This is a genomic window from Actinosynnema sp. NPDC050436, assembly GCF_040655415.1.
Classification (GTDB): Bacteria; Actinomycetota; Actinomycetes; order Mycobacteriales; family Pseudonocardiaceae; genus Actinosynnema.
This window is the reverse complement of record NZ_JBFAJV010000010.1, coordinates 170356-227787: the sequence shown is the minus strand read 5'-3', so window position 1 is coordinate 227787 and position 57432 is coordinate 170356. Positions and strand designations below refer to the sequence as shown.

Annotated in this window: 47 protein-coding genes (2 of these 47 cut by a window edge); 25 read left to right on the top strand and 22 right to left on the bottom strand. The window is 74.1% G+C overall.

From position 1 onward, the window contains the following. The 5 genes from AB0I60_RS24245 to AB0I60_RS24225 all read left to right on the top strand — a co-directional run. Positions 1-729, top strand: partial view of an LLM class flavin-dependent oxidoreductase gene (locus tag AB0I60_RS24245; RefSeq protein ID WP_360733168.1) — the 3' portion only. It extends 138 nt beyond the left edge of the window; the window shows 729 of its 867 coding nt (coding positions 139-867); its start codon lies beyond the left edge, outside the window; the stop codon is at positions 727-729. A gap of 127 nt (positions 730-856) precedes the next feature. Beyond that, the gene (locus tag AB0I60_RS24240; RefSeq protein WP_360733167.1) at positions 857-1639 is read left to right on the top strand and encodes a hypothetical protein; all 783 of its coding nucleotides are present in this window, start codon (positions 857-859) and stop codon (positions 1637-1639) included. Between the two features lie 477 nt (positions 1640-2116). Further along, positions 2117-3232: a glycoside hydrolase family 19 protein gene (locus AB0I60_RS24235; RefSeq protein ID WP_360733165.1), complete on the top strand. Its 1116-nt coding sequence runs from the start codon at positions 2117-2119 to the stop codon at positions 3230-3232. Positions 3233-3776: 544 nt separating this feature from the next. Then, on the top strand, positions 3777-4523 hold the full coding sequence (locus AB0I60_RS24230; protein WP_360733164.1) for a lytic polysaccharide monooxygenase: 747 nt from the start codon (positions 3777-3779) through the stop codon (positions 4521-4523). Positions 4524-4653: 130 nt separating this feature from the next. Next, positions 4654-5232 carry a DUF305 domain-containing protein gene (locus AB0I60_RS24225; protein WP_360733162.1) on the top strand — a complete coding sequence of 193 codons (579 nt, stop codon included), beginning with the start codon at positions 4654-4656 and terminating at the stop codon, positions 5230-5232. Between the two features lie 120 nt (positions 5233-5352). Here the strand turns inward: AB0I60_RS24225 and AB0I60_RS24220 are convergent, their stop codons facing one another. Together AB0I60_RS24220 and AB0I60_RS24215 are read right to left on the bottom strand one after the other, a co-directional pair. Continuing rightward, a complete protein-coding gene (locus tag AB0I60_RS24220) occupies positions 5353-6255 on the bottom strand; it encodes an RluA family pseudouridine synthase (protein WP_360733161.1) in 903 nt (300 codons plus the stop codon). Positions 6256-6334: 79 nt separating this feature from the next. Then, entirely contained in the window at positions 6335-6937 is a 603-nt protein-coding gene (locus AB0I60_RS24215; protein WP_360733159.1) for a DUF4230 domain-containing protein, read from the bottom strand. A gap of 119 nt (positions 6938-7056) precedes the next feature. Between AB0I60_RS24215 and AB0I60_RS24210 the strand changes: the two genes are divergently transcribed. Together AB0I60_RS24210 and AB0I60_RS24205 are read left to right on the top strand one after the other, a co-directional pair. Further along, complete coding sequence (locus tag AB0I60_RS24210) at positions 7057-7659, top strand: TetR/AcrR family transcriptional regulator (RefSeq protein WP_360733157.1); 603 nt, start codon at positions 7057-7059, stop codon at positions 7657-7659. Between the two features lie 68 nt (positions 7660-7727). Then, positions 7728-8972: an MFS transporter gene (locus AB0I60_RS24205; protein ID WP_360733155.1), complete on the top strand. Its 1245-nt coding sequence runs from the start codon at positions 7728-7730 to the stop codon at positions 8970-8972. Here the strand turns inward: AB0I60_RS24205 and AB0I60_RS24200 are convergent. Both AB0I60_RS24200 and AB0I60_RS24195 read right to left on the bottom strand, forming a co-directional pair. Beyond that, complete coding sequence (locus AB0I60_RS24200) at positions 8917-9471, bottom strand: hypothetical protein (RefSeq protein WP_360733154.1); 555 nt, start codon at positions 9469-9471, stop codon at positions 8917-8919. The genes AB0I60_RS24205 and AB0I60_RS24200 overlap by 56 nt on opposite strands. An 83-nt stretch (positions 9472-9554) precedes the next feature. Next, positions 9555-10235, bottom strand: coding sequence for an aspartate/glutamate racemase family protein (locus AB0I60_RS24195; RefSeq protein ID WP_360733152.1), 681 nt, complete (start codon positions 10233-10235; stop codon positions 9555-9557). A gap of 110 nt (positions 10236-10345) precedes the next feature. On the opposite strand from AB0I60_RS24195, the gene AB0I60_RS24190 reads away from it, so the two are divergent. The 4 genes from AB0I60_RS24190 to AB0I60_RS24175 all read left to right on the top strand — a co-directional run bounded on the left by AB0I60_RS24190 (position 10346) and on the right by AB0I60_RS24175 (position 14031). Then, positions 10346-11983: an AMP-binding protein gene (locus AB0I60_RS24190; RefSeq protein WP_360733151.1), complete on the top strand. Its 1638-nt coding sequence runs from the start codon at positions 10346-10348 to the stop codon at positions 11981-11983. Positions 11984-12078: 95 nt separating this feature from the next. After that, entirely contained in the window at positions 12079-13167 is a 1089-nt protein-coding gene (locus AB0I60_RS24185) for a M20 family metallopeptidase (protein WP_360733149.1), read from the top strand. Between the two features lie 22 nt (positions 13168-13189). After that, a complete protein-coding gene (locus AB0I60_RS24180) occupies positions 13190-13540 on the top strand; it encodes a metalloregulator ArsR/SmtB family transcription factor (protein WP_360733148.1) in 351 nt (116 codons plus the stop codon). Next, positions 13537-14031 carry an SRPBCC family protein gene (locus tag AB0I60_RS24175; protein ID WP_360733147.1) on the top strand — a complete coding sequence of 165 codons (495 nt, stop codon included), beginning with the start codon at positions 13537-13539 and terminating at the stop codon, positions 14029-14031. Before AB0I60_RS24180 ends, AB0I60_RS24175 begins: the two co-directional genes overlap by 4 nt. 16 nt (positions 14032-14047) lie before the next feature. On the opposite strand, the gene AB0I60_RS24170 is transcribed toward AB0I60_RS24175, so the two are convergent. Continuing rightward, a complete protein-coding gene (locus tag AB0I60_RS24170; RefSeq protein WP_360733378.1) occupies positions 14048-15940 on the bottom strand; it encodes an ABC transporter ATP-binding protein in 1893 nt (630 codons plus the stop codon). 318 nt (positions 15941-16258) lie between these two features. Between AB0I60_RS24170 and AB0I60_RS24165 the strand changes: the two genes are divergently transcribed. Then, the gene (locus AB0I60_RS24165) at positions 16259-17158 is read left to right on the top strand and encodes a PAC2 family protein (RefSeq protein ID WP_360733145.1); all 900 of its coding nucleotides are present in this window, start codon (positions 16259-16261) and stop codon (positions 17156-17158) included. 86 nt (positions 17159-17244) lie between these two features. On the opposite strand, the gene AB0I60_RS24160 is transcribed toward AB0I60_RS24165, so the two are convergent. Then, a complete protein-coding gene (locus AB0I60_RS24160) occupies positions 17245-18222 on the bottom strand; it encodes an LLM class flavin-dependent oxidoreductase (protein WP_360733143.1) in 978 nt (325 codons plus the stop codon). Positions 18223-18259: 37 nt separating this feature from the next. After that, positions 18260-19339: an acyl-CoA dehydrogenase family protein gene (locus tag AB0I60_RS24155; RefSeq protein WP_360733142.1), complete on the bottom strand. Its 1080-nt coding sequence runs from the start codon at positions 19337-19339 to the stop codon at positions 18260-18262. 138 nt (positions 19340-19477) lie between these two features. On the opposite strand from AB0I60_RS24155, the gene paaZ reads away from it, so the two are divergent. Then, on the top strand, positions 19478-21505 hold the full coding sequence (gene paaZ / locus AB0I60_RS24150) for a phenylacetic acid degradation bifunctional protein PaaZ (protein WP_360733140.1): 2028 nt from the start codon (positions 19478-19480) through the stop codon (positions 21503-21505). Positions 21506-21649: 144 nt separating this feature from the next. Then, positions 21650-22489 (top strand): aldo/keto reductase, encoded by an 840-nt coding sequence (locus tag AB0I60_RS24145; RefSeq protein ID WP_360733138.1) that lies wholly within the window; start codon positions 21650-21652, stop codon positions 22487-22489. 50 nt (positions 22490-22539) lie between these two features. Here the strand turns inward: AB0I60_RS24145 and AB0I60_RS24140 are convergent, their stop codons facing one another. Beyond that, entirely contained in the window at positions 22540-23196 is a 657-nt protein-coding gene (locus AB0I60_RS24140; protein ID WP_360733136.1) for an MOSC domain-containing protein, read from the bottom strand. Between the two features lie 97 nt (positions 23197-23293). On the opposite strand from AB0I60_RS24140, the gene AB0I60_RS24135 reads away from it, so the two are divergent. Beyond that, on the top strand, positions 23294-24016 hold the full coding sequence (locus AB0I60_RS24135; protein ID WP_360733134.1) for a hypothetical protein: 723 nt from the start codon (positions 23294-23296) through the stop codon (positions 24014-24016). A 108-nt stretch (positions 24017-24124) separates the two neighbouring features. Here AB0I60_RS24135 and AB0I60_RS24130 read toward each other — a convergent pair whose 3' ends face one another. From AB0I60_RS24130 to AB0I60_RS24105, 6 genes are all read right to left on the bottom strand, one after another. Continuing rightward, positions 24125-24859: a peptidylprolyl isomerase gene (locus tag AB0I60_RS24130; RefSeq protein WP_360733132.1), complete on the bottom strand. Its 735-nt coding sequence runs from the start codon at positions 24857-24859 to the stop codon at positions 24125-24127. A gap of 33 nt (positions 24860-24892) precedes the next feature. Beyond that, entirely contained in the window at positions 24893-27814 is a 2922-nt protein-coding gene (locus tag AB0I60_RS24125; protein ID WP_360733130.1) for an AAA family ATPase, read from the bottom strand. 124 nt (positions 27815-27938) lie between these two features. Further along, positions 27939-28148 carry a hypothetical protein gene (locus tag AB0I60_RS24120; RefSeq protein ID WP_360733129.1) on the bottom strand — a complete coding sequence of 70 codons (210 nt, stop codon included), beginning with the start codon at positions 28146-28148 and terminating at the stop codon, positions 27939-27941. Next, complete coding sequence (locus tag AB0I60_RS24115; protein WP_360733127.1) at positions 28145-31030, bottom strand: type 2 lanthipeptide synthetase LanM family protein; 2886 nt, start codon at positions 31028-31030, stop codon at positions 28145-28147. The genes AB0I60_RS24120 and AB0I60_RS24115 overlap by 4 nt, the downstream gene beginning before the upstream one ends. Positions 31031-31385: 355 nt before the next feature. Beyond that, positions 31386-31958, bottom strand: a complete 573-nt coding sequence (locus AB0I60_RS24110) for a hypothetical protein (RefSeq protein ID WP_360733125.1) — start codon at positions 31956-31958, stop codon at positions 31386-31388. Positions 31959-32105: 147 nt separating this feature from the next. Then, positions 32106-32606 (bottom strand): MarR family winged helix-turn-helix transcriptional regulator, encoded by a 501-nt coding sequence (locus AB0I60_RS24105; protein WP_360733124.1) that lies wholly within the window; start codon positions 32604-32606, stop codon positions 32106-32108. Between the two features lie 121 nt (positions 32607-32727). Between AB0I60_RS24105 and AB0I60_RS24100 the strand changes: the two genes are divergently transcribed. Continuing rightward, a complete protein-coding gene (locus AB0I60_RS24100) occupies positions 32728-33792 on the top strand; it encodes an alkene reductase (protein WP_360733122.1) in 1065 nt (354 codons plus the stop codon). Positions 33793-33883: 91 nt separating this feature from the next. Here the strand turns inward: AB0I60_RS24100 and AB0I60_RS24095 are convergent, their stop codons facing one another. Next, the gene (locus AB0I60_RS24095; RefSeq protein ID WP_360733120.1) at positions 33884-34513 is read right to left on the bottom strand and encodes a hypothetical protein; all 630 of its coding nucleotides are present in this window, start codon (positions 34511-34513) and stop codon (positions 33884-33886) included. Between the two features lie 768 nt (positions 34514-35281). Here AB0I60_RS24095 and AB0I60_RS24090 point away from each other — a divergent pair. The 3 genes from AB0I60_RS24090 to AB0I60_RS24080 are packed head-to-tail and all read left to right on the top strand — an operon-like array spanning position 35282 to position 37898. Further along, positions 35282-36181, top strand: coding sequence for an amino acid ABC transporter permease (locus AB0I60_RS24090; RefSeq protein WP_360733118.1), 900 nt, complete (start codon positions 35282-35284; stop codon positions 36179-36181). Continuing rightward, a complete protein-coding gene (locus AB0I60_RS24085; RefSeq protein ID WP_360733376.1) occupies positions 36181-36933 on the top strand; it encodes an amino acid ABC transporter ATP-binding protein in 753 nt (250 codons plus the stop codon). The genes AB0I60_RS24090 and AB0I60_RS24085 overlap by 1 nt, the downstream gene beginning before the upstream one ends. A gap of 11 nt (positions 36934-36944) precedes the next feature. Further along, positions 36945-37898 (top strand): ABC transporter substrate-binding protein, encoded by a 954-nt coding sequence (locus AB0I60_RS24080; RefSeq protein ID WP_360733117.1) that lies wholly within the window; start codon positions 36945-36947, stop codon positions 37896-37898. A gap of 210 nt (positions 37899-38108) precedes the next feature. Here AB0I60_RS24080 and AB0I60_RS24075 read toward each other — a convergent pair whose 3' ends face one another. From AB0I60_RS24075 to AB0I60_RS24060, 4 genes are all read right to left on the bottom strand, one after another. After that, positions 38109-38654, bottom strand: coding sequence for a snapalysin family zinc-dependent metalloprotease (locus AB0I60_RS24075; RefSeq protein ID WP_360733115.1), 546 nt, complete (start codon positions 38652-38654; stop codon positions 38109-38111). 69 nt (positions 38655-38723) lie between these two features. Beyond that, a complete protein-coding gene (locus tag AB0I60_RS24070) occupies positions 38724-42167 on the bottom strand; it encodes a TM0106 family RecB-like putative nuclease (protein ID WP_360733113.1) in 3444 nt (1147 codons plus the stop codon). A gap of 100 nt (positions 42168-42267) precedes the next feature. Next, a complete protein-coding gene (locus AB0I60_RS24065; protein WP_360733112.1) occupies positions 42268-43404 on the bottom strand; it encodes an HEXXH motif-containing putative peptide modification protein in 1137 nt (378 codons plus the stop codon). Next, entirely contained in the window at positions 43401-44522 is a 1122-nt protein-coding gene (locus tag AB0I60_RS24060) for an FxsB family cyclophane-forming radical SAM/SPASM peptide maturase (RefSeq protein ID WP_360733111.1), read from the bottom strand. The genes AB0I60_RS24065 and AB0I60_RS24060 overlap by 4 nt, the downstream gene beginning before the upstream one ends. Positions 44523-44682: 160 nt before the next feature. Between AB0I60_RS24060 and fxsA the strand changes: the two genes are divergently transcribed. From fxsA to AB0I60_RS24040, 4 genes are all read left to right on the top strand, one after another. Then, on the top strand, positions 44683-44850 hold the full coding sequence (fxsA, locus tag AB0I60_RS24055) for an FxSxx-COOH cyclophane-containing RiPP peptide (RefSeq protein WP_360733109.1): 168 nt from the start codon (positions 44683-44685) through the stop codon (positions 44848-44850). 62 nt (positions 44851-44912) lie between these two features. Beyond that, on the top strand, positions 44913-48608 hold the full coding sequence (fxsT, locus tag AB0I60_RS24050) for an FxSxx-COOH system tetratricopeptide repeat protein (RefSeq protein ID WP_360733107.1): 3696 nt from the start codon (positions 44913-44915) through the stop codon (positions 48606-48608). Between the two features lie 19 nt (positions 48609-48627). Next, positions 48628-49590: a hypothetical protein gene (locus AB0I60_RS24045; RefSeq protein WP_360733105.1), complete on the top strand. Its 963-nt coding sequence runs from the start codon at positions 48628-48630 to the stop codon at positions 49588-49590. Positions 49591-49791: 201 nt separating this feature from the next. After that, positions 49792-51027, top strand: coding sequence for a hypothetical protein (locus AB0I60_RS24040; protein ID WP_360733103.1), 1236 nt, complete (start codon positions 49792-49794; stop codon positions 51025-51027). A 37-nt stretch (positions 51028-51064) separates the two neighbouring features. Here the strand turns inward: AB0I60_RS24040 and AB0I60_RS24035 are convergent, their stop codons facing one another. The 3 genes from AB0I60_RS24035 to AB0I60_RS24025 all read right to left on the bottom strand — a co-directional run bounded on the left by AB0I60_RS24035 (position 51065) and on the right by AB0I60_RS24025 (position 56069). Then, a complete protein-coding gene (locus tag AB0I60_RS24035; protein ID WP_360733102.1) occupies positions 51065-53359 on the bottom strand; it encodes a hypothetical protein in 2295 nt (764 codons plus the stop codon). Next, positions 53356-54294 (bottom strand): ATP-binding protein, encoded by a 939-nt coding sequence (locus tag AB0I60_RS24030; RefSeq protein WP_360733100.1) that lies wholly within the window; start codon positions 54292-54294, stop codon positions 53356-53358. Before AB0I60_RS24030 ends, AB0I60_RS24035 begins: the two co-directional genes overlap by 4 nt. A 386-nt stretch (positions 54295-54680) precedes the next feature. Further along, positions 54681-56069 (bottom strand): SDR family NAD(P)-dependent oxidoreductase, encoded by a 1389-nt coding sequence (locus AB0I60_RS24025; RefSeq protein WP_360733098.1) that lies wholly within the window; start codon positions 56067-56069, stop codon positions 54681-54683. Between the two features lie 77 nt (positions 56070-56146). Here AB0I60_RS24025 and AB0I60_RS24020 point away from each other — a divergent pair, with 77 nt between their 5' ends. Together AB0I60_RS24020 and AB0I60_RS24015 are read left to right on the top strand one after the other, a co-directional pair. Further along, positions 56147-57415, top strand: a complete 1269-nt coding sequence (locus AB0I60_RS24020; RefSeq protein ID WP_360733096.1) for a hypothetical protein — start codon at positions 56147-56149, stop codon at positions 57413-57415. After that, positions 57412-57432, top strand: partial view of a hypothetical protein gene (locus AB0I60_RS24015; protein WP_360733095.1) — the beginning only. 501 nt of this gene lie beyond the right edge of the window; the window shows 21 of its 522 coding nt (coding positions 1-21); its start codon is at positions 57412-57414; its stop codon lies off the right edge, out of view. Before AB0I60_RS24020 ends, AB0I60_RS24015 begins: the two co-directional genes overlap by 4 nt.

Here is a 57432-nt window from a genome sequence, read left to right as displayed (position 1 = left end):
GTGCTGGCCTCGGTCGCCGCCGCCACCAGCCGGATCAAGCTCGGCTTCGGCGTGATGGTGGTGGCGCTGCGCCCGCCGGCGTGGACCGCCAAGCAGGTCGCCACCCTGCAACACCTCTCCGGGGACCGGGTGCTGCTGGGCGTCGGCAGCGGCGGCGACGCGCACGGCGAGGCCGCGTGGCGGGCGGTGGACGTCCCGTTCGCGCAGCGCGGCAAGCGCACCGACGCCGCGCTCGACGTGCTGCCCGGCCTGGTCCGGGGCACTCCCGTCGCGCTGCACGGCGCGCAGGTCGTGCTCTCGCCCGGTGCGACCATGCCGCCGCTGCTGGTCGGTGGCGGCGGCACGGCCGCGCTGCGCCGGGCGGCCAGGTACGGAGACCACTGGTACCCGGCGTTCGTGCCGGGTGCCGCCATCGCGGCCGGCGTCGCGCGGCTGACCGCGCTGGCCGAGGAGTTCGGCCGGCCCCGGCCGGGCGTGACCGTCGGGGTGGGGGTGGCGCTGGGCGACGTGCCCGCGTCCGCGGTCGACCGGCGGGTCAAGGGCATGACGGACTACGGCGTGCCGGAGGAGGCCGCCCGCGAGGTGATCGTCACCGGCACGCCCGCGCAGGCCGCCGAGAGGTTCGCCGCGCTGGCCGAGGCGGGCGCGGACCGGATCGTGGCCATGCCGTTCACCGAGGACCGGTTCCGCCAGGCCGAGTTGGTCGCGGCGGCGGCTGCGGCCGGATGATCGGAAGACCGGTGCGGGCCGGCGGGCGCGCACGGCGTGACCACTGAGCGTGGTGCGCCGGCTGCGCGCCGCTGATTCACCCGGACGGCCCGATCAGCCGGTGCCCGATCGGGACGACGGTGTGTGAGTGCCGCGAACCCGCACCACGCGAACACGCCGGAACAGCATCGCCGCCGCGCTCGTGGTCACCGGGGCGCTCGGGACGTTCTGCGCGCTGACCGCTCTGCTCGCACCCGGGACGCCGACCGCCGACGCCGAGGCGGTGGCGGACCGGGTGCTGGGCACCGCCCGCCGGTCGGACGACCCGGCGGCCATCGCCCAGCGAGTGGCCGACGCCCTGCCCGCCGGGTCGCGGGCGGTGGTCGTCCGGCCCGCGCGCGCCAACGAGCCGTCCTCGCGCACCGGCACGCCCGAGGTGGCCGTGCTGGTGGGGGAGGCGGACCTGGCGGCGGCGTCGCTGCTGGTGTCCAACGGCGGCGTGGTCGGCGCGCACGCCACGCCGGACGGCTGGTGGGCGGCGGTCGCCGTGCCCGCGACGGTCCGCCCGCCGGTCGGCGCGGCGCTCGGGCTGGTGGTGGGCGCGGCGCTGCTGGGCGCGGCGGCGGCCGAGCTGCCCCGGCCGCGACCGGGCGCGCGGGACCGGGACGTGCTGGCGCGCGGCCTGTCCGCGCTGGCCGCCGACGTGCCGGGGCTGGCGCGCGAGGCGGACCACCTGCTGGTGGCGGCGGGCCTGCGCCGGCTGGTGCCGGACGGGAGGTCCGTCGACCGGCTCCGGCACCACGTCGTGGGCACGGAGCGGACGCGCGACGGCGACCTGGTGGACACCGTGGCCCGCACCGTCCGGCCGGGGTACGCGGACGGCACGCGGACCGTGGTGCGCCCGCGCGTGGTGGCGTACGTGCGGGACTGAGCCTGCCCGCCGGACCGCCTCCCAGAAGGCCCTGGCCCCCGCAGCGCACCCGCCGCCCGCGATCGGCGCGAGCCGCCGACCCGGCGCGAGCCGCCCCTGCCCCCGCCCGGCCGCTGGCACGCCCCGCCCGGCCCTTGCCCGCCCGGCCGCTGCCCCGCTCGGCCGCTGGCCCACGCGGCCCGGCTGGCCCCAGCCCGCCCGTTCCGGCGCGGCCGGCCCGGCGCGGCCCGCCTGCGCGCCCGGCCCCGCCCGCGCGGCCCCGGCCCGCTCCGGTTCGCTCCGCCCGGTCCGGTCCGGTGAGCGACCGCTTGGTCGCCGGCCGGGTCCGTGCTCGCGCCGCAGCTCACGCGGCTGTTCGCCGCCTTCTCCCCGGGAAGTCGGGCGCGTGCCAGGGGCAGTTCACCCTTGACTGGTATAGACCAATCTGGTTGCGTGTGCCAGGTCACGTCCGAGGGCGCTCGAACGGGAGAAGAACACGTGTCGAAAATCCGCGTAGTGGCGGCCATCGCCACCATCGTGGTCGGGGCGGCACTGACCGTCGCGGTGGCCACGACCACGGCCACCGCCGCCGCCTGTGCGACCGCGTGGAGCGCGTCCACCGTCTACACCGGCGGCCAGACCGCTTCGCACAACGGCCGGAACTGGTCGGCCAAGTGGTGGACCCAGAACGAGTCGCCGGGCTCGGCGTCGGTCTGGGCCGACCAGGGGAGCTGCGGCGGGACGACCACTCCGCCTTCGACGTCCACGACGTCCACGACGCCGCCCGCCTCCTGCAACCACCCGGCGTGGGTGCAGGGCCAGTTCTACGCCGCCGGCAGCGTCGTGCGGTACACCGACGGCAAGTACTACGTCGCGGAGCACGACAACCCGGGCTACGACCCGGTCGTCTCCACCTGGTACTGGGACCCGTACACCAAGTGCGGCACGACCACGCCGCCGACCTCGACCACGACGTCCACCCCGCCCCTCCCGGGCAGTTTCGTGGTGACCGAGGCGCAGTTCAACCAGATGTTCCCGAGCCGGAACCCCTTCTACACCTACAACGGCCTCACCGCAGCCCTGAAGGCGTACCCCGGGTTCGCCAACACCGGCAGCGACACGGTGAAGCGGCAGGAGGCGGCGGCGTTCCTCGCCAACGTCAACCACGAGACCGGCGGCCTGGTGCACATCGTGGAGCAGAACCAGGCCAACTACCCGCACTACTGCGACACCAGCCAGCCGTACGGCTGCCCGGCGGGTCAGGCGGCGTACTACGGTCGCGGCCCCATCCAGCTCAGTTGGAACTTCAACTACAAGGCGGCGGGTGACGCGCTGGGGCTGCCGCTGCTGACCAACCCGTCGCTGGTGCAGACCGACGCGTCGGTCGCCTGGCAGACCGGCCTCTGGTACTGGAACACCCAGAACGGGCCGGGCACGATGACCCCGCACAACGCGATGGTCAACGGCCACGGGTTCGGCCAGACGATCCGCAGCATCAACGGTTCCCTGGAGTGCGACGGCCGCAACCCGGCGCAGGTCCAGAGCCGCGTCAACGCCTACCAGCGGTTCACCGGCATCCTGGGCGTCCAGCCGGGCAACAACCTGTCCTGCTGAGCGCGGTCCGGGACGGGGCCGCCGCACCGCGCGGCCCCGCTCCCGGCCCCGGGTCCCGGAGCCCGGTCCCGGGTGTCCGGTCCCGGTTCGCGTGGGGCGGACCGTCGGCGGCGTCCGGTGCGTCCTCCATGGTGAACGCCGGTCCGCGTCCGGCGCACCGATTTTGGTCTGTTCGGCCGAGCGCAGGACGGCCGAAAGGTTGTCTAATGCTTCCTCGTGGTCCGCAGAGCCGTTCCCGGTCCGCCCCGGCGCACAGTACAACTCGTGCGAAATCGAGGGTTGGACGTGCGCGGCAGCGGGTACCACCGCGTGCGCGGTGGCCACGTGCCGGGTCGTGATGTCGTTGGCACACCAGGGCTTACGGGCCACTGGACCAGTCGGTTCAGGTCCTTGACCCGGTTGACGTTCACGATTATGGTCTAGACCACATCGCCGAGTAGTGGCTCACCTGCGGGCCGTTACCCGGTGTTCTTCCGGCCGCCGCGGATGTGTGAACCCTGCCCTGGAAGCCCCTCGGGGTTTCCTCCGAAGGAGCTGGACTTAAATGAGCCTGAAACGGAAGCTCGCGGCGGTGCTCGCCGGCGTGGGCATCGCCCCGTTCATCGTCGTGGTGTCAGCGGGCACCGCCAGCGCGCACGGCTACATCTCCTCGCCGCCCAGCCGCCAGGCGATGTGCGCGCAGGGCCGTGTGTCGAACTGCGGCAACGTGGTTTACGAGCCCCAGAGCGTGGAAGGCCCCAAGGGCCAGCAGAACTGCCACGCCGGTGACAGCCGGTGGGCGCCCCTGAGCGACGACAGCAAGGCGTGGCCCGCCACGACGGTCGGCAACAACGCGACCTTCACGTGGACGATCACGGCCCGGCACGCCACCACCACGTGGCAGTACTTCATCGGCGGCAGCAAGGTCGCCGAGGTCAACGACGGCGGGCGCCAGCCGGGGTCGACCGTCACGCACAACGTGAACCTGGGCGGCCGGACCGGCCGCATCAAGATGCTGGCGGTGTGGAACATCGCGGACACCCCGATGGCGTTCTACTCCTGCGTCGACCTCCAGGTCGGCCCCGGTGGGCCCGGCACGACCAACCCCACCACCACGACGACCACCACCCGCCCGTCCACGCCGACCACGACCACGACCCCGCCCGCAGGCGGCACGTGGGCGACCGGCGTCTCCTACGCGGTGGGCGCGCAGGTGACCTACGGCGGTTCGTCCTACCGCTGCATCCAGTCGCACACCTCGCTGACCGGGTGGGAGCCGCCGAACACCGCCTCCCTCTGGCAGCGGCTCTAGCGCTCTGGGAAGCCCGTCCGCGCCACCCTGTCCGGGCGCGGGCGGGCCTCCTGGTACCGCCGCCCCGGCACCGGGCGCCCGGGTCCCGGAGTCCGGTGCCGAAGATCCAGTGCTGACAAGGAGGACGACCTTGCGACGCCTCACAACCGCGCTGGCCGGCCTGCTGCTGGTGGCCGGGTGCGGCCTCGGCGGCACCGACCAGGTGTCCGCGCCCACCGGGCCGGTCCCCACCGTGGTGGAGACCAACGAGTTCAACCCGGTCGACGTGATGTTCCTGCAGATGGCCGTACCGCACCACCGCACCGGCCTGGAGCTGGTGAAGACCGTGCACGACAAGCCCGTGCGCGCGGACGTGAAGACCCTCGCCTCGGCGATCGAGGTCACCCAGCTGTCCGAAGTGGACTCGATGCTGAAGTGGCTGCACGACTGGAACCAGCCGGAGTCCGCCGGTGACAACCCGCAGCTGCACGAGGGCCACGGTGGCGACCACTCGACCAGCCCGGAGTCGATCGCGGCGCTGGACACGACGCCGTCGGGCGAGTACGAGAAGGCGTTCCTGAACCTGCTGATCGCCCACCAGCACAACGCGGTCGAGATGGCCAAGATGGAGCGGGAAGGCGGGGTGAACCCGCAGGCGAAGGCCCTGGCGGAGCGCATCTTCCAGTCCCGCACCGGCCAGATCTCGCAGATGCTCGGCTACCTGGAGTAGGACGCGCCGGGTGGACCGCCTCCGGCCGTGGCAGGTGCTGCGGCCGGGTATCGGCCTGCCCGGCCCGCTCTTCGAGCTGCCCGCCCGCGTTCCCGGGGGTGCCTGCGACCGGCGTCGGGACTACAGCTCCAGCCGCAGCCGGCTGGTGAACCGCCGCTCGGCACCGGTCACCGGGTCGGTGAACGACAGCTCCTTCGCCAGCAACTGCAACGGGTTCGTGAAGTCGTCCAGCGGTTTGTCGCGCAGCACCGGGTAGAAGTCGTCGTGGCGGATCGGCACGCCCAGGCCCGCCAGGTGCAGCCGCAACTGGTGCGTGCGCCCGGTCGCGGGCGTGAGCCGGTAGCGGCCCCACCCGTCGCGGTGCTCCAGCAGTTCCACGAGGGTTTCCGCGTTCGGCGGGCCGTCGACCTCCTGCGCGGTGATGACGCCCTTCACCTTCACGATCCGGCTGCGCACCACGCGCGGCAGCTCCAGTTCCGGGTCGTGCCGGGCGATGGCCTCGTACTCCTTGTGCACCAGGCGATCGCGGAACAGCGTCTGGTAGCGGCCCCGCAGCCTCGGGTCCACCACGAACATCACCAGGCCGGCGGTCACCCGGTCCAGCCGGTGCGCCGGGACCAGGTCCGGCAGGCCCAGCTCCTGGCGCAGCCGGACCAGCGCCGTCTGCACGACGTGGCTGCCGCGCGGGATCGTGGCCAGGAAGTGCGGCTTGTCCACGACCAGCAGCGCGTCGTCGCGGTGCACGACGCCGATGTCGAACGGGACCGGGACCTCGTCGGGCAGGTCCCGGTGGAACCACACCGAGGTGCCCGGCGCGAACGGCGCGTCCGGCGCGACCGGCCCGGCCAGGTCGTGGACGTGCCCCCCGGCCAGCAGCGCGTCGATCCGCTCGGGCGCGACCCGGGGCAGCCGGGCCACCAGGTGGTCGCGGATGGTCGTCCACGGCCCCTCGTCGGGCAGCCGCAGGCGCGCGGGGTCGAGGCCGTGGCGCTGCGGCAGCGCCGACCGGAGCTTGCGTCTCATCAGGCGGTGAGCCTACGCCGACGCCCGGTGGGGCGGCTCGTGCCGCTGAACGGCCGCATCGGTGGTACCGCGTCGGCGGTCAGTCGGAGTCGGCGTACCGGACCTGGTAGCCGAGACCGCCGAGCATCCCGGTGAGCATCCGGCGGGTGCTCTCCCGGGCGCGGTCGGCCAGGCCGGAGTCCCGGGCCGCGTCGGAGATCTTCTGCTCGGCTGCCACGTAGAACGGCTGCTGGTCGGGGGTGTCGACGAGCGAGGCCAGCCGGTCGATCAGGCCGCGCTCCTGGGCGAACACGTAGCACCGGTCCTGGTGCAGGTTCGGCTTGTCGAGCACCGGCTGGGGCAGGTCGACCTCGACCGACTTGCCGTCGGCCGAGACCTTGAGCGCGCCCTCGGCGAGGTCCTTGAACTCGACGTAGGCGTTCACCGACCCGGCCGCCACGAACAGCGTGCGCTGCCCGGCGAGCGCGCTGGGCACGAACTGGACGTCCCGTTCGATGTCCAGCACCACCTGGTACTCCCCGACTGCGGCGTGGAACTGGCTGAGGTCCCGCAGCGACTGGAGGACCGCAGGCCGGCTGCGGTCGATGGTCTCCGTGCCGAACCGGGGAACCACGAGGAACGCCGCGACCAGAGCCGCGACCGCCAGCACGCCCGCCACCGCCACCGCGATCCGCCACCTCATGCCCGTGGAGTACCCATCCCGACCGCCGGGGGAACTGGTACGGGTGGCGTACTGCCTTGCTCCGCCCACCCCGGGCGTGCTTTTTGACAATGAAGTCAAGAACTGGTTAGGGTACCGCCATGGGCAGGCCACGGGCGTTCGACGAGACGGCGGTGCTCGACGCGGTGGCGGCGGAGTTCCGGGTGCACGGGTTCGCCGACACCTCGACCGAGCAGCTGTGCGAGGCGGCCGGCGTGCTGCGCGGCAGCCTGTACAACGCCTTCACCTCCAAGAACGAGTTGTTCGTCCGGGCGCTGGAGCACTACGCCGCGAAGTTCCGCGACCTCCAGGCCGCCGTCCTGACCGACGTCGGGCGCACCGGCGGTGAGCGGCTGCGGGCGGTGATGGACGTGATCCTCCAAGAGGAGCACGACGCCCGGGAGCGGGGCCACGGGGCCGGGTGCATGGTGGTGCACTCCATGATGACCACGGACCTGCGCGACCGCGACGACCGCATCGCCCGCATCCTGGACAGGGACCTGCGGGACCGCCTGGGCCTGCTCGAAACGGCGATCCGCGCCGGCCAGGTCGACGGCAGCGTCCCCTCCGGCGTCGACCCCGGCGAGGGCGCGCTGCTGTTCGTGACCGTCGTGAATGGCCTGCGCGTGATGGGCCAGGCCGGCGTGACCCCGGACGCGTTGCGCCGGACTGCCCTGGCCGGCCTCGCCGCCTTGCTCGTCTGACCGGCACCGGCCCGTGCCGGGTCTTCTGCTGCGCCAGTTTTTGATTCTCATGTCAAGAAAGGTTGCCGATGCCGCCCCGCGAGTCCGTCCCCCGACCCGTGTACCTGCTGATGCTCGGCATCTTCGCGATGGTCTGCGGCGAACTGGTCGTCAGCGGTCTCATGCCGCAGATGGCCCGGGACCTCGACGCCACCATCCCGCAGGTCGGGTACCTCGTCACCGCCTTCGCCCTGGCGATGGCGCTCGGCGGCCCGCCCCTGACCCTCGGCGTGCGGCGCCTGCGGACAGATCACGCCCTGCTCGTCCTGTTCGCCGTCTTCTTCACCGGCAACGCCCTTGCGGCGCTGTCGACCTCCTACGGCACCATGCTCGTCGGACGGGTCGTCACCGGCGCGGCCTCCGGCGCGTTCTTCGGCGTCGCGCTGTCCGCCGTCGCCCGGATCACCCCACCCGCGCTGCGCGGCCGGGCCACCGGCCTCGCCCTGCAGGGCCTCATGCTCGGCACCGCGCTCGGCCTGCCGCTGTCCACGCTGGTCGGCGGGCAGTTCGGCTGGCGGGCGCCCTTCATCGGGATCGCCGTCCTGGTCGTGCTCATCGCCGCCGCCACCCCGGTCCTGCTGCCCCGCCTCGACCCCGACGGCACCGGCAGTCCGCGCGCCGAGGCAGCGGCGTTCCGCAACCCCCGGCTGTGGACGACCATGGCGACCTCGACCCTGGTCATCGGCACCACCTTCGCCGCGTTCTCCTACTTCGCGCCGATCCTGACCGAGGTCACCGGCCTGCCCGAGCAGGCCGTCCCGCTGCTGCTGCTCGGGTACGGGGCGGCGACGGTCGTCGGCACCACCGCCGTCGGCCGCCTCGCCCAGTCCCGCACGATCACCGTCATCGTCACCGGCCTGCTGCTGAACACGGCCTTCCTCGTCGGCTTCGCCCTGTTCGCCGACGTGCCCGCCGTGGCGGTCGCCGCGATGGCCGGCACCGGCCTGGTGGGGATCACGCTCAACCCGGCCATGATCACCCGCGTCCAGCGGGCCGGCGGCACCGGCTCCCTCGTCCAGACCGCGCACTCCTCCTTCATCACCCTCGGCGTGGTGATCGGCTCCTGGGCGGGCGGCCTCGGCATCAACGCCCACGGGCTGCGCGCCCCGCTCTGGGTGGGTGCCGGCCTGGCCGTGCTCGCGCTGGCCGCGATGGTCCCCGCCACCCGGGCCGCCCGAAAGCCGTCCGGGGTCCGGGAACCGCCGGGGGAGGGGGCGCTCAGTCCTCTTCCCGCTCCTCCTCCTTGCCCTCACCGCGCTTGCGCAGGAACGTGAACCCCGGGATGCCCAGGATCGCCTGCCGCACGTCGTTGGTGACTTCCAGCAACTGGTGGATGTCCGGCCCCACCTTGTCCAGAGTGGACATGATCGGCAGGACGTCCTCGATCAGGTGCCTGGTGAGCACCGGGAGCTGGTCGACCAGCTCGATCGCGGCGTCGACCTCGTGCGGCGACAGCTCCTCGACGAACCGCTGCGCCAGCGGGTGCGCGCGGGTGGCGAGCGGCGCGTAGGAGTCCACCAGCTCGCGGGACGTGCGGGCGGTGCGGGCGGCGTCGTCCGTCACCGCCTCCGCGACGGCGGTCACCGCAGCCGCGCGGTCGACCAGGTGCTCCGTCTTGTCCAGCACCCGCTCGGTGCGGGCGACCAGGGTGTCGGCGCGGCGCACCACGTCCTCCGCGGCGGCCAGCAGGCCGAGCACCCGGCCGGGGACGGAGAGGGCGGTTTCGGCGGTCGTCCGGGCCAGGCCGAAGATCCCGCGCGGTGTCAGGTCCATGCCCTCCACTCTGCCGCACGGCGGGGCCCCGGGCCGCCCGAGCGGCCCGACCCCGCGCCGCCACCGGGTCGCGGGCCCGGCGGTCAGGCGAGCGCGAGCTCCACGGCCTCCTCCACGTGGCTGCGCGTCGAGTCGACCAGCGGCACGGCGCAGTCGGTCTGGTCGACCAGGAGCGTGATCTCCGTGCAGCCCAGGACGACCGCCTCCGCGCCGCGCGCCACCAGCCGCGCCATCACGTCCCGGTACGCCGCCCGGGACGGCTCGGAAACGGTGTTGCGGGTCAGCTCGTCGTAGATCACGTCGTGCACCAGGGTGCGGTCGGGCTCGTCGGGCACCACGAGTTCGACGCCGTGGGCGGCCATCCGGTCGCGGTAGAAGTCCTGCTCCATGGTGAAGCGGGTGCCGAGCAGCCCGACCTTCCGGCCGGGCAGCCGGGTCGCGGTCGCGTCCACGATGTGCACGAACGGCACCCCGACCGCGCCGGCCACGGCGTCGGCCACCTTGTGCATGGTGTTGGTGCACAACAAGACCAGCTCCGCGCCCGCGCCCTCCAGCGTCCGCGCCGCGCCGGCCAGTTGCGCGCCGGCCTCCTCCCACCGGCCGTGCCGCTGCGCCTGCTCGATCTCCGCGAAGTCGACGGTGACCAGCACGCTGGGCGCGCAGTGGTGCCCGCCCAGCCGGCGGCGGGTCTCCTCGTTGAGCAGCCGGTAGTACTCGGCCGACGACTCCCAGCTCATGCCGCCGATCAGCCCGATGGTGCGCATCCCGCCACTCTGACCGGCACGCCCCGTCCCGGGCAACCCGCTTCCGACCACCGGGCACCGCCTCCCGCGTGGAGAGGTCGCAGGGCCGCCACCTGCGGTACGTTGCCGTGATGGCGGAGTTGAGCTACTCCTCGGGCACCTCGGAGGTGCCGCTGCTCGGCGACACCATCGCGGCGAACCTCGACCGCGCCGTCGAGGCGCACGGCGCGCGGGAGGCGCTCGTCGAGTGCGCCACCGGCCGCCGTTGGACCTACCGCGAGCTGGTCGCCGAGGTGGACTCGGTCGCAGCCGGGCTGTGGGCGTCGGGGATCCGGCCCGGCGACCGGGTCGGCATCTGGGCGCCCAACCGGGCCGAGTGGGTGATCACCCAGTACGCCACCGCGCGGATCGGCGCGATCCTGGTGACCGTCAACCCCTCCTACCGCGTGCACGAGCTGGAGTACGTGCTCGTCCAGGCCGGCGTGCGCACCCTGGTGGCCGCCACCTCCTTCAAGACCTCCGACTACGCCGGGATGGTCGAACAGGTCCGGCCGCGCTGCCCCGGCCTGCGCCAGGTCGTGCTGCTGGACGGCCCCCAGTGGGACGAACTGCACTGGGACGAGCGGCACTCGGGCGACCTGCCGGAGTGGCCGGAGCTGTCCGCCGACGACCCGATCAACATCCAGTACACGTCCGGCACCACCGGGTTCCCCAAGGGCGCGACCCTGTCGCACCACAACATCCTCAACAACGGATTCTTCGTCGGCGAGCTGTGCGGTTACACCGCAGAAGACCGGATCTGCCTCCCGGTCCCGTTCTACCACTGCTTCGGCATGGTGATGGGCAACCTGGCGGCCATCTCGCACGGTGCGTGCGTGGTGATCCCCGCGCCCGCGTTCGACCCCTCCGCGACCCTGGAAGCCGTCGCAGCCGAGAAGTGCACCTCGCTCTACGGCGTGCCGACGATGTTCATCGCCGAACTCGCCGACCCCGCGTTCGACACCTGCGACCTGTCGTCGCTGCGCACCGGGATCATGGCAGGCTCGCCGTGCCCGGTTGAGGTGATGCGGCAGGTGGTGGAGCGCATGGGGATGCGCGAGGTCTCCATCTGCTACGGCATGACCGAGACGTCCCCGGTCTCCACGCAGACCCGCCGCGACGACCCGCTGGAGCGCCGGGTGTCCACGGTCGGCCGCGTCGGGCCGCACCTGGAGGTCAAGGTGGTCGACCCGGAGCACGGCCGGACCGTGCCGCGCGGCACGCCGGGCGAGCTGTGCACGCGCGGGTACTCGGTGATGCTGGGCTACTGGGAGCAGCCGGACAAGACCGCCGAGGCGGTCGACCCGGCGCGCTGGATGCACACCGGCGACCTGGCCGTCATGGACGACGACGGGTACCTGAACATCACCGGGCGGATCAAGGACGTGGTGATCCGGGGCGGCGAGAACCTGTACCCGCGCGAGGTCGAGGAGTTCCTGTTCACCCACCCGGACGTGCTAGACGCGCAGGTGATCGGCGTGCCGGACGCCCGCTACGGCGAGGAGCTCATGGCGTGGGTGCGGCTGCGGCCCGGCGCGGCCGGGCTCACCGCCGACGCGGTCCGGGAGTTCTGCGAGGGCAGGCTGGCCCGCCAGAAGATCCCCCGGTACGTGCACGTCGTCGACGACTTCCCGATGACGGTGACCGGCAAGGTCCGCAAGGTCGAGATGCGCCGGCAGGCCGTGGAGATCCTCGGCCTGGCCGACGCGGACGCGGTGGAGCACGCCTGACGGACCTCCGGGCCGCCCGCGCGCAATGGGGTGGAAGCGGTGCGGCGCGCACTGGAGGAGCGGCTGCGGCAGGGGCGCTGCGGCACGATGGGGCGGTGGACCTGGACGAGTTCCTGACCCTGGCGGACGGCCTGCTGCGCATCCCCTCGACCGCCGACCGGCCGGCCGAGCTGGCAAAGGCCCTCGAGCACGTGCTGGCCGTCGTCGGGCCGGGGGTGACCACCGAGCGGTTCGAGTCGGGTGGGAAGCCCAGCGCCCTGGTGTACCGGGGTGCGCGCCGCCCGGAGTTCCGGGTGCTGCTCAACGCGCACCTCGACGTCGTGCCGGGCACGCCGGAGCAGTTCGAGCCGCGGCGGGAGGGGTCGCGGCTGTACGCGCGCGGCGCGCAGGACATGAAGCTGTCCGCGCTGGTGCTGGCGCTGGTCTTCCGGGACGTGCCGACGTCGTTCCCGCTGGGGCTGCAACTGGTCACCGACGAGGAGGTCGGCGGGCGCGACGGCACGGGGCACCAGCTCGACCAGGGCGTCGCGGCCCGGTTCGCGGTGATCGGCGAGCACAGCGCGCTGCGCCTGGTCACCGAGTCCAAGGGCCTGGTCGACGCCCGGGTGGACGCGACGGGGCTGGCCGCGCACAGCGCGTACCCGTGGCTGGGGGACAACGCGCTGGTGCGGCTGCTCCGGGCGGTGGACGCGCTGCTCGACGCCTACCCCGTGCCCACGTCCGAGCAGTGGCGGACCACGGTCAACGTGGCCCGCGTCGAGACGTCGAACGCGGCGCTGAACCAGGTGCCGGCGGACGCGTCGGCGTGGCTGGACATCCGGTTCCCGGCCGAGGACGCCGACTTCGCGGGGCGGGACGCGGACGAGGTCGCGCGGCACCTGTCGGCGCTGTGCGGGCTGCCGGTGGAGGTGGGTGCCTGCGAACCGCCGCACCGGGCGGACCCGGACGGCCCGGACGTGCTGGCGCTGCGGGCGGCGGCCCGCGCGCAGGGGTACTCGGGGGACCTGCTGCGCAAGCACGGCGCGGCCGACTCGCGGTACTTCCACCAGCGCGGGGTCGACGCGGTGATCTTCGGCGTGGGCGGGGACGGGCAGCACGGGCCGGACGAGCACGCGGACCTGGACACCGTGCTGCCGTACTACCGGGCGTTGAGGGACTACCTCCGGTCGTTGCCAGACGCGTAACGCATCGGTTACGCTTCTGCTCGTGGACGAGGTGGCGGGCGCGATCGCGGACCCGGTGCGGCGCGAGATCCTGGTGCTGCTGCGGGATTCCCGGCTGTCGGCCGGCGAGATCGCCGGCCGGTTCGAGATCAGCCGCCCCGCCGTGAGCCGGCACCTGCGGGTGCTGCGGGAGTGCGGCCTGGTGCGGGACGAGGTGGTCGGCAGGCAGCGGTTCTACCTGCTCGACCCGGCCCCGCTGGCGGACCTGGCCGGCTGGCTGGGCGCGCTGCTGCGGCCCTCGGGCTGGGAGCACCACCTCGACGCCCTGGAAACCGAGGTCCACCGGACGCGCCGCGAGCGCCGCGCGGACCGGCGAGAGGAGAACACCGCATGACCAGTCCCCCCACCGGCCGGTTGTTCCGCGTCGGCGACAAGCACGACCTGGTCCTCACCCGCACGTTCCGCGCGCACGCCGAGGACGTCTGGGCCAGCGTCACCGAGCCCGAGCGCACCGCCCGCTGGTTCGGCCCGTGGGAGGGCGAAGGCGCTCCCGGCCGCACCATCAAGGTCCAGATGGCCTTCGAGGAGCAGCAGCCGTGGATGGAGGCGCGCATCGACGCGTGCGAGCCGCCGATGCGGCTGGCCGTCTCCACCTCCGACGTCAACGGCGTCTGGCGGCTGGAGTTCCTGCTGTCCGAAGTGGACGGTGTGACCGAGCTGAAGCTCGTGCACCACCTGGACGGCACCGACGGCATCGGCGAGATCGGACCGGGGTGGGAGTTCTACCTCGACATGCTGGTCGCCGCCCGCGCGGGCACCCCGCTGCCGGAGTTCGACTCCTACTACCCGTCGATGAAGGCCCACTTCGACGGACTGGCCGGGTAGTGCACGAGCCCCTTCCTCACTGGACGACCGCCTCCTGGGCGCCGTTCACGCCCACCGCGTGGGCGGGTGACGCCTCCTCGGCGAACTGCGTCCGGTACAGCTCCTCGTAACGGCCGCCGGCCGCCAGCAGGTCGGTGTGCGTGCCCCGCTCCACGACTCGGCCGTCCTCCACCACCAGGATCAGGTCCGCCGCCCGGATCGTCGACAGCCGGTGCGCGATCACCACGGCCGTGCGGCCGTCCAGCGCCTCCGCCAGGGCCGCCTGGACGGCCGCCTCCGACGTCGAGTCCAGGTGGGCGGTGGCCTCGTCCAGGATCACCACGCGCGGCCGGGCCAGCAGCAGCCGCGCGATGGTCAACCGCTGCCGCTCCCCGCCGGAGAGCCGGTAGCCGCGCTCGCCGACCACCGTGTCCAGCCCGTCCGGCAGCGACTCGACCAGGTCGGCGAGCCGGGCGCGGCGCAGGACGTCCCACAGCTCGTCGTCGGAGGACTCCGGGCGGGCGAGCAGCAGGTTGGAGCGGATCGACTCGTGGAACAGGTGGCCGTCCTGGGTCACCATGCCGAGCGTGTCGCGGACCTCCTGCGCGGACAGGTCGCGCACGTCCACGCCGGACAGCTTCACCGAGCCGCCGTCCACGTCGTAGAGGCGGGGCAGCAGGGAGGCGATGGTGGACTTGCCCGCACCCGACGACCCCACCAGCGCGACCACCTGGCCGGGCTCCGCGCGGAACGAGACGTCGTGCAGCACCTGCACCCCGCCCCGCGAGTCGAGCACCGCGACCTCCTCCAGCGAGGCGAGCGACACCTTGTCCGCCGACGGGTAGGCGAACGACACGTTCTCGAACTCCACCGACACCGCGCCGTCCGGGACCGGCGTCGGGTCGGGCTTCTCGGTGATCAGCGGCTTGAGGTCGAGCACCTCGAACACCCGCTCGAAGCTGACCAGCGCGCTCATCACCTCGACCCGGGCGCTGGCGAGCGCGGTCAGCGGGGCGTAGAGCCGGGTGAGCAGCAGCGCCAGCGCCACGACCGAGCCCGCGTCGAGCTGGTCGCGCAGCGCGTAGAAGCCGCCCAGGCCGTAGACCAGGGCGAGCGCCAGCGCCGACACCAGGGTCAGCGCGGTGAGGAACACCGCCTGCACCATCGCCGACCGCACCCCGATGTCGCGCACGCGGCGGGCGCGGGCGGCGAACTCGGCGGACTCCCGCGCGGGCCGGCCGAACAGCTTGACCAGCGTCGCGCCCGGCGCGGAGAACCGCTCGGTCATCTGGGTGCTCATGGTCGCGTTGTGGTTGGCCGCCTCCCGCTCCAGGCGGGCCAGGCGCGAGCCCATGCGCCGCGCGGGCAGCACGAACACCGGCAGCAGGACCAGCGCCAGCAGCGTGATCTGCCAGGACAGGCCGATCATCACCACCAGGGTCAGGACCAGGGTGACGACGTTGCCCGCCACGCTGGACAGCGTGTCGCTGAACGCGCGCTGCGCGCCGATCACGTCGTTGTTGAGGCGGCTCACCAGCGCGCCGGTGCGGGTGCGGGTGAAGAACGCGATCGGCATCCGCTGGACGTGGTCGAAGACGGTGGTGCGCAGGTCGAGGATCAGGTCCTCGCCGATGCTCGCCGACAGCCACCGGGCGAGCAGCCCGAGCGCCGCCTCCAGCAGGGCGATCCCGGCGATCAGCCCGCTGAGCCCGAGCACCACCTCGAACGGCGACCCGTGCACGATCGCGTCCACGATCCGGCCGGCCAGGACGGGGGTGACCACGGCCAGGACCGCGATGACCACGCTGAGGGCCAGGTACTGCGCGAGCCGGGCGCGGCGCGGGCGGGCGAACTGCCAGATGCGCTTGAGCGTGGCCTTGGAGAACGGCCGCCGGTCGTCGTGCGCGTTGGTCACGTGGTAGAGCGACATCCACGCCGTGACTTCCATGTCCATGGGCCGAAAGTAGGACCTCCAGCGGAGTCGAGGTCAAGTGGGTTGTCACGGCCGGTCACCGGACCTGCACGCACGGAACCACGGCGTTTCGCAAGGCGGGCACTACGGCGGGCCGGCGCAGGCCGCAGCGGCGGCGGGATTGCGGCCAGGTGGAAGGCCGGTGAGGGGGAGGGCGGCCAGGTGGCGGAGGCGCGGCGGCCGGATGGCGGCGAAGGGCGGGTGCGGACCGGAACGGGAATCAACAGGGGTGGGTCGGGCGTTGTCAGGGTGGAGGACTAGCTGAGGAGGCACGTGGTGGCGCTGGACCCGGAGGATCTGTTCGAGGTCGACTCCGACGTCCCGGACCTGACCGGAGCGGTGCTGCTGCACCACTTCGACGGCTTCATGGACGCGGGCGCGGCGGGTTCCGCGGTGGTCGACCACCTGCTGGCCACCCACGAGCACCGGGTGGTGGCCCGGTTCGACGTCGACGACCTGGTCGACTACCGGGCGCGGCGGCCCACGATGACCTACGCCACCGACCGCTGGGAGGGCTACGACGCCCCCGAGCTGGTGGTGCGCCTGCTGCACGACTCGGTCGGCACGCCGTTCCTGCTGATGACCGGTCCCGAGCCGGACCGGCGCTGGGAGGCGGTCGTCGCCGCCGTGCGCACCCTGGTCGAGCGCTGGGGCGTGCGGCTCGCGGTGAGCTTCCACGGCATCCCCATGGGCGTCCCGCACACCCGCAAGCTGTCGGTGATCTCGCACGCCACGCGGCCCGACCTGGTCACCGAGAAGTCGCCGTTCAGCCGCGTGCAGGTGCCCGGCAACCTCGCCGCGCTGATCGAGCTGCGGCTGGGCGAGGCCGGTCACGACGCGATGGGCTTCGCCGCCTACGTGCCGCACTACCTGGCGCAGGGCTCCTACCCGGCCGCCGCGCTGGGCCTGCTGGAGGCGCTGACCCGGACCACCGGGCTGGTGGTGCCCTCCTCCGCGCTGCACGAGTCCGCGCGCCGCACGGACGCCGAGATCACCCGGCAGGTCGCCGAGTCCGACGAGGTGGCACAGGTCGTGGAGGCGCTGGAGCGCCAGTACGACGCGTTCACCGAGGCGTCGGACAACCTGCTGGTGGGCGCCGACGAGCCGCTGCCGAGCGCGGACGAGCTGGGCGCGGAGTTCGAGCGCTTCCTGGCCGACCAGCAGCGCGACCGCTGACCACGCCGGCCGCTGACCACGCCGGCCGCTCGCCGACTTCACGCTGACCGCGCCGGACCGGCCCGGTCCCACGGGCCGGGCTCCGGTCAGCGGCGGGCCGGCCGGGTCTCGGCCAGCAGGCGGTAGGACGTGAGCAGGGCCGCCCGGTCGTAGGTGCTGGTGGTGAGCAGCACCTCGTCGGCCCCGGTCCGCCCGGCCAGGGCGTCGAGCTGCCGCCACGCCTCGGCGGGGGTGCCGGAGATCGTGCCGCGCAGCGCCTCCTCGACGTACTTCCGCTCGCGGTCGGTCATCGCCACCGCGAGGACGTCCTCCGGCGCGCGCAGCGCCGGGAACTCGCCCCGGGTCCGCGACCAGGCCATCGACCACGCCTCGGGCAGCAGCAGCCGCCGGGCCTCCTCGGTGGTGTCGGCCACCGCGACGGCCGCCGACACCACCACGTAGGGCTCCCCGGCCCACGTCGACGGCCGGAACCGGGCGCGGTAGCCGTCGATCGCCTCGACCATCGCGCGTTCGCCCCGGACGGCGGCGATCACCAGCGGCAGCCCGTGCGACGCCGCCACCTCCGCGCCCGCCCCGGTCGCCAGCACGAACGGCGGCACGCGCAGCCCGGTCGCGGGGTAGCCGGACACGGCGGCGTCGCCGGTGAAGTACGCCAGCAGCTCGTCCACCTGCACGCCGAACTCCGCCGCGTCGCGCCGGTCGTGCCCCAGCGCCCGCCGCACCGGTCCGGTGAAGCCCACCGACCGGCCCAGGCCCATGTCGATCCGCCCGGGGAACAGCGACTCCAGGACGCCGAACTGCTCGGCGACCACCAGCGGGCGGTGGTTGGGCAGCATCACGCCGCCGGTGCCGATCCGGATGCGCGAGGTGCGCGCGGCGGCAGCGGCGGCCAGCACGGTCGGCGCGGACCCGGCCACGCCCGGCACGCCGTGGTGCTCGGACACCCAGAACCGGTGGTACCCCAGGGCTTCCGCCTGCTGCGCGAACTCGACGGTGTCCCGCAGCGCCTGCGCGTGCGTGCCACCCTCGCGGGTGCGGGACCGGTCCAGGACGGAGAGCTTCACCCCCGGTGCAACGCCCGCCCGGAGGCCGCGATTCCGATCACAGGCGGCTGGTGTCGGTGGCCACGCCCAGCCGCACCTGCGCGTAGGTCTCGAACAGCCGCCGGGACACCAGGCCGTGCTGCGCGGCCACGTGCGCGTCGCGCAGGCACCGCTGCAACGCCGAGCTCTCGAACACCGAGCTGCCGCCGCCCACGTCGAACGCGAGCCGGGTGACCGACGCCGCCTCGGCCGCCGCGTGCGAGCACGCCAGGCGCAGCCGCGCGCGGTCGGCGACCGCCGCCGGCACGTCCGCCACCGCGTCCGCCCACCGGGCCGCGACCTCGGCGTGCAGGAACGCCCGCGCGGCCGAGAGCCGGGCCTCGGCGGTGGCCAGGTCGAGCTGCGCGCCGGTCTGCTCGGCCAGCGGGGCGGTCGCGTGCTGCGGGGTCTTGACCACCGCCAGCGCCTCCACCTCCTCCACCGCGCGGGCCGCGATGCCCAGCGCCACCGCCGCCACGCCCAGCGCCAGGAACGCGGTGAACGGGAACCTCGGCAGCGGACCGGTGGCCTCGGCGGCGGCCGGCCACACCGCGCGCCGCGCGGGCACGAACACGTCCGCCGCCTCCCACTCGTGCGACGCGGTGGCGCGCAGCCCGGCGGCGTGCCAGGTGTCGAGGACGGTCACCTCGTCCCGCCGGAAGATCGCGAACGTGGCCCCGGTGGCGGTGCGCGCGCCGCCGACCACCCAGTCGCACAGCGGCACGGCGCTGCCCCAGCCCCACCGGCCGGTGACCCGGTACCCGCCGTCGGCGGCGGTCGCGGAGCCCGCCGGCGCGGCCGTCCCGGCGATCACCGACGCGGGATCGCCGAACACCTCGCGGGCACCGTCCTCGGTGAGGTACCAGGCCAGCGCCGAGGTGGCGCTCGTGGTCATCGCGGTCCACCCGGTCGAACCGTCCGCCCTGGCCAGCGCCTCGACCTCGACCAGCCACGACGGCAGGTCCAGCTCCCGGCCGCCCAGCCGGGCCGGTGCCAGCAGCCGGGTCGTGCCCGACGACACCAGGGCCGCCACGACGGGGTCGGTGAGGGCGCGGCCCGCCTCGGCGGTGGCCGCCTCGGACCTGATCAGCTCGTGCACGGGTGGATCATCCCGCACCGGGCCGCCCGACGGGTCGTGGTTGCCGCACCGGCGGCGGCCGGGCCACGATGGCCCGGCAGGCTCTACTGTCCGGTGAGCCGGGACACCGACCGGCACCGACGAGGAGGTCGACCACCGATGGCCATGCTGCGCAGCTACGTCTCCGGTCGCTGGCACACGTCGTCCGCCGAGGGCGTGCCGCTGCACGACGCGGTGACCGGCGAGGAGATCACCCGCATCTCGTCCGCCGGCGTCGACATGGCGGCGGCGCTGGACCACGGCCGCCGCACCGGCGGGCCCGCGCTGCGCGAGCTGACGTTCCACCAGCGCGGCGCCCTGCTCAAGGCGCTCGCCTCCTACCTGCGGGAACACCGCGAGGAGCTGTACGCGCTGTCGGCCCGCTCGGGCGCGACCAGGACGGATTCGCTGATCGACGTCGACGGCGGGATCGGCGTGCTGTTCACCTACGCGAGCAAGGCCAAGCGCGAGCTGCCCAACGACACCGTGTACGTGGACGGGGCGCTGGAGCCGCTCGGTCGCGGCGGCACGTTCGTCGGGCGGCACATCGGCACCCCGCTGCTGGGCGTCGCGGTGCAGATCAACGCCTTCAACTTCCCGATGTGGGGCCCGCTGGAGAAGTTCGCGCCCGCGTTCGTCGCCGGCGTCCCGTCGCTGATCAAGCCCGCCTCGCAGACCGCGTACGTGACGGAGCGGCTGGTCGAGCTGATGCTCGCCTCCGGGCTGCTGCCCGAGGGCTCGCTGCAACTGGTCTCGGGCAGCGCCGGCGACCTGCTCGACCACCTCACCCCGCAGGACCTGGTCGGCTTCACCGGCTCCGCGTCCACCGCGCAGAAGCTGCGCACCCACCCGGCCGTCGTGCGCTCGTCGGTCCGGTTCAACGCCGAGGCCGACTCGCTCAACTGCTCGATCCTCGGCCCCGACGCCACCCCGGGCACGCCGGAGTTCGACCTGTTCGTCAAGCAGTTGGTCAGCGAGATGACCACCAAGGCCGGCCAGAAGTGCACCGCCATCCGACGCGCGCTGGTGCCCTCCGACCTGCTCGACGACGTCGCCGAGGCGGCCCGCGCGAGGCTGGCCCGGGTCGTCATCGGCAACCCCGCCAACGAGTCGGTGCGGATGGGCGCGCTGGCCGGGCTGGAGCAGCGCGAGGAGGTGCGGCGCTCGCTCAAGGCGCTGCTGGAGGCCGGTGAGGTCCTCTACGGCTCGCCGGACACCGTCGAGGTGGTGGACGCCGACGCCGAGCGCGGCGCGTTCCTGTCCCCGGTGCTGCTCAAGGCCGACCCGGACCGCGCCCAGCCGCACGAGGTCGAGGCGTTCGGCCCGGTCGCCACGCTGCTGCCGTACTCCGGGGCCGCCCACGCCGTGGAACTGGCCGCCCGGGGAGCGGGAAGCCTGGTCGGATCCGTGGTGAGCTACGACACGTCCTTCGTCCGCGAGGTGGTGCTCGGCGTCGCCCCGTGGCACGGCCGGCTGCTCGTGCTCGACCGCGACGACGCCCGGGAGTCCACCGGCCACGGCTCGCCGCTGCCGGCCCTGGTGCACGGCGGGCCCGGCCGCGCGGGCGGCGGCGAGGAGATGGGCGGCATCCGGGGCGTGCTGCACCACCTCCAGCGCACCGCCGTGCAGGGCAGCCCCCGGGTGCTCACCTCGGTGACCGGGCAGTGGGTGGCCGGTGCGGAGCGCTCCGAGTCCGCCGAGCACCCGTTCCGCAAGTCGTTGGCGGAGCTGCGGATCGGCGACTCGGTGGTCGCGGGACCGCGCGTGGTGACGTTGGAGGACGTCGAGCACTTCGCGTCGTTCACCGGGGACACCTTCTACGCGCACACGGACGAGGAGGCCGCCGCCGCGAACCCGTTCTTCGGCGGCCGGGTCGCGCACGGCTACCTGGTGGTCTCGTTCGCCGCCGGCCTGTTCGTCTCGCCCGAGCCGGGCCCGGTGCTGGCCAACTACGGGCTGGACAACCTGCGGTTCCTCACGCCGACCTTCCCCGGCGACGAGCTGACCGTGACGCTGACCGCCAAGCAGATCACCCCGCGCGAGGACCAGGACTACGGCGAGGTGCGCTGGGACGCGGACCTGGTCAACCAGAAGGGCGAGTCGGTCGCCAAGTACGACGTGCTGACCCTGGTCGCCAAGACCCGCTGACCGGCGGGGGAGCGACGCCGACCCGGCCGGGTGCCCCGCGCACCCGGCCGGGTGGGTCCGGCGGTCCGGACGGGAACAACCCGGGCACCGCGCGTGGTTGCCCGGGAGGGGAACGTTCGTCTACCTGACAGAGGAGCACCTGAGGTGTCCGAGACCTTTGCACTGGGCGGGGACCTGACCGTCAACCGGCTCGGCTACGGCGCGATGCGGTTGACCGGCGAGGGCATCTGGGGCTACCCGGCCGACCGGGACACCGCGCGCGCCGTGCTGCGGCGGGCGGTCGAGCTCGGGATCGACTTCATCGACACGGCCGACTCCTACGGCCCGCACGTCAACGAGGAGCTGATCCGCGAGGCGCTGCACCCCTACGCCGACGGCCTGGTCGTGGCGACCAAGGCGGGCCTGGTGCGCACCGGCCCCGACCAGTGGCACACCCTCGGCAAGCCGGTCTACCTGCGGCACGCCCTGGAGGCGAGCCTGCGCCGGCTGGGCGTCGAGCGGATCGACCTGTACCAGCTGCACCGGATCGACCCCGAGGTGCCGCTGGAGGACCAGGTCGGCGAGCTGAAGAAGCTCCAGGACGAGGGCAAGATCCGGCACATCGGACTGTCCGAGGTGGACGTCGAGCAGTTGGAGGCGGCCCGCGCCATCGCGCCGATCGCCTCCGTGCAGAACCTGTACAACCTGGCGGACCGGCGGCACGAGGCGGTCCTCGACCACGCCACCGAGCACGGCATCGCGTTCATCCCGTGGTTCCCGGTCGCCACCGGCGAGCTGGCCCGCCCCGGCGGCGTGCTGGACACCGCCGCCAAGGACCACGGGGCCACGCCCGCGCAGCTCGCGCTGGCCTGGCTGCTGCGCCGCTCGCCGGTCGTGCTGCCGATCCCGGGCACGTCGTCGATCGCGCACCTGGAGGAGAACACGGCGGCCCGCTCCATCGAGCTGACCGACGAGGAGTTCGAGAAGCTCTCCGCGCTGAGCTGACCCCGCCGGCCCCCGGGCACCCCCGCGCGGGAGTGCCCGGGGGCCGCGCGTCAGGCGGAGGTCGTCGCCAGCCGGCGGCGCACCTTCTCCTGCGTCTTGCCGGTCAGGTGCGGGCCCGCGTCGAGCAGCCGGGGCAGCAGGTCCGGCTCCAGGGTCAGCGCCCGGAACACCAGGCGGACCGTCACGTCGTGGTCCGGCAGGTCCACCAGCTCGATGCCGTCGCCGGCCGCCACCGCACCCGGTTCCAGCACCCGGAAGTACGCGCCGCACAGCGCGCGCTCGGTGAACGTCCGCACCCAGCTCCGGTCGTCCATCACGCTGGCGAACGTGCGGCACGGGATGCGCGGGTCGGTCACCTGGAGGAGCAGCGCGCCGCCGACCCGCCAGCGCGAGCCCACGACGGCGTTGGTCGCGTCCAGGCCCACCGTGGTCAGGTTCTCGCCGAACAGGCCGGGCACGAGGTCGCGGCCCAGCTCCGCCGACCAGGCGTCCAGGTCCTCGCGGGCGTAGGCGTACACCGCCTGGTCCGGGCCGCCGTGGCTGCGACCGTCCGAGATGTGGTCGCCGGCCAGGCCGCTGCCGGGGCCCACCGGGGCGCTGACCTGGACCGCGCCCGGAACGGGGCGCTTGTCATGACCGGTGTGGCCGATCACGGCGGGTTCGAAGTCGGCGCGCGCGCCGATGTTCACCGAGAGCACGTGGGGCATACGCCGCACGGTAGCCCAGGTAGTTTGCGGGTTCGCACCCCTTATCCCGCGCGGGTGCGGGAAGATGGCCGCTGATCACCGTTTCGTGGGGGAAATCATGCGCAGGTCCCTGGTCCCATCGCTGCTGTGCGTCGTTCTGGCGGCGGGGTGCGCGACCAGGACAGCCCTGCCCGAACCGACCTTGGAACCCGTGGCGCGCGACGCCGCGTCGCTGGTGTCGTCGCTGGTGTCGAGGGTCGACGGGCAGTACTCGGTGCGCTTCGACTCGGAGACCGCCCTGTCCGGCCGCCGGGTCCGCGCCGAGGGCGGCCTCGTCCGGTCCCGCGACGCCCGCCTGGTCACCCTCCGCGAGGGCGACGTCGAGGTCGTCGTGCTGGCGGAGGCCGGGTACCTGCGGTCCGGCGGCGGCGCGTGGACGCGGCTGGGGCGCACCGACCGGGCCGGCGTGAAGTCCGGGGTGGCCATGGACGGCGTCGCGGACGAGGTGGACCCGCGCTCGGTGGTGGCCGCGCTGCGCGGCTCGCTGGTCGTGGAAACCGGGACGGAGCCGGTGGACGGCGTCCCGACCCACCGCTACACCATGCTGGTCGACCTGCGCCTGCAGGCCGAGCAGACCTCCGACGTGACCCACCGGTCCCAGTTGCTGGCCGCCTACGAGTCCGGCTTCACCGCCACGGCGGTGCTCTGGGTCGGACCGGGCGGGTTGCCGGTGCGGGTGGAGCAGGTGATGAAGACGTTGGAGGACACCGTCTTCCAGCGCACCCAGCACCGGTTCACCGACTGGAACTCGGACCTGAGGATCGTCGCTCCCACGCCCTGAGCCGCCCGGCGGCCCCGTACTGCGACCCACGACCGCCGCCCGCCCGGCCGGGGAGGCCGCGCGCGGAGCGGGGTGGGCGTCGCGCGGACCGCGCGACGCCCACCGCCGTCAGCAGACCTTCTTGGCGCGCTTGATGTCCACGGGGTTGGTCGGGCTGCCGTCGACCGGGGCCGGGTCGTCCGGGGTGGGCTTGATGCCCGCCGCCGCGACCTTGTCGAGCGTGCGCAGGCCCTCCGGCTTGATCTTGCCGAAGACCGTGTAGTTCGGCCGCAGGGTGCTGTCCGAGGTCACCAGGAAGAACTGGCTGCCGTTCGTGGCCGGGCCCGCGTTCGCCATCGCCAGCGTGCCGCGCGGGTAGATGCGGCGCTCACCGGTCGGGTCGTTCGGCGCGGGCGGCAGGTTCGTCGGCAGCTCGTCCTTGTACTTGTAGCCCGGCCCGCGCTCGCCGGTCCCGGACGGGTCGCCGCACTGCAACACCTTCAGCGTCGGGTACGCGGTCAGCCGGTGGCACGTGGTGGCGTCGTAGAACTTCTTGTCCACCAGGTGCAGGAAGCTCTGGACGGTGCACGGGGCCTGCGCGCGCTCCAGCACCAGGGGGATGTCGCCGAAGTTGGTCTTGAGCACCACCTCGGCCCGGCCCCGGTCGGGCGTGCGCCGGGGGTCCGGCGGGAGCTTCACCGGCCGGGCGGCCGGGTCGTCCGGCGTCTTCGTGTACGCGCACGGACCCCGCGTCACGTCGGGGTCGCCGCCGCGGTTCGGCTCTTCGGACGCCTGCGCCACGCCGCCGAGGCCGACGACACCGCCCACGACCACCATCAGCACCAGTGCCAAGAGGTTCCTCACGGGGAGTTCCTAGCGCCCCGCCCGGCTCCCCGGCTAGGGCCGGTCGGAGGGTCCCAGGTCGGCGGCGAACGTGCTGAGCGCCTCGCGGTCCGGCTGCGCGGTCTTGGTGATCAGGCTGGCCACGTGCTTCTCCACGGTGCGCGGGGAGATGTGCAGCCGGGTGGCGATCGCCTTGTTGCCCAGCCGGCCCGCGAGCAGCCGGAACACTTCGAACTCCCGCACCGTCACGCCCAGCGCCCGCAGCTCCCCCGGCACCTGGTCGGAGCCGGTCCGCCGCTGCGGCACGGACGCGCCCACCTGGCGCAGCAGCCCCCGGCACGCGCTGGCCACGGCCGTCCCGCCGTGCTGGTGGAAGTACTCCTCCGCGCCGCGCAGCCACGCCACCGGCTCGCCCCAGCCGTCCGCGACCGCCGCCTCCGCCACCAGGCGCAGCCCGAGGTGCCGGGCCAGCGGGTAGATCGACGCCGCGTCGCGGGCCGCGCGCACCGCCGAGGACGCCTCCACCTCGCGCCCGTCGCGGCCCAGCAGCACCGCGCGCGCGAACTGACCGAACACCCGGTTCCAGCGCATCCCGGCCGCCGCCGAGCGGGTGATCTCCTGGTACGCCGCGTGGTCCACGTCGCCGGACAGCACGCCCAGCAGCAGCCGCAGGCCGTGCGTGCCGGACAGGTGGAACGTGGTCGGCGTCTCCGCCTCGTAGGCCATGGCCCGCTTCAGGTCCTGCGCGGCCAGCTCGCGGTCCTCCTCGACCAGCGCGCAGAACGCCCGCGCCAGGCCGAAGCACAGCGGGCGCTCCTGGGTGCCGGTGCCGCCCAGCTCGTGGAACTCCGCGAGGGCGCTGTCCACTTCGGACCGGCGGCCCTGGTGCGCGGCGGCGGTGGCCTGCGCCATCAGCACGTACAGCGTCATCGACTTGAGCTGGAGGCGGCGGGTGCCCTCGCCGCACCGGGCCAGCTGCTCGCGCGCCGCCTGGTACTGGCCGCGCAGCACCAGGTCCAGCCCGAGGATCGCCTCCACGTTGTAGGCCACCGTGATCGCGCCGACCCGCAGCGCCTCCTCGCGGACCTCCGCCAGGGGCTCGGACGACCCGTCGGCCAGCCAGTCCAACCCGGCCAGCCGCACCACGGCGTAGATGCGCTGGATCGGCAGCCGGTGCTCCTCGGCGAGCCGGCGGGCCCGGGTGAAGTGGTCGGTGGCCTCGCCCAGGTCCCGCTCCCGGGCCAGGATGCCGAGCAGCTGCCACGCCTCGCAGCCCACCTCGGGCAGCGCCGCCCGGCGGGCCGCCTCGGCGGCGCGGCGGGCCAGCACCTCGGCGGACGCGATCCGGTCCGGGCTCTGCGCGTTGAGGGTGAGGAACGCGGCCACCGAGTCGATCCGGGCCGAGTGCGCGTCGTCGGCGTCGGGCCCGAGCAGGGCGCGCGCGGCGTCCACCTGCACCATGCCGTCCGCCTCCCGGCCCGCCAGCCAGGCCACCTTCGCCAGGCCGGTGTGCAGCTCGGCGCGGCGCACCCGGTCCAGCCCGGCGGCGCTGAGCTCGGCCACCGCGTCGCGCAGCGCGAACGCCCGCTCGAACTGGCCCGCCTCGCCCAGCGCGGGCAGCAGCGAGGCCAGCACGTCCGCCCGCAGCCCGACGTCGACCCGGCCCAGCGGCAGCCGGTGCGCGTGGTCGAGCAGCCGCACGGCGGAGCCCGCCGCGCCGTCGGCCAGCGCCCGCCGGCCGGCCTCGGCGAGCAGCGCGCCCGCCTCCGCGTCCTGGCCCGCGTCCAGCCGCAGCGACGCCACCAGCGGGCACCACTCGCCGGGCAGGTCCGGGTGCAGGAGCACGATCGCGTCGGCGGTGCGCCGGGCCACGTCCGCGCGGTGCGTCGGGGTGAGCTGGGCGAGCAGCGCCTCGGCGGTCAGCGGGTGGCGGAACGCGTACCAGTCGGGCACCGGCTCGTCCGGTGTCACGAGCTGCGCCGCGACGCCCGCGTGCAGGTGGGTGAGCAGGCTGTGGTCGTCCATGCCGGTCACCGCGCGCAGCACGGACAGCGGGAACCGGTGGCCCAGCACCGCCGCCACGGACAGCAGTTCGCGGCCCTGCGGCCCGAGCCGGTCGGTGCGGTGCGCGATCGCGCGGACCAGCGCGGTCGGCACGTTGATCCGCAGCTCGCCCAGCACCTGCCAGCCGCCCGGACCGCGCACCAGCAGCCCGCCGCTGACCAGGCCGTGCAGCATCTCCTCGACCACGAACGGGTTGCCGGCGCTGTCCGACCACAGCCGCTGCGCCACCGCCTCGGGCACCTCGGCGTCGTCCACCTCCAGGCAGGACGCGACCATCCGGCGCACCTGGCCCTCGTCCAACCGGCGCAGCTCCAGCAGCGAACCCGCGTCGCGCTGCGCGGCCAGCCGCACCACGTCCAGCGCGGGACCGGGGTCGGCGCGGGTGGTCACCAGCAGCGCCGCCGGCACCTGGTCGAGGTTGTCCACCAGGTAGTCGATCACGGCGAGCGTCTCGGCGTCCGAGTCGTGCAGGTCCTCCAGCACCAGCAGGCACGGCCGGCCCCGGCCGACCACGGCCAGCAGCCGCAGCACCGCCTCCGCGAGCACCACGATCGAGTGGCCGGCCTGCGGCTCGCCGCCCCACTCGGGCACCAGCCTGCCCAGGACGGGCCGGTAGGGGCCCAGCTCGCGCAGGTCCGGCCCGTCGCCGCCGCGCAGCAACGACATCAGGGCCTCGGCCAGCGGGCGGAACGGCACCATCGGCCCGATCGTCGAGCCGCGCCCGCGCAGCACCCGCATCCCCCGGTCGAACGCGGCACCCGCCGCCACGCGCGCCAGCCTGGTCTTGCCGATCCCGGGCTCGCCGACCAGGAAGACGGCACGCCCGCGACAGGCGGACGCGTCGGTCAGCGCCCGGGTCAACACCCGGAGTTCGTCGTCGCGGCCGACCACGACCGGCGCGCGGGTCTGCATGGGCCGAACCTTAGTCAAGCCCGCGCCGGACTGCCCGCACCCCCAGTGCGGGCGGGCAGTCCGGTCGTCGGGGGTCCGGGCCGTGCCGGGCCGGGAAGGGCCCCGGGTCAGTCGCCGACGGGCGTCAGACGCTGACGGGCGCGCTCACCGACGTGCTGTCGGCCAGCCCCGCCGCGACCACCACGTAGGCGCCGACGGCGAGGGTGAGGCCGGCGAGCGCGCGGGCGCGGGCACCGGTCCTGGACTTGCGGGTCAGCGCCATCTCCCCGGCGGGGTGGTCGCCGTCCTGGTCGTCGTCCCAGGTGGTGACCTCGTCGTGGTTGGCGTTGCTCATCGGGGGTTCTCCTCGCGGGGTTGGGTATCGGCAGGGGTTTCGAGCAGGAGCACGGACGGCGCGCGCTCGGGGAAGCCGAGGCGGAGCAGCCCGTACCCGATCCCGGACAGGCCGGTGAGCAGACCGGCCGACGGCACTCCGCCCGGCGTGCCGCAGTATGCCCCGTACTGGTCCAGCGCGCCCAGGACCAGCCCGGCGCGGCGGGTCAGCATCGCCGTGGCCAGGTCGTGCCCCCGCTCGGCGAGCACCGCCAGGGACTCCAGGACGCCCAGCTCGCCGTGGCACAGGCTCAGGTCGCGCAGCGGTTCGTGCACCGCCAGGGCGTTGAGGCACCGGTCGAGGTGCAGGGTGTAGGTGTCGACCGGCTGGTCGGGGTGCGCGGCGTGCGCGAGGACCGCGCCGGACAGGCCGGAGCACCAGCTGTGGTCCGCCTCGCCCACGTCCAGCAGGCGCTGCCGCAGCGCGTGGTCCGCGCGCAGGTTGGCCCGGCCCGCCACGCCGTGGCGCTGGTCGCGGGAGTGGCGGGCGTAGCGCAGCATGGCCCAGCCGGTGCCGGCCCGGCCGCGCGCGAACCCGTCGCCGCCGGGGTTGGCCGCGAGGAGCCGGGCGGCGTAGCGGCGGGCCAGCCGTTCGGCCGGGGGCAGGCCGGTCTCGGCGTGCACGGCCAGCATCGCGGCCAGGCCGCCCGCCCAGCCCTCCACGATGTTCGCCGGGTCCTCGCCGACCGCTTCCACCGCCTCCGCGACCGCCACGGCCTCGGCCAGCCAGCCGGAGATCTCGTCGTCGCGCAGCAGCGTCGCCAGGCGGGCCAGCGCGTAGCAGATGCCGCCCAGCCCGTGGAACGCCCCGCTGCCCACCGCCGTCGCCAGCTCGGTGTTCGCCGCGAACGAGCGCAGCAGCCCCGGCACCGGCGCGATCGCGTCCCGGGCGAACGCCGTGTAGCGCTCGGCCCCGGTCAGCGCGCCGAGCTGCGCCAGGAACAGCGCCACCCCGGTGTAGCCGTTGGACAGCCCCGCGCCCATCCCGGCGACCGCCCAGTGCCGGTCGTCCACCAGCTCCAGGCCGACCCAGTTGACCCGCCCGCCCTCGGCGGCGGCCCGCGCCAGCACCTCGTCGGCGATCCCGCACGCCGCCACCAGCAGCCGCTGCGGGTCCGGGATGCCCGCCTCCAGCGGGGCGGGCACGCCCGCGCCCGAGCGGTGCTCGACGGGCCGGGGCCGGCTCGCCAGCGCGGCGCTGATCAGCCACTGCTGGTCGTGCCGGTCCACCTCGTCCAGACCGGCGACCTTGCGCGCCACGGCCTCCAGGCCGGACAGCGGCAGCAGGTCGGGCAGCCGCTCGCCGCCCGCCGACCACACGTCCCGGCTGCCCGGCCGGGTGGTGAACAGCGGCACGTCGCCGGCCCACAGGTCGGTCAGCTCGTGCGGCACGAGCGCGCGCAGCGCGTCCTCCGCCGACTCCTCCCACAGCACGTCCAGCGCGAGGTCGCGGTCCACCGCGCCGCGCAGCGCGTCCGGGTGCGTCGACTCGTCCAGCAGGGTCGCGTAGAGCTGGGTCATCCTCGGCACGAACCGCACCGGCAGGTCGGCGAACCCGGCCAGCAGCCCGTCCGGGCCCAGCAGCTCGTCGCGGTGGTCGAACAGCGCGTCGTAGCCGGTGCGGAACCCGGCCAGCAGCGCGCCCTCGTAGTCGGCGGGCTCGGCCTCCACGCCCACCACCGACGGCCGGTTGCGCGCCGGCGGCACCGGGGCCGGCCTGCGGACCAGCCGCATCCGGTCGGTGCCGGGGTGCAGCCAGGCCACCGAGTCCGCCGGGAACACCTCGCCGTGGTCGCCGCCCACGCCGCCGATGTCCAGCGCGCCGTGCTCGCCGAGCAGCACCCTGGGCAGCACCGCCGTCCGGTGCACCGAGCGGGCCAGCGCCCGCACCGCCGGGTCGGCCGGAATGCCGACCGTCGGGTGGAACAGCGTCTCCACGTCCACCAGCACCGGCTGGTCGCCCGCCGCGATCAGGTTCTCGTAGTGCATGTCGGTGCCGTCCACCGCGTACAGCAGGGCGATCAGCGCGCCCAGCCGGTGGTAGAACCGGCCGACCTCGGTGACGTCCGCGCACGGCGCGTGCTGCACGAACTCCAGCCAGCCGTGCGTCTCCCGGGCCACCGCGCGCGGCACCCGCAGCCCGAGGCCGACGTGCCCGTCGAACCAGGCGAGGAGTTCGCCGAACCGGGCGTGCAGCGCCACCGGGCGCGGCTTGTAGACGACCTGCCGGCCGTCCTCGAAGGTCAGCACGGCCACCGACCGGCCGCGCTGGTGCGCGTCGCCCCGGCCGGTCTCGACCCGCGCCACCCGGCCCGGGTCGCGGCCCTCCAGCAGCGTCCGCACGACCGCGCCCCGGTCCTCGGCGAACCGGTCCAGCAGCTCGCGGTGCGCGGCGACCGCGTGCAGGCACGCCTGGCCGAGCAGCCGCGCCAGCACCGGGTACTTGGCGACCAGGTCGGCCACGTCCAGGTGCTCCACGAAGTGGGTGAACCGCTCCTGCGGGGTGTCGCCCGCCAGCCGCCCGGCGAGCCGCTCCAGGTTCAGCTCCAGCACCAGCGCGCGGGCCGCCAGGCGGGCCAGCCGCAGGCCGAGCCGGTGCGCGAAGTCCTCGCCCAGCCGGTCGTCCTGGGCGCACGCGGCGTGCACCAGGGGGCGCAGCGCGAACGCGAACGCCTCGTCCCAGTCGCCGCCGGGGAAGTGTGCATGGGCCGCGGTCGTGGTGGCGCGTTCCACGAACGCGGCCCATGCCGGCCGCCCCTGCGGGGCGACCAGTTCGTGGGACCCGCCGCGCACGCCGCTGTGCCACCAGGAGGCGGGGAGCCGGTCTACGGCGGACGGGATCACGGTGCCACCGTGTCACGGGCGGGACCGGCGCACATGGGGGGTCCGCCCCCACATTTGCCCGCACCACCCCGCGTTGCGGAAACCGCAGGTGACGAGGGGTGGGCGCGGAGGTGCCCGACCCCCGGCGCGCGGGGACTGGACGCCGGGGGCACGGGGGTGCCGGCGCGTGGGTCCGGGCGTGCGGGGACTGGACGGGCTCAAGCGGGCAGGGCTCAAGCGGGCAGGGCTCAAGCGGGCAGGGCTCAAGCGGGCAGGGTTCGGGCGGGCAGGGTTCGGGCGGGCGGGGTTCGGGCGGGGAGATTCGGGCCGGACAGCGACGCGACGCGGCCGGTGCCCGGGGCGCGGTGGGTGCCCGCTACCGCCGCTTGCAGTTCTCGGCCTGCTCGCCCGCCTCGGTGAACTCGTCGGGCAGCTTCACCACGGACATCTTCTCCACGGCCTCGTTCATCACCGACACCGCCTCGGTCATGCTCTGCATCACGGCGGAGAAGACGTCGGTGGTCAGCTCGGTCGCCCCGTCCACGGTGGACTTGGCGGACACGAACTTGTCGCGCGCCCGGCCCAGCGGCTCGACGATCACCTCGATGGCGGCGTCGGCGGCCGTCACCGGGGCGGGGGTCAGCTCGCCGAGGTCGTGCACGGCGACGTTGAGCACGTCGACCACGCGCCCGAGGGCGTCGCTGATCGCCTTCTTCGCCGCTGCCGGGTCGTTGGGCGGCTGGTCGAGCTGCACGCCGCCGGAGGCGATCATGTAGTTGGCGACGCCGCAGAAGTTGTTCATCCAGCGCACGACCTCGGGCGAGGACGCCCTGGTCTGGACGGGACCGGCGACCGGCCTGCCCGCGACCGGCGTCGCACACCCCGTCGTGACCAGCGCCAGCGCGAGAACCGCGACCACCCACCGTTGCACCGCCAAGTTGTACCCCATGGTCACCCGGTCGTGGGCAGGAGCGTGCCGATCGGGCGAGTTGCCGACCACCACGGGCCACCACAGGCCACCGCCGCCCGGCCCGCCCGTCCTGCGTCCGCCCGGCCCGCGCCGCACGTGCCCGGTCGGCCGCGTGCCGGGCGGCGGTCAGCAGTCCTGGGGTTGGGCGGTGCGGCCGGTGCGGGTGATGAGGTTGCACTCCAGCGTCTCCAGCACCCGCAGCAGTTCGCCGCGCTCCACCTCGGGGCAGCCCGCCGTCGTCGCCTCCTCCAGCTCCTGCCAGATCCGGCACACCTGCTGCCGCAGGGCCTGGCTCGCCGCCGTCGGCTCCACGAGGGTGGCCCGCCCGTCGGTCGGGTCGGGGGTGCGGCGCACGAACCCGGCCCGCTCCAGCCGCTGCACGGTGCGGGTCATGGTGGCCGAGTCGGAGTCCAGCACGTCGACCAGCTCGGCCTGCCGCTGCGGCCCGCTGTCCCACAGGTGCATCATCACCAGCTCCTGGCCGGGGTGCAGGCCGGCCTCGGCCAGCAGCCGGCCCGCGAGCATCCGGTGCAGCCGGGCGATGCGGAACACGGCGTGGCTGATCGGCCCGTAGGCCGCCGTCGTCGGCACGGGAACGCTCGTCCGCTTCGCTGCCCGGTCGGCCATGACCCGAATTGTACGGCCGTACCAGCAGTGATCGTGATCACCCGGGGAACATCGACCGGGTGGTACCTGTTCGGACAGGTAGATTCCTGTTCGGACAGGTAATACGTGCTGGAGGACCGAGATGACCACCGCCTTCGACCCGCTGGACCTCGCGGGCACCCGCCTGCCCAACCGCGTGGTGATGGCCCCGATGACCAGAAGCCGGGCCACCGGCACCACGCCGACCCCGGCCATGGCCGAGTACTACGCCCAGCGCGCGTCCGCCGGGCTGATCATCACCGAGGGCATCCAGCCGTCACCGGTGGGCCAGGGCTACCCGGACACCCCGGGCCTGCACTCCGACCGGCAGGTGGAGGCGTGGCGGGCGGTCACCGACGCCGTGCACGCCCGGGGCGGCCGGATCTTCGCCCAGCTCATGCACACCGGGCGGATCGGCCACCCCAGCCTCCTGCCGGGCGACCTGCACCCGGTGGGCGCGTCCCCGGTGCGCGCGGCGGGCCAGGTGTTCACCGGGTCCTCGCTGCTCGACCACGTCACGCCGGTCGAGCTGGGCGCGGCCGACATCCGGGCCACCGTCGCCGACTACGCCGCCGCCGCGCGCAACGCCGTGGCGGCGGGCTTCGACGGCGTCGAGCTGCACGGCGCGAACGGCTACCTCATCCACCAGTTCCTGGCACCCAACACCAACCTGCGCACCGACGAGTGGGGCGGCTCCGTCGCCGGCCGCACCAGGTTCGCGGTCGCCGTCGTGGAGGCGGTCGCGGACGCCGTGGGCGCGCACCGGGTGGGCCTGCGCATCTCCCCGGCCAACACCTACAACGACATCGCCGAGCACGACCACCGCGAGCTGTACCCGGCGCTGGTCGACGCGATCGACCCGGTCGGCCTGGCCTACCTGCACGTGCTGGAGAGCGACCGGCAGTCGACGCTGGACCTGCGCGGGCGCTCCCGCTCGGCGCTGATCCTCAACCCGCTCACCCCCGGCGGCGTGACCGGACCGGCCGACCTGGACCTGGTCGCCGACGGCACCGCCGACGCGATCGCGTTCGGCGCGCTGTTCCTGGCCAACCCGGACCTGCCCGCGCGCCTGGCCGCCGGCGGCCCGTTCAACGAGCCGGACCGCGCCACGTTCTACGGCGGCGACGAGCGCGGCTACACCGACTACCCGGCACTCGTGGCCGGCTGACCGCGCCGGAGCTGCCGGGCACCCCGGCGCGGGATCGGCGCCTGCGGCCCTCGCACTCCCGGGCGAGGGCCGCAGGTCGGTGCGTTCCCGGCTACGCCCTGGCGCGGCGGCGCAGCACGACCAGGAGGGTGACGCCGCCACCGAGCAGAACCAGGCCGATCACCAGCGGGATCGCGATGCTCGCGCCGGTGTTGGCCAGCCCGCCCTCGGCGACCGCGACGGCCGTGGTGGTGGTCGGGGCCGCCACGGGGACGGGCGTCGTGGTGGTGGCCGGGGGAGCGGGGAGGGTGGTGGTCGCCACGACCGTCTCGACGACCGGCGCGACCGCCGTGGTCGTCTCGATCCTCTCCTCCGCGCACGCCGGCACGTCCAGCTCGTGGTCGTCGCCGAGGGTGAACGAGTACTTCTGGTTGTCCGAGGCGCTCACCACGACCTTGAACGCGTGCGGGGCCGTGGGATCGCCGCCGTCGAAGTCCTTCGTGTACTGCTGGGCGAACGCGACCGACTCCAACTCCTCGCCGTCGAGGCTGACGGTGACGTGGTTGGCGCCCTTCTTCGTGTTGTACGCCTTGAGGTCGACGTGCAGCACGGCCTTCTCGTCCACGCACTTGGCCCACACCGCGTGGGTGTGCGCCGACGCGGGGAGGGCGGAGATCAGGCCGGTGGTCGCGATGGCCGCCGCGATGCCGACAACCGCGCCGACAGTCCGTGCGAGCTGCATTCTGGTACTCCTGGGATGCGGTGTGTGGGGGATCGTCACTTCGTGCGGAGGGGCTGGCGCGTGCCCGGCCGAACGCCGGGCCGTCCACTGCGGCGACACCGGGCCGTATCCATCCGTAACCGGTCGAGCACTCTCCGGCGTGAGTGTGCCGGCAGTGCGGCCAAGTGGAGTCGGCAGGGGGGCCGAACGGCCTCGGGTCGGTAGCGCCGATCGGACGTATGCCTTTTCTGTGTCGCTTGTGCCGCCATTCCGACGCGATCGGCGGTCCGAGTCGAATTCACCTCGGAGTGCGACTCGTTCCGCACGCGAATGGGTCGATCGGACGCGTCGCAATGCGAGTATTTATTGTCGCAGTCAGACATTTCCGCAGAGTCGACGCGTCGACACGTGGAAGTGGAAGCGCTCGCCGCTGGCCGACAGTGTCGCTCAACACGGCTTGACCTGCGAAGACATTGTCATTGTGCCGGTGGGGAAGCCTGGATCGGGCGGGATCGGAAAGCGCGCCGAAGTCATCTCCCGTTCACTCCGGGCGCTGCTCGATTCGGGTGACATTCGGCCTTGTCAATCGGCGACGCATAGTGGTTTCAGCAGGTGGGCACTCTTGTTCGGGCGCCAGCGAAGTGGCTACTTTGCCGCCAGTCGTGTGAAACCGCTGCACGCAACCCACCGTCAACACCACTCGCACCCGCCCGCCCCCGCACCCGCCGCGCGGTCCCCGCCCCAGGTCGTGGACCGTCGTGCTCGGCGGGCTCCCCGAAGGACCCCACCATGAGCGTGTCCGCACAACCACGCCTGCGCGCCCCCGACGACGACTTCTCGAAGCTGGAGGTGGTGCCCGCCCGGCACCCCTGGCGGTGGGTCGGCGTCGTGGTCGTCTTCGTCCTGCTGGCGCAGTTCGTCAACGGCCTGGTCACCAACCCCGGCTGGGACTGGCCGACGTTCGCCCGGTACTTCACCGCGCAGTCGATCCTGCGCGCGGTCGGCGTCACCCTCGAACTGACCGTCTACGGCACCGCGATCGGGTTCGCGCTGGGCATCGTGCTCGCCCTGATGCGGCTGTCCCACAGCAGGTTCCTGTCCGGCGTGTCCTGGACCTACATCTGGGCGTTCCGGTCGATCCCGCTGATCGTGCAGATCCTGTTCTGGTTCAACATCTCCTACCTGTACCAGGAGCTGGAGTTCGGCATCCCGTTCGGCCCCGCGCTGTTCGGCGTCGACACCAAGGACCTGATCAGCCCGATGGGCGCGGCCGTGCTCGGCCTCGGCCTGCACCAGGCCGCCTACGCCGCCGAGATCGTCCGCTCCGGCATCATCTCGGTCGACCACGGCCAGTTGGAGGCGGCGGCGGCGCTGGGCATCCCGAAGTCCCGCCAGCTGCGCAGGATCGTGCTGCCGCAGGCGATGCGGTCGATCCTGCCGAACGCCGCCAACGAGGTGATCAGCCTGTTCAAGGGCACCTCGATCGTGTCCGTGGTGGCCATCGGCGAGCTGTTCTACCAGGTGCAGGTGGTGTACGGGCGCAACGCGCGGGTCGTCGCGCTGCTCATGGTCGCCACCGTCTGGTACATCGTGCTCACCACCCTCCTGTCGGTCGTGCAGCACTACGTGGAGAAGCGCTACGCCAAGGGCGCGACGCGCGACAAGGGGGGTTGGAAGTGGGCGAGGTGATGGTGGACCTGCGCGGCATCCACAAGAGCTTCGGGTCCACCGAGGTGCTGCGCGGTGTCGACCTGCGGGTCCGGACCGGTGAGGTCGTGGTCGTCCTCGGGCCGTCCGGGTCGGGCAAGTCGACGTTGCTGCGCACGATCAACCACCTGGAGAAGGTGGACCGGGGCTACGTGAGCATCGACGGCGAGCTGGTCGGCTACCGCCGGGTCGGCGACAAGCTGCACGAGCTGCGCGAGCGGGAGATCCTCAAGCAGCGCTCGCACATCGGTTTCGTGTTCCAGAACTTCAACCTGTTCCCGCACCTCACCGTGCTGCAGAACGTGGTGGAGGCCCCGGTGTCCGCCCGGCGCAGGCCCGTCGCCGAGGTCCGCGCCGAGGCGCGCGCCCTGCTGGCCCGGGTCGGTCTGGCGGACAAGGAGGACGCCTACCCCCGGCACCTGTCCGGCGGCCAGCAGCAGCGGGTGGCGATCGCCCGCGCGCTGGCGCTGGAGCCGAAGGTGCTGCTGTTCGACGAACCGACCTCCGCCCTGGACCCCGAGCTGGTCGGCGAGGTGCTGGACGTGATCAAGGACCTGGCCCGCAGCGGGACCACGATGGTCGTGGTCACCCACGAGATCGGTTTCGCCCGCGAGGTCGCCGACACCGTCGTCTTCGTGGACGGCGGCCTGGTGGTCGAGCAGGGGCCGCCGGGCCAGGTGCTCGACGACCCGCAACACCCGCGCACCCGCGCGTTCCTGTCCAAAGTGCTCTGAGAGGAAGTCCCTTGTCCGCAAGGAAGATCACCGGCATCGTCGCGGCGGCGGCCCTGGCGCTGGCGGCGTGCGGGGGTGCCGACGGCGCGGTCACCGAAGACGAGGTCGTGGCCGGCGGCCGGACCGTCAACCTCAGCCCGCAGCAGAACCGGCTGACCGCCGGGAAGGTCGACGCGATCGCGGCCAAGGTCCCGGAGGAGATCCGCAGGACCGGCAAGCTGGTCGTGGGCGGCTCGTCCAACAACGCGCCGCCGCTGCGCTTCTACGCCAACGACGACAAGACGATCATCGGCGTGGAGACCGACATCGCGGTGCTAGTCGCCGGCGTGCTCGGGCTGGAACCGCAGCTGGAGGTCACGTCCTGGGAGAACCTGTTCGTCAGCCTGGACAGCGGGGTGTACCCGCTGGGCCTGTCGAACATCACGGTGACCGAGGCGCGCAAGGAGAAGTACGACTTCGCCACCTACCGGCAGGACACGCTGGCGTTCGAGGCGCGCAAGGGCGAGGCGTGGCGGGTGACCGGGCCCGAGGACGTCGCCGGCCGCACGATCGCCGTCGGCACGGGCACCAACCAGGAGAAGATCCTGGTGGAGTGGAGCCGGAAGAACGAGGCGGCGGGCCTCAAGCCCACGGACATCAAGTACTTCCAGAACGCCTCGGACTACTACCTGGCGCTGGAGTCCGGCCGGATCGACGCCTTCTTCGGCCCCAACCCGACTTCGGCGTACCACGCGGTGACGTCGGGCAAGACCGAGGTGATCGGCACGTTCTCCGGCGGCGGCGACCTGCAGGGCAAGATCGCGGCCACCACGAAGAAGGGCAGCGGACTGGCCGAACCGGTCGCGGAAGCCCTGAACCACCTGATCAAGAGCGGCGAGTACGGCGAGGTCCTGGACCGCTGGGGACTGGCGGACGAGGCCGTGACCACCTCGGAGATCAACCCGCCGGGCCTGCCGAAGACCTGACCGGTGCCGCGCCCGGCCGCCCGGGTCGACCGGGTGACGGGCGCGGCGCTGCCGGTCAGGCGGGAGACCTGACCGGCAGCGCCGTCCCACAGCCCCGTCCCCGTCGCGCGCCCGACGACCCCGGCCGCCGAGCTTCGGCCGTCGGACGTGCGACGATCAGGGCGGGTGTGGTGGTGGGGAGTGCGTTCCGCCACCACACCCCGGAAGTGCTCAGCCCCTCGCGTAGACCTCGGGGGTGCCCACGGCCGCGACCGCGCGACCCGCGAAGAGCTGGTTCACCCGGTTCGCCTCCTGGGCGTTCGGGTACACGTTGCGGCAGGACGTCCCCGCGCTGCCGCCCGACATCAGGTACGAGCAGATGCCGTTGTACGTGTCGGGCAGCCCCAGGCCGTGCCCGATCTCGTGCGCCACGATCCGCAGCGCGTAGTTGCCCGCCGAGACGTCGCGGTTGTCGATGTAGATCGTGGCGCACCCGAGCCCGCAGGGATAGGCCCGGGAGCCGCCACCGTTGGTCGCGGCGATCCGGATGGTGGCGCTGCCGCCGCGGACGAGCCGCAGGTTGGGCACCCTGGAGTTCCAGATCTGCGCGGCCTGGTCGGCTTCCGCCGAGTAGCCGGAGGCGCTGTAGTAGACGGTCCTGGCCAGTGCCGACGGCGCGGCGGGCGCCGCCGTAGCCGCAGTGGTCAGGCTGGTTCCCACGAGAGCGAGGGAGGTTAGCAGCGCCCCGAGGGCGAGGCGCAGGTGCTTGCCGGTCACACGATCTCCTTCGGTGCAGGGTGGAAGGTTCTCGCGTTTTTCACAGTAAGAGCACCCGGGCGGATGGAGTCATAGCTCTTGGGCATAGATGCCGTCGATGGGCCACGGCCGCGCCTCGCCGGTCAGGCCGATCATCCCGGACACCAGCCGGAGCTGGTCGACGCCCCGGATGTCCGCCTCCACCAGTCGCGGTGAGCACACCACCACCGCCACGCCCTGCGCGCGCGACAGCGCCACGTTCAGCCGGTTGCGCGACAGCAGGAAGTCCAGCCCGCGCGGCAGGTCGACGGCGGCCGACGACGTCATCGTGGTGACCACGACCGGGGCTTCCTGGCCCTGGAACCGGTCCACCGTGCCGACCCGCACGTGCTCGTAGCCGGCGCGTTCGAGCTCCCGGCGCACCAGGCGGACCTGGAGGTTGTACGGCGCGACCACGAGCACGTCGGAGTCGTCCAACGGCCGCGCGTTCACCCCGTCCGTCCACATGCGACCCATCAGCGACCTGACGACCTCCACGACCGCCGCCGCCTCCTCGGCCGAGCTGGTGGTGTTGTGCCGGTGCTCCACCTCGCGCACGTACACACCGGACGCCAGCCCGTCCACGCCGCGCGTCGCAGTCGACGGGTGCGCGTGCAGCAGCCCCGCGTACGACAACCGGGACACCGGCTCGCACACGTCCGGGTGCATCCGCCGCGTCTGGTCCAGGAAGTAGCCCAGCTCGGCCGGGATCACGTCGGCGTCGCCGATCAGGTGTCCCAGCGCGGACGCGTCCGCGCCCGCCGGGTGCGTGCCCTGCACGACCTGCGGCAGCTGCTGGGGGTCGCCCAGCAGCACCAGGTTGCGCGCGCACGTCGACACGGCCAGCGCGTCGGCCAGCGCGAACTGCCCGGCCTCGTCCACGATCAGCACGTCGAAGGGCTGCTCGCGGACCGCCGCGTTGGCGAACGTCCACGCCGTTCCGCCGACCAGGTGACCTGCGCCCTGGTCGGTGCGCCACCGGACCAGCGCCGGGTTGTCCCTCGGCTGCTCCCAGGCGCAGTCCTTCGCCGCAGCGCCCTTGGGCCGCTTGGCGGTCGGGATCGGCACGCCCAGCTCCCGCCCGGCCGCCTGCGCCGCGGCCAGCACGTTCTCCACGGCCTTGTGGCTGTTCGAGGTCACCCCGACGCTGCGCCCGCCGCGCACGAGGTGCGCGATGAGCCGCCCGGCGAGGTAGGTCTTGCCGGCGCCCGGCGGCCCCTGCACGGCCAGCGCCGACCCGTCGAGCCGGTCCACCGCCCCGATCACGTCCGCGATCACGTCGCCGCCGGACGGCAGCCCACCCGCTCCGCGCAGCCGGGGCGCGGCCCGGCGCACCAGGTCGACGCCGGGGTGGGCGGGCAGCACGGGCAGCGACTCGGCGACCGCCCGCGCCAGCTCGTAGACGGCCTCGTCCTTCGGCGCGGGCCGCACCGGGCTTCCCGGCAGCACCGCCGCCGGGCGGTCGCCGTCCACGTCGTCCGGCGCGACGCTCTCCACCAGCACGATGTCCTCGGCCGACTCGTCGACGACCTCCGCGTCCCGGGTCCGGTTCGGCGTGCCGGCGTAGAGCAGCCGCACCTTGTCGCCCTTGGCGAACGGGTGCGGCCGGTCCGGGTCGCACCGCACGCGCACCTCGCGCTTGGCCTTGCGCACCCGCCCGGACGGCATCGTCCAGCCATCCGCGCGCACCGACACCGGCACGGCGCACGCGCTGTCGGACTCCAGCTCCGACAGCGGTGCGGCGACCTGGCGGAAGAAGTCCCACCACGCCGGGTTGGTCTCCCGCCGGTGGTACCCGACGGCCGCCGCGAGCAGCGCCCGCGCCCGCTCGTCGGCGGTGAAGTCGGCCGGGTTGTCCGGCAGCCCCTCCAGCAGCGGGTCGACCACCGCCGCGATCCGCTCCGCGCGCTCGGCCCGCCGCTGCGCGGCGATCTCGTCCTCGACCTCGTCCGCGAAGGACTGCTCGGGCACGTGCGGCTCGATCCCGGCCTCCGCCCGGACCTCCAGCAGGAACCGGTGCAGCCGGCGGGTCGAGACGCAGTCGTACTCGTTGTAGTCGGCGATCCCGGCGAGGACCTCGGCGGCCCGCGCCCCGTCGTCCACCTCGGTGAGCGTCAGGTACTCCTCGTACGCCTCGATGCTGGACACGGCGTTGGTGACGTCCCCGTCGCGCGGCGCGGGCATGTACAGCGGTTCCAGGTACTTGATGGAGTACGACCGCTGCGAGACCCGCAAAGCCTTGCGCACCACCGCGTACAGGTCCACCAGCGCCCCCGACCGCAACAGGTGGTCGACGGCCTCCTCCCGCGTCCCGTGCAGCGCGGCCAGCCGCTTGAGCGCGCTGACCTCGTAGGGCGCGTAGTGGTAGACGTGCGCGTCGGGGTGCTCCTCCAGCCGTGCCGTGGCGAAGTCGACGAACCGTTCGAACGCGGCCTTCTCCTGCGGTCGGGTGTGCGCCCAGAACGGCGTGAACTCCTCCTCCGGCGTCACCACCCCGAACAGGTACTCCAGGCCCTCGCCGTTGAGCGCGAACGGGTCGCCCTCCATGTCGAAGAACAGGTCGCCGGCGCTCGGTCCAGGCAACTCGGCCAGCGCCCCGGGCGTGATCACCTCGTAGGCCACCTTGCCGATCGGGTCGTCGGAGGTGCGCGAGTCGTCCTGGATGACCTGGAGCGCGGCCTGCGCGCGCAGGCCGGTGAAGGTGGCTGCGGACATCGCCTGCGGCCGGTCCTCGCGGGACGCGTTGGCCAGCGCGTCGATCGTGCCCAGCCCGGCCGCGACCAGCTTGCGCCGCTGGTCGGTGCGGATGCCGGCGACCAGCGACAGGTCGCGGTCCCGTTCCCGCCCGGAGGCACAACTGCGGCTGAACCGGCAGGTCGCGCACGCGGGCCGCTCGTCGTCCCACGTCCGCACGAGCGGTTCGGCGGTGCCGGGCAGGCGCTCGCGCAGGCTGCGCACCACCGGCAGGAAGTCCGCGACCCGGTAGGTCCGCACGCTGTCGTCGCCCAGCAGCAGGTGCATCTCCGGCCCGGCGAGCGCGCCCAGCGCGTGCGCGTAGGCCGTCAGCTGCACCACGGCGGCCGGTGTCGCGTGCCGGGAGAGCTTGGCGTCGTGCGGCTCGTAGCCCCGGTCGGCGCGGACCAGGAAGTCGGCCCGCCCGTGGAACCCGTCGGCGTAGAACACGCCCTGGTAGACGACCTCCGCGCCGGCTTCGAGGGCTCGGCGCGTCTCGGCGGCGGCCCGGGTCAGCGCGTCGTGCGTCGGCGCGGGCTGCGCGATCTCCACGACCTCGCAGCGCGCCCGGAAGCGTTCCAGCACAGCCTGCTCGTGCGCGATGCCGTGCTTGGCGGCGAGCACGTCCTGCCGCTGGTCCGGCTGGGGCGTGCCCGGCACGCCCAGCGCCAGGGCGAGCGAGAGGCGGCTGCGGTGCTCGCACTCCAGCAGGTCCACCAGGTCGGCCGGGGAGTGCACGAGACGGCCGTCGGCGGTGAGCATGGCGGGCAGTATCGCCGCCCGGGGGCCCGACCCGGTGGACCACCCCCGGCGAGTCGCGGCGGTGTCGCCCCGGGACGGTCCACGCGGGACCGGCGGGCGCTCACCCGCCGACCCGGGCCACCCACCGCTCGCGGTGCTCGGCGGCCTCGGCGGTCGCCCGCGCCAACGCCTGCGGGTGCACGGGTTCCGCGCACCAGCGGCGCAGGACGTCCGCCATCCCGGTGACCAGCGCGTGCCCGGTCGCGGTGAGCTTCCCGCTGGACAGCAGCGTCTCGGCGGTGGTCAGCGAGGCGGCCCGCCACCGGGCGTACTCGGTCTGCGCGGCCAGGCCGGGCCGGGTCCGCCAGAACGCCGCCACGCCCAGGTGCGCGTAGGTCCCGTGCAGCAGGCCGGCCAACGGGCGCGGGTCCTCCCGCCACGGCGCGTAGTAGATCTCCCGGCGGTCCGGCAGCAGCAGCGGGAACAGGTCCATCAGCGCGACCAGCTTGGTGTGCTGGGCCTCGTGCGCCAGGGTCACCGCGAGCGTCTCCGGGTCCGGCGCGAGCGACAGGAACACGCAGCCGAACGCGTCGGCGGCGGTGGCGCTGCTGGTCCCGGTCGGCGACGGCGGCATCGGCGTCAGCACGCTCACCAGCTCGGTGAACTCCGCCGCCATCGCCGGGTGGTCGGTGGCGAGCAGGTCCCACGCCGAGGCCAGCGCGAGCCGCCACCGCGCCACGTCCACGTCCGCCGCGACGGCCAGCCCCGGTGGCACCCCGCCGCCCGCCCAGTCGTCGAGCTGCACCACGTGCCCGCCCAGCGCCACCTCCGGCAACGGGTCGTACTCCAGCGTCGCCGGGTCCGCCACGCCCAGCGACGGCAGCACGAACACCGGCACGTCCGGGAAGTCCACGTCCGCCGGCACGCCCGCCAGGACCGCCGCCGAGGCAGCCGCGAACGCCAGCTCCTCCGGCTGCGCCGGGTCGCCCCGGCGCAGCGCGAGCGCGGTCCGGGTGGCCCACGCGCCCACCGACGGGTGGTCCAGCACGCGGGCGACCGCGTCCGGCGAGGCCCGCTCGGCGGCCACCAGCAGCCGGTACGCCGCGCGGGCCGCCGGCGCGGCGGCGATCATCCGGACCAGCAGGGACGTCCGGCTGCGCCGGGCCAGCCGCAGCGCGCGCACCGCCCGGGGACCGCCCCGGCCCCGGGCCAGCGCGGCGAAGTCGGCCGCCGACAGCCGCCACGGGCGCACCCTCACGCCGGGGCCGCCAGGTCCGCCGCGACCCGGTCGCGGACGTGGGAGACCAGCCGGTGCAGGTCGGGGCAGTACACCGACGGGCGGTCGAAACCGGTGCCGTCGAACCGGTGCGCGCGCAGGCCGCCGCCGCACGCCGCCACCACGTCGCACGACCGGCACGTCGCCGACAGCGCCGCCCGCCCGGCCCGGTGCGCCACCACCTCCGGCACCGCGAGCGCGCGGTCGAAATCGTCGCGCAGCACGTGCAGACCGGTGGACGCGGCAGCGGGCGACGACGACGCCAGGATGTCCGACACCGAAATGGCGCCGTCCGTTTCCACCACGATCTGCGCACTGGGCGTCGAACCGATGCCCTCGACCCCGGATTGGCCCCCCAGCACGACGTTCAACAACTCCTCGAACAGCCGGACGCGCGTTTCCGGCGCGCGGTACCAGTGCTCGAACAACGCGATGAGCCAATCCGCGTAAGGCGTCGCCGGGTCGCCGGCGACCCGGTCGGGCGGCGGCGCGGACCAGTTCCCGTGCGGCAGCAGGAAATCCACCAGCGGGGGCGTGAATTCGCGCAACGACCGGTAGGTGCGCACCGGGTCGGTGCGCACGTCCACCACGCACAGCAGACCGCCGAAAACCGGGCGGAACTCGCCGGTCAGCAGGCGCAGACCCGCCGCCACGGCCGCCCAGCTCCCGGTGCCGTCGGGCCGGACGCGCCGCCGGTCGTGCGATTCCGGGTCGCCGTCCACGCTCACCCCGACCCGCACGTCCAGGGCGTGCAGCAGCGACAGCAGGGACCGGTCGAGCAGGGTCGCGTTGGTCTGCACCGAGAACCGCACCCGCGCGGGCACCGCCTCCCGGAACGCGTGCACCAGCGATTCGATCCGCGCCGCGCCGAACAACAGGGGTTCTCCGCCGTGCAGCACCACTTCCACGTCCGACAACGTGTGCGAGCGCACGTGCCGCGCCACCCGTTCGGCGGTGTGCGCGACCACGACCGGCGACATCGCGCGCGGTCGGGAACGCCAACCGGTGTCGCCGAGTTTGTAGACGTAGCAGTAGTCGCAGGCGAGGTTGCATCGGCTGTGCACCTTCACCACGAACTGCCGGAACGGTCGTGCCGCCATGCACCCCCCGATCCATCGGCCCCCGAACAACCAAACACATCGGGCCGGCCGCATCTGCCGCCAATCGGAGGATTCGCCGCATTCCCCGTTGCCGCGCACTACGATGGGATCAGCGCACTGCGGACAAAACCGCAGCTTTGCGGTGAGGGGGTTGTGCGAGATGGCTGACGAACCCGTCCTGGAGTCCGAACTCCTCGACGTCACCGGGATCGACCTGGCCCGCCTGGCCGCGCTGCCCGACACCGCCCTGCGCGCCGCGCTGCACCGGATCCTCGCGGAGAACGCCGAGATGCCCAACCGGTTCGCCGCGTTCGAGAGCTCCCTCTAGCCGCCCGGCAGCGCCGGGGGGCGCGCGTGAATTCCCTGCCACACCGCCGATCTGGAGAGCCGATGAGCAGCAGCGCGGGCCAGGGCCACACCGGGGTGACGGCGTTCCTGTCGGCCACCGGCGGCACCGGCCGCACCAGCGCGGTCGCCAACCTCGCCTGGGTGCTGGCCTCGGCGGGCCGGCGGGTGCTGGTCGTCGACTGGGGTTCCGAGGTGCCGAGGGTGCGCGAGTACCTGGAGCCGTTCCTGGTGTCCCGCCAGGCTCTGCCGGACGCCGTGGGCCGCGCGCTGGTCGCCGCCTACCACGCCGACCCGTCCCGCGAGGACTACCTGCCGCCCGCCGTCGAGCGGTTCGCGCAGCCCGTACCCGACCCGACCGGCCACATCGACGTGGTCGCCGCGCTGCCCGCCGACGCCGGCGGCCGGCCGCGCGCCGGGTCGCGGCACGGCGACGCCGGCGCGATCGCCGAGCTGCGCGCCCGGCTCGCCGAGTCCGACTACGACCAGGTGCTGATCGACGCGCCCACCGGCGCGGCCGAGGAGTCGCTCACCCTCGTCGCCACGCTGTGCGAACTGGTCGTGGTGTGCTTCCGGCCGCGCCCGCGCGCCATAGCGGACGCCGCCGAGCTGGCCGCGCAGGTCCGCAAGCGCGCCCCGCTGCGGATCGACGTGGTGCCCGTCGCCACCCTGTTCGACGACGCCGAGCAGTCCCGCGCCCAGCGCATCCGCTCGCAGATCCACGCCGCGTTCGCGGAGCTGCTGGCCGGGCAGGCCAAGCGGGTGCCGGACGGCGGCACGGTGGAGATCCCGTACCGGCCGTTCGACGCGTTCGACCCGCTGCTGGCGATCATCGCCGAGGAGCCCAGCGGCGGCGGGGCCCTGGAGGCCCAGTACGGGCGGCTCGCGGCGGCGGTCAGCGGCGGCGCGGTCACCGGGTGCGCGCCGGTGCCGGCCGTGCTGCGGGCCCGCTACCGCCGGGTGTTCGGCCTGGCCTCCGAGGCCGACGCGGACCGGGTGGCGATCGCCTATGCGCCGCGCGACCGGGCGTGGGCGGACTGGGTGCGCGGCCAGTTGGAGCGCGCGGGCGCCCAGGTCGTGCCCTTCGCCGACGCCCGCCCCGCCGACGGGGTGGTGGTGCTGGTCTCGCCGGACCGCGACGACGCGGACGTGCCCGCCGGGTCGTTGCGGCTGCTGCTCGCCGAGCAGGACCGCGACCTGCCCGGCCTGTCGGTGCACGCGAACCTGCCGGACGCGGTGAGCGCCAAGCTGCTGGGGCACTTCGGCCTGATCGACCGCCCCGGCACCGCCCACGACGCGCCGATGCGGATGCCCGGCTCGCACCCGGTGGTGTTCCGGCTGCCGCCCCGCCACCGGGGTTTCGTCGGCCGGGACGAGGACGTGGAGGCGCTGCGCGACGAGTTCACCGACGCGGGCGAGGAGCGCGCGGTCGTCACGCTCAACGGCGAACCCGGCGTCGGCAAGAGCGAACTCGCCCTGGAGTACGCCTACCGGTTCTCCGCCGACTACGACGCGGTGTGGTGGCTGTCCGCCCAGGACCGGCAGTCCGTGCAGCTCGGCCTGGCCGAGCTGGCGGTCCGGCTGCGGCTGCCCGGCTCCACCGACTTCGGCTCGCTGACCGCGCTGGACCGGCTGGCCAACGACCCGGCCTACGCCCGGTTCCTGCTGGTCTACGACAACGCCGACGACCTGGACGCGATCGCCGACCTGTTGCCGCCCGGCGCGACCGGGCACGTGCTGATCACCTCCAACGCGGCCGGTGCGCCGTCGGTGGAGCTGGTGCCGATGACGGCGGCGGACAGCGCGGCCCTGCTGCTCGACCGGGTGCCCCGGCTGGGCCTGGCGGACGCCCGCCGGGTCGCCGAGGAGGTGCGCCACCTGCCGCTGGCGCTCGACCTGGCCGGGGCGTGGCTGGCCGAGACCGCGCGCGCCGAGACGGGCGCGGGCTCGTCGGCCGCCGACGCCGCCGGGTGGGCCGTGCGGACCTTCTTCGACCGGCTCTCCCGCTGCGGGGCGGACGGCGTCGCGCGGGTGGTCGAGGTGGTCACCGGGTCGTTGCGGGAGAACGGGATCGGCCGGGTCGCGGTGCTCGTCGCCCGGCTGTGCTCGTACCTCTCGCCGCAGGGCGTCGACCTCGGCCTGGTCCGCTCGCCCGCGTTCCTGGACCGGGTGGTCGCGGTCGGCGGCGTGGACGCCGCGCCGATCGCGCTGGACGCCGGCGAGGTGGACCGGGTGCTGTGGGCCGGTGCCCGGCACGGGCTGTTCCGGGTGGACTGGGGCGACCAGTACTCGCTGCGGCTGCACCGGGTCGTGCAGCGGGCGCTGCGCGCCGGGGTGCCCGCCGCCGAGCGCGAGGCCCGCCAGGCCGACGCGCTGGCCGCGCTCGCCGCCTTCGCGCCGACCGAGGTGGAGGACAAGTCGCCCACCCGGCGCTCCCGGTTCCAGGAGCTCCAGCAGCACGTGTTCCCGTCCGGCGCGCTGCGCAGCGACGCGCCCGAGGTGCGCCGCTGGCTGGTGAACCAGGCGCGGTTCCTGTTCACCGACGGCGGCGCGGGCGTGCGGCGGGCCGCGCTGGAACCCGGGCACGAGCTGCTCGACTCGTGGACCGCCCGGTTCGGCCCGGACGACCCGCTGCGCAACCGCCTGGCCGCCCAGCTCGCCAACGTGCACCGGGTGCTCGGGGAGCCCGCCGAGGCGCTGCGGCTGGACGACCTCGCGCTGAGCAGGCAGCGCCGCGCCCTCGACCTGTCCCACCCGCAGCCGCTGATCACCGCCCGGGGGCGCGGCGGCGACCTGCGCGGCCTGGGCCTGTTCACCGAGGCCCTGGTCGAGGACCAGGCCACCTGGACCGGCCTGCGCGAGGTGCTGGGCGAGGACCACCCGGACACCCGGCGCGCGGCCAACAACCTGGCCGCCTCGACGTTCCTGTCCGGCGACCCGGCGGGCGCGCTGGCGCTGGAGGAGGACAACTTCGCCCGCCGCAGGCGGCTGTTCGGCGAGCGCGACGAGTTCACCTGGGCCACGCTCGCCCAGATCGGGCTCTACCAGCGCGAGCTGGGGCGCTACCCGGAGGCGCTGGAGGCGCTGCTGGAGGCGTCGCAGAAGTTGCAGAGCCTGCGCCCGGAGCTCAACCAGACCCAGATCGGCGTGCACTGGAACTACTCCATCGCGCTGCGGCTGGCCGGGCGCACCAGGGCGGCGAAGGAGCGCAGCGGCAAGGCGCTGCGGAACTACCGCGAGGTGATCGGCCCCGACCACCCGTACACGCTGGGGTGCGCGCTGAGCTTCGCCGCCGACCACCGGCGGGTCGGCGGGGAACCGGAACTGGCCGTGGAGCTGGCCCGGACCGCGCTGGAGGGCTTCCAGGGCCTGGAGGGCGTGCGCGACCACCACCCGTTCCTGGCGCTGTGCCGGCTGGGCCTGGGGCTGGCGCTGCGCGCCGCCGACGACCACGCCGGCGCGGTGGCGAACGTCGCGGCGGCGGCCGTGACCCTGCGCGACCGCCTCGGCGACACGCACCCGTGGACGCTCGCGGCGGCGGTGGACGAGGCGCGGGTCCGGTCGGCGGCGGGTGAGGTCGACGAGGCGGCCCGGCTGATCGCCGAGGCGCACGCGGACTGCGTGGAGTTCCTCGGCCCCGACCACCCGCACACCGCCGTGGCGGCGCACAACCTGCGCCTCGCCGCGCACCCCGCCCACCCGGACTGGCGGGAGTGCGATGTCGACATCCCGCACACCTGATCGCGCAGGAGGGACCAGCGTGGAGCTGCACGAGGAGGCGGCCGAGCACCTCGGCCCCGAGTTCGACACCACCCGGCTGGCGTGCCGCGCGGCGGTGGCGAAGAGCCCGGCCCTGCACTACCTCGCGCACTACAGCAGCGGTGTGTTCGACTTCGGCGTGGACGCGCTGGCCGACCCGCCGCCCGTGCCCGGCGCGCTGCCCGGCGGCACCCGGCGCGAGGAGCTCAAGCGGCTCGGCAGGCACCTCGCGTTCCAGGTCACCGCGCTGGACCGGGTGTTGCAGGAGGTGCGCACCGGGCGGCTGATCAGGACCGTGCTGCACACCGGGGAGGGTGCGCTGTTCTGCGACTCCGTGGTGCCCGCCGAGCACGTCGTCGGCCTGGTCCTCGACCACGCCGGCGCCGGACCGATGTTCGGGCACCCCGCCGTGGACGAGGCCGACCGGGCGGTGGCCGAACTCGCCACCGCGCTGCGCTCGGAGCTGAGCCTCGGCTCGCTCAACCCCGGCGGGTGGGAGACCTTCGGCGACGCCGTGCCGGTGTCCGGGGCGGGCGCGCGGGAGCCGCACGTGTCGGCGGGGGAGGGCCGGCTCGCCGAGTGCGCCGCCGCCGCGCGGGCGGAGGACCTGCACGTGGTGGCGCACGTGGCGGGCGGCGAGGTGCTGGCCATGGTCGACCACCTGGCGGACCCGTCGCTCGGGCCGTACTTCAAGGAGATCTCGGTCGACGCGCGGCGGCGGTTCTACCTCGGGTTCCTGCGTGAGCTGGGCGGCTTGACGACCCGGCTGAACCGGGCGGTGCGGCCGGTGGTGGGTGGCCTGCTGGCGCGGGCCGTGCTGGACGTGGAGATGGGCGCGATCTACTGCTACCGGCTCGGGCCGGGGGAGTACGTGGCGGGCGTGACGATCGACCAGTCCCGCGTCGGCGAGGCGGACGGCCGGATGTCCGCGCTGGCCGAACGCCTCGCCTCGCACGCACCGTGATTATCTCGTGACCGAGGGTGTCCACGGCTCGTGATCGGTCCTTGATCGGGTGTCCGCGCGGGCCGTGATCGGTTCTTGATCGCACCCGGCGGGGAATTCGGGGCGGCTGGTGATCGGGTCTCGATTGGGGGTGCGGAACGGCCTAGCGGCCCTCTCCGGATGGACCTTGAAGCCCGTCGGCCGATTACCTACCTTGGAATGGTGACGCCCGCTGTCCGTTCGGTCGCCCTCCTGGCCGCAGTCGGCGTGGGCTGGTTCGCTGCGTGGTCGCTGGGGCTGCGGCAGGTCGAGGATTCCTCGGCGTACGGATTCTTCATCACCGCCCTGCTCGGATTCGGGCTGTACGCGAGCACCAGCGGCATCGACATTTCCGAATTCCGCCGCGAATTGCGGACCGTGGTCGTCGCGGTGACGCTCGGTGTGCTGGCGAAGGTCGTGCTGATCTTCGGCGTGGTGTACCTGGTGTACCGGGAGCCGTGGCACCTGATCCTGGCCGTGGCGGTCGCCCAGATCGACCCGCTGTCGGTGGCGGCGGTGCGCGCCAAGTCGCGGATGTCGGCGTCGGCGAAGGCGCTGCTGTCGGCGTGGGCGTCGTTCGACGACCCGATCACCGTGCTGCTGACCGTCTACCTCACGGCGTTCGCGGTGCAGAGCACCGCCGCCGGCGGGGCGCAGGGCGGCGCGGTCGACGGGGTGGAGGGCGCGGCGGCGAGCGGGCTCGGGGCGTTCACCGTCAACTTCGCGCTGAACCTCGCGCTGGCCGGCGGGGCGTGGCTGGTGTGGCGCCTCGCGCGCGGGCGCGTCGGCGGCGGGGGCGGCGGGCAGGTCGGCCGCCTGGTCGTGCGCGCGCTGCTGGTGCTCGTGGTGCTGGCCGTGGGGTTCGTGGCGGTGCAGTTCTCGCTGCTGCTCGCCCTGGCGCTGATCGGCCTGTTCTTCCGGCCGGACTTCGGGCGCTGGGTGGACGGGCTGGCCGAGGTCGGCATGTTCGCCGCCACCGTGGCGGTCGGGTTGGTGCTGGCCACGGCGTTCAGCTGGGCGTCGGCGGCGGTCGGGGCGGTGCTGGGCGTGGCGGCGTACCTGGCCCAGGCGGTCGTGGCCTGGGTGCTGACCCTGCCCCGGCGGTGGCGCGACGACCGGGTGCGGCTGTGCCTGGGCCAGCAGAACGGGCTGACCGCGATCATCCTGGCGCTGCTGCTGGAACCGCACTTCCCGGGCGCGATCGCGGTGGTGGCCCCGGCCGTGGTCGTGGTGAACCTGGTGCACGCGCTGGCCAACGGCGTGTACGACCGCGTCCAGCCGCCTCGGGCGGACGACCCCGACGCGGGTGCCGATGTCGTTGCCGATGCGGATGCCGGTGAGGTGCGTGCCGGCGTCGGCGGTGGTGGCGTCGGGTCGTTGCGGCCGGCGGCGTTCCGGCGGCTGGGGCCGGCCCGCTAGGCGGGCGGGGCGTCGGCGGTGGGTGCCGGGTGCCGGGTCAGCCGGTGTGGGAGGCCCGCAGCACGGCCCGTCGCACGCGGGGGCTGAGGTTGCGCAGCGCCTCGTGCACCTGGTTGCGCCGCGCGACCTGGTTCACGTCCGCGACCAGCCCGCCCGCGCGCGCGCTCCACGGCGGCAGGCCGAACAGCGGGTCGAGGTCGAACAGCGGCAGGAACTCCACGATGTCGTCGTAGATCCCGCAGAGCTGCTCCAAGCGGTCCTCCGCGTCGGCCGACACCTCGCCGCCGGCCTCCCCCTGCGACCGGTACCACTCGGCCACCGAGCCCCGGAACGCCAGCACCGCCTTCTGGATGAAGACGGCCTTCGCCGCCGCGTCGGTGAACTCCGGCGTCCGCAGCCGCCGGTGCACGGCCTCCTGCGTCGTGGCCGGCGCGAAGTCGAACGCCTCGTTCAGCATCAGGTCGATCTGCACCAGGCCCTCCAGCGCGTCCGCCGCGCCCCGGAACAGCCGCTCGACCTCGCCCGGCAGCCGGTGGTCCGCCGCGTCGCGCGCGGGGGCCGAGCCGACCAGCAGCGCCAGTTGCCGCCCGATCGCCGAGAACTGCCGCTCCGACGACGTCCGGACACCGTCCACGTGCTCCGCGAGCTGCTCGATGAAGCCGTAGATGCTCGACTGCTGCCGGGACAGCTGGTCCATCCGCTGCCGCACCGCGCTCAGCGGGTCCTGCGCGGACTCGCCGGCCAGCAGGGCACCGGTCGCGCCGACCAGCGCCTTGAAGTCCTCCGCGAACGTCCGTTCCGAGTAGACCAGCGGCTCGCGGCCGAGCGGTTCGCGCAACTGGATCGCCACGCCGTCCGCGAGCACCCCGTTGACCAGCAGCACGACCTCGGCGTCCGACTCGGCCTCGCGCACCGCCGACACCCGCCGCATCACCGTCGTCACGTCGGTGTTGTCCAGCAGGGACCCGGTCACCAGCACGGCGCACCCGCCGTCGCGGTCGGGGAAGGTCACCCAGAAGTCCGCCAGGGACTCCTCACCGGTCCCGAGCAGGTGGTTGCGCCGGTACTCCCAGCCGTTCGCGTCCAGCAGCCGCCGCACCGAACCGTCCAGGTCGTCAGCGCTCAACGAGCCGAACAGCTCGCGCGCGGCCTGCCGCACCATCTCGTCGGTCGCCGCCACGTCCGGGTCGCCGGTCGCGTTCGCCCGGTCGTCCACGAGCCGGAACACCCGGTGGCACAGGCGGACCACGTTGCGGGTGTTGCCGCCGGCCACGTCCCGCAGGTAGCGCACGGTCTCCGGGGTGAACGGGGCCAGCGCCGGCACGCCGGTCACCGCCTCCTGCGCGCGCACGACGAACTCGCGCACCTGCGCGTTGCCGAGCCCGGACATCGTGACGGTGCAGGGGATGCGCTGCCGCACGGCCGGCGACAGCACGGCCTTGAACTCCGGCAGCCCGCACAGCACCAGGCACGCGCCCGCCTTGGCGAACACCTCCAGCATGGTCTGGAACGCCGCCATGGTCCGCGCCTGCGGCCGGCTGTCGGCGGAGAAGATCTTGTCCAGCTCGTCCACGGCCAGCACGAACCGCCGCTGCCGCCCGCCGAACAGCAGGGCGAACACGCCCATCGCCTCCAGCGCCGCGACCTCGGTGTCGATCGGCTCGGTGATGCCGCGCTCGACCAGCACCTGGTCCGGTGCGCCGCCCAGCAGCCACGACCACACCGCGTGCTCGAAACCGGGCCGCAGCAACAGGGTCAGCGCGGTGCCGAAGTCCTTGTTGTTCGTCACCTGGCGCAACTTGTCCTGCACGGTCCGCAGCAGCGCGCTCTCCATGAGCCCCAGCCGCTCCACGACCTCCTGCGGCTCCAAGCTCCGGCTGCCCAGCCACTCCAGCGTGTCCTCGGTCAACCCGGTGCTCTGCAACGAGTCCGCGACGATGTCCGCGTAGTAGTCGCTGACCTGCCCCCGCACGCCGTCGCGCCCGAGCCGCTGCATGAACCGCCGGTACAGCTCGACGAAGCTCTCGGCGGTCGCCTCCAGGTAGAGCGCGCGCGACGGGTCGTCCAGGACCTTCCGGGCGTAGCGCACCAGCCGCACCGCCAGGTGGGTCTTGCCGGTGCCGTAGTCGCCGAGCACGGCCAGCACCGTGCCCGTCCCCGGCTCGGCCTGGAGGTAGCCGTCCAGGTGGGCGACCGCCTGCCGGGCGGCGTCGGTGGGGATGGTGACGTCCACCGCGTCGAAGTCGTCGTGGAAGTCGTCGATGATCAGCGCGACCGCCATCGGCGAGAAGGGGTTCTTCCGCAGGTGCGGGAGTTCTTCGCTGCCGCTCATGGCTGCATCCCCAGTCCGTTGAGGTACGCCCGGATGTCGTCCACCGTCACCTGGTCGGCTTCGGTGTAGCTTAGGCCCGCTTCGAGCTTCCGCTCGTACGTGCCGTGCAGGATTCTCTGCAACATGGCGACCGACTGGCAGATCCGGCTCAGCAGCTCGGCCGCCTCGTCGCTCAACCGGGGGTAGACCCCCGACCCGCTGTGCCGGACCAGCCGGTCGTCGGCGAACCGCTCCGGGTCGCCGTCCTCCAGCTTGCCGACCAGCAGGGTGATCGGCGGTACCCAGGTCTCCAGCCGGCGGACCAGCTCGGCGATGTCGTCCGCGTCGAAGAACGCCGACTCGGCGAAGAACAGCACGCGCGGGCTGCTCAGCTGCCGGGCGTACCGGATCACCTCGTCCAGCAGCTCGTTCGGCGAGGGCAGCAGCACCAGCAGCACCACGTCCTCGTCGAGCGCCCGGCCCAGCCGGGGGAAGATCCGCTGCGGGTTGTCCCGGTCGCCGCGCAGCAGCTCCGCCGCCGCCTGCCCCAGCGCCCCGTGGTCCACGAGCTTGTCGAAGAGCTGGTCGCACACCTGGGCGGTGCGCTCCTGGATCGACAGCTCCTCGTCCTCCGGCAGGCAGCCGGTCAGGTCGACCACCACCCCGCGCAGGCAGCGCCCGGCCAGCTCCCGCACGGCCCAGTCGGCGCACCGGTTGACCAGCGCCGTCTTGCCGCAGCCGGAGTCACCGGTGACCAGCACGAGCCGGCCGTCCTCCAGCACGCCGGTCAGGTCGCCGACCTCCTGCTGGAACTCCTGGAACGCGCTCTCCGCGCCGTCGACGTCGACGTAGTAGTCGCGGTGGGCCTTGCGCTCCCACGGGCGCAGCGGGCGCATGGGCGTGCTCTCCCAGCCGGGCAGGGGGAACGGGTTGAGGGGGCGGCGCGGGGCGTTCATCCGGCGTCCGGCGGTGGTGCCGGCACCGATGGCCCTGGAGCCGGTGCCGGTGGTGCCGGTGGCTCTGGGGCCGGTGGCTCTGGGGCCGGTGCCGGTGGCGCCGAGTTACTGCTGCGGCGTTCGGAGGTCACCCGGTCGTGCGGTAACCGGGTGGTGCGGTGGCAGGGTGGGGTGGCGGCGCGAACCGCCCGCCCGCGTTTCATGCGCACCCCCCGCTCGAACGACCGCTCCAGCCTACCGACGGAGAGTCGCACACGACGGCGGGTTCGGTGACCGCCGTACCCGGATGGCCGACTCCCGTTGCTCCTTTCCGCAACGCGCGGAATCACCGCGTCGTGCGGGGCAGAGGCCGGTCGCGTGGTGTTCGGGTGGGGTGGGCGAGTGGTTCACCAGGCCGCGGGTGCGTAGTCCTTGAGGAAGCAGCCGCGCAGGTCCTCGCCCAGCTCACCGCGCACGATCGGGTCGTAGACCCGGGCCGCGCCGTCGACCAGGTCCAGCGGGGCGTGGAAGCCCTCGGCGGCCAGTCGCATCTTGGTGGGGTGCGGGCGCTCGTCGGTGATCCAGCCGGTGTCGACGGCGGTCATCAGGATGCCGTCGGTCTCCAGCATCTCCTCCGCGCTGGTCCTGGTCAGCATGTTCAGCGCGGCCTTGGCCATGTTGGTGTGCGGGTGGCCGGGCCCCTTGTAGGCGCGGCTGAACTGGCCCTCCATCGCGGAGACGTTCACCACGTACTTGCGGCGCGCGGCGGAGGCGGCCATGGCCGGGCGCAGCCGGGAGATCAGGATGAACGGCGCGGTGCTGTTGCACAGCTGCACTTCCAGCAGCTCGACCGGGTCGACCTCGTCCACCCGCTGCACCCAGCTGTTCACGGCGGCCACGTCCGGCACCAGCCCGCCCGCGTCGATCAGCTCGGAGCCCGCGGTCAGCGCCAGCGCGGTGACCTCGGGCATCGCGCCGCCGAGCCCGCTGGTCAGCGCGATCGGGTGGGCCGCGATGTCGTGCCCGAACGTGACCAGCTCGGGCAGCGGCCCGGACGGCAGCGGCGCGCTCTCGGCGGCGACCAGCGGCGCGTAGGCGTCGGACGAGCGGCGCACGGTCTGCGCGGCGTTGTTGATCAGGATGTCCAGCGGGCCGGCGGCGGCGACCGAGTCGGCCAGCCGCACCACCTGGCCGGGGTCGCGCAGGTCGATGCCGACCACGCGCAGCCGGTGCAGCCAGTCCCCGCTGTCGGGCATCGACGCGAACCGGCGCACGGCGTCGTGCGGGAAGCGGGTGGTGATGGTGGTGTGCGCGCCGTCGCGGAGCAGCCGCAGCGCGATGTACATGCCGATCTTGGCCCGGCCACCGGTCAGCAGCGCCCGCTTGCCGGACAGGTCGGCGCTCGCGTCGCGCTTGCCCCGGTTCAGCCCCGCGCACGCCGGGCAGAGCTGGTGGTAGAAGGCGTCCACCTCGGTGTAGCGCCTCTTGCAGGTGTAGCAGGACCGGGCGCGCAGCAGCGTGCCCGCGATCGAGCCGGGCTCGGGCTCCTGGAGCAGGACGCCCCGCGTCTCGTCGTCGATGCGGGTCGGCGAGCCGGTCGCGGTCGCCTCGGTGACCGCCCGGTCCGCGTCGGTGACGGCCTGGCGGCGGTCGGCCTTGCGGCGCTTGCGGACGGTCTTGTAGATGCTGGAGGTGGCCCGGCGGATGGCCACCACGTCCGGGTGCTCGGTGGGCAGTTCCTCCACCTGGGCGAGCACCTTCAGGGCGACTTCCATCTCGGCGGGGTCGATTTGCACGGTCAAAATCCTACCTGGGCGAAAATCCGTCGCCCGGACGGGTGAAATCCGCGTGAAGCAGCGCTAGGGTGCCCCGCATGTCTACCCCGGGTCCGAGGGTGCGCCGGCTGGCCCACCCCGACGCCGACATCCGGGCACGGGCCCTCGGCCTGCCCCGCGCCCGTCCGGTCCTCACCGTCCTCGGCCCGGTCGACGCACCGGGCGCGGACCTGTCCGCCGCCGTGCTGCCGGTGCTCAGAGCCGTGCTGGCGGCTGCCGCGCAGCGCGACGCGGTCGTGCTCACGGCGGGTGCCGACACCGGCATCACCCACCTGGTCGGCCTGGCCGCCGACGCCCTGGACGGGAAGTGGCCCCGCCTGGTCGGGGTCGCGCCGTCCGGGAAGGTCGCGGTGGACGCCGAACCCACCGGCGGCGAGGTGCGCCTCAACCCCAACCACGACACGGCCGTGCTGGTGCCGGGCTCGCGGTGGGGTGAGGAGGTGCCCGCGCTGGCCCGGGTCGTGGAGGCGGTCGCGGGTGGTCGGCGGCCTGCGCTCGCGTTCCTGGTGGGCGGTGGGGTCGTGGCTGGTGGAGATGCCGGTGGCGGGGTTGTCGGTGACGGGGTTGTCGGTGACGGGGTGGAGGAGGCGTTGGTCGGGCACCTCGGGCGGGATCGGCCGGTGCTGGTGCTGGCCGGGACCGGCGGGCTGGCCGACGAGATCGCCGGCGGCCGGGTCGACGGGGACCTGGAGGTCCTGGTGCGCAGCGGCCGGGTGGCCGTGGTGCACCTGGACGAGGGGCCGGAGCGGGTGGTCGCGGTGCTGCACCGGGTGTTCGCCGGGAAGCCGGGCGACGTGCTGCACGCCGCCGTGCCGCCGCCGGCCGTGTGGCCGCGCCTGCGGTTCCGCGAACCCCCGCCGCAGCCGGTGGTCGACCCCGGGTACGTGCTGGACTACCCGCTGCTGGCGGACGCGATCCACGAGGCCAACCAGGTCGTCGCCCCGGTGCTGCGCGAGCAGGAGGTAGCGGCGCTGCGGGAGCGCGAGCGGGCCCGGCTGCTGGTGGTGCTGGCGATCGGCGCAGGGTTCGCGGCGACGGTGTTCGGCGCGTTGCAGAGCTGGCTGCGCGACGAGCCGTGGCCGGGCGTGCTGCTCGCCGTGGCCGGTGCCGGGGCGGCGGTGCTCGCGGTGCTCGGGCGCGGCGGGGAGGACCCGGACGCGCGCGCCCGCGCCGAGCGGTTGCGCGCGCTGTACTTCGACCACCTGGCCGCTCCACCGGCCGCCGACGACGCGGAGCGCGAGGAGCGCTCGCGCGAGTTGGCGGCCGGGGTGGCGCGTCACCGGCACGAGGTGGTGGGCAGGGCATGACGGAGGCGGGTGCGGGT

Bases quoted from the DNA above. Each gene is read 5' to 3' on its own strand.
- AB0I60_RS24220 (WP_360733161.1), bottom strand. From the start codon at position 6,255: ATGAGACGCAAGCTCCGGTCGGCGCTGCCGCAGCGCCACGGCCTCGAC.
- AB0I60_RS24110 (WP_360733125.1), bottom strand. From the start codon at position 31,958: ATGGGGTACAACTTGGCGGTGCAACGGTGGGTGGTCGCGGTTCTCGCG.
- AB0I60_RS24205 (WP_360733155.1), top strand. From the start codon at position 7,728: ATGCCGCCCCGCGAGTCCGTCCCCCGACCCGTGTACCTGCTGATGCTC.
- fxsA (WP_360733109.1), top strand. From the start codon at position 44,683: ATGGCTGACGAACCCGTCCTGGAGTCCGAACTCCTCGACGTCACCGGG.
- AB0I60_RS24070 (WP_360733113.1), bottom strand. From the start codon at position 42,167: ATGCTCACCGCCGACGGCCGTCTCGTGCACTCCCCGGCCGACCTGGTG.
- AB0I60_RS24210 (WP_360733157.1), top strand. From the start codon at position 7,057: ATGGGCAGGCCACGGGCGTTCGACGAGACGGCGGTGCTCGACGCGGTG.
- AB0I60_RS24230 (WP_360733164.1), top strand. From the start codon at position 3,777: ATGAGCCTGAAACGGAAGCTCGCGGCGGTGCTCGCCGGCGTGGGCATC.
- paaZ (WP_360733140.1), top strand. From the start codon at position 19,478: ATGGCCATGCTGCGCAGCTACGTCTCCGGTCGCTGGCACACGTCGTCC.
- AB0I60_RS24190 (WP_360733151.1), top strand. From the start codon at position 10,346: ATGGCGGAGTTGAGCTACTCCTCGGGCACCTCGGAGGTGCCGCTGCTC.
- AB0I60_RS24035 (WP_360733102.1), bottom strand. From the start codon at position 53,359: ATGAGCGGCAGCGAAGAACTCCCGCACCTGCGGAAGAACCCCTTCTCG.
- fxsT (WP_360733107.1), top strand. From the start codon at position 44,913: ATGAGCAGCAGCGCGGGCCAGGGCCACACCGGGGTGACGGCGTTCCTG.
- AB0I60_RS24095 (WP_360733120.1), bottom strand. From the start codon at position 34,513: ATGCAGCTCGCACGGACTGTCGGCGCGGTTGTCGGCATCGCGGCGGCC.
- AB0I60_RS24215 (WP_360733159.1), bottom strand. From the start codon at position 6,937: ATGAGGTGGCGGATCGCGGTGGCGGTGGCGGGCGTGCTGGCGGTCGCG.
- AB0I60_RS24085 (WP_360733376.1), top strand. From the start codon at position 36,181: ATGGTGGACCTGCGCGGCATCCACAAGAGCTTCGGGTCCACCGAGGTG.
- AB0I60_RS24175 (WP_360733147.1), top strand. From the start codon at position 13,537: ATGACCAGTCCCCCCACCGGCCGGTTGTTCCGCGTCGGCGACAAGCAC.
- AB0I60_RS24170 (WP_360733378.1), bottom strand. From the start codon at position 15,940: ATGTCGCTCTACCACGTGACCAACGCGCACGACGACCGGCGGCCGTTC.
- AB0I60_RS24135 (WP_360733134.1), top strand. From the start codon at position 23,294: ATGCGCAGGTCCCTGGTCCCATCGCTGCTGTGCGTCGTTCTGGCGGCG.
- AB0I60_RS24090 (WP_360733118.1), top strand. From the start codon at position 35,282: ATGAGCGTGTCCGCACAACCACGCCTGCGCGCCCCCGACGACGACTTC.
- AB0I60_RS24030 (WP_360733100.1), bottom strand. From the start codon at position 54,294: ATGAACGCCCCGCGCCGCCCCCTCAACCCGTTCCCCCTGCCCGGCTGG.
- AB0I60_RS24020 (WP_360733096.1), top strand. From the start codon at position 56,147: ATGTCTACCCCGGGTCCGAGGGTGCGCCGGCTGGCCCACCCCGACGCC.
- AB0I60_RS24195 (WP_360733152.1), bottom strand. From the start codon at position 10,235: ATGCGCACCATCGGGCTGATCGGCGGCATGAGCTGGGAGTCGTCGGCC.
- AB0I60_RS24125 (WP_360733130.1), bottom strand. From the start codon at position 27,814: ATGCAGACCCGCGCGCCGGTCGTGGTCGGCCGCGACGACGAACTCCGG.
- AB0I60_RS24060 (WP_360733111.1), bottom strand. From the start codon at position 44,522: ATGGCGGCACGACCGTTCCGGCAGTTCGTGGTGAAGGTGCACAGCCGA.
- AB0I60_RS24140 (WP_360733136.1), bottom strand. From the start codon at position 23,196: ATGCCCCACGTGCTCTCGGTGAACATCGGCGCGCGCGCCGACTTCGAA.
- AB0I60_RS24120 (WP_360733129.1), bottom strand. From the start codon at position 28,148: ATGAGCAACGCCAACCACGACGAGGTCACCACCTGGGACGACGACCAG.
- AB0I60_RS24105 (WP_360733124.1), bottom strand. From the start codon at position 32,606: ATGGCCGACCGGGCAGCGAAGCGGACGAGCGTTCCCGTGCCGACGACG.
- AB0I60_RS24200 (WP_360733154.1), bottom strand. From the start codon at position 9,471: ATGGACCTGACACCGCGCGGGATCTTCGGCCTGGCCCGGACGACCGCC.
- AB0I60_RS24100 (WP_360733122.1), top strand. From the start codon at position 32,728: ATGACCACCGCCTTCGACCCGCTGGACCTCGCGGGCACCCGCCTGCCC.